Source organism: Candidatus Poribacteria bacterium, from assembly GCA_028820845.1.
GTDB lineage: Bacteria > Poribacteria > WGA-4E > WGA-4E > WGA-3G > WGA-3G.
Genome location: JAPPII010000124.1, coordinates 57,672 through 115,342, shown reverse-complemented (window position 1 = coordinate 115,342; position 57,671 = coordinate 57,672). Strand labels below are relative to the sequence as shown.

49 protein-coding genes, 1 tRNA gene and 1 pseudogene (2 of these 51 cut by a window edge) are annotated in these 57,671 nt (G+C 48.3%); 29 read left to right on the top strand and 22 right to left on the bottom strand.

What is annotated here, in order from left to right; translation table 11 throughout:
* From lepA to OXN25_24240, 17 genes are all read left to right on the top strand, one after another.
* A protein-coding gene (gene lepA / locus OXN25_24320; GenBank protein ID MDE0427994.1) for a translation elongation factor 4 crosses the window boundary here: on the top strand, positions 1-1,213 show its 3' portion. Its footprint begins 593 nt before the window's first position; 1,213 of the gene's 1,806 nt are visible here — the last part of the coding sequence; its start codon lies beyond the left edge, outside the window; the stop codon is at positions 1,211-1,213.
* Between the two features lie 7 nt (positions 1,214-1,220).
* Complete coding sequence (lepB, locus tag OXN25_24315; GenBank protein ID MDE0427993.1) at positions 1,221-2,027, top strand: signal peptidase I; 807 nt, start codon at positions 1,221-1,223, stop codon at positions 2,025-2,027.
* 49 nt (positions 2,028-2,076) lie between these two features.
* A complete protein-coding gene (gene lepB, locus OXN25_24310) occupies positions 2,077-2,847 on the top strand; it encodes a signal peptidase I (GenBank protein MDE0427992.1) in 771 nt (256 codons plus the stop codon).
* A gap of 89 nt (positions 2,848-2,936) precedes the next feature.
* Positions 2,937-4,877 (top strand): selenocysteine-specific translation elongation factor, encoded by a 1,941-nt coding sequence (selB, locus tag OXN25_24305; protein ID MDE0427991.1) that lies wholly within the window; start codon positions 2,937-2,939, stop codon positions 4,875-4,877.
* A 19-nt stretch (positions 4,878-4,896) separates the two neighbouring features.
* Positions 4,897-4,990, top strand: a tRNA-Sec gene (locus OXN25_24300).
* Positions 4,991-5,022: 32 nt separating this feature from the next.
* Complete coding sequence (lipA, locus tag OXN25_24295) at positions 5,023-5,919, top strand: lipoyl synthase (GenBank protein ID MDE0427990.1); 897 nt, start codon at positions 5,023-5,025, stop codon at positions 5,917-5,919.
* 565 nt (positions 5,920-6,484) lie between these two features.
* A complete protein-coding gene (locus OXN25_24290; GenBank protein MDE0427989.1) occupies positions 6,485-8,215 on the top strand; it encodes a PQQ-dependent dehydrogenase, methanol/ethanol family in 1,731 nt (576 codons plus the stop codon).
* 197 nt (positions 8,216-8,412) lie between these two features.
* Positions 8,413-9,285 carry a transporter substrate-binding domain-containing protein gene (locus OXN25_24285; protein MDE0427988.1) on the top strand — a complete coding sequence of 291 codons (873 nt, stop codon included), beginning with the start codon at positions 8,413-8,415 and terminating at the stop codon, positions 9,283-9,285.
* Positions 9,285-10,253, top strand: coding sequence for a c-type cytochrome (locus OXN25_24280; GenBank protein ID MDE0427987.1), 969 nt, complete (start codon positions 9,285-9,287; stop codon positions 10,251-10,253). The genes OXN25_24285 and OXN25_24280 overlap by 1 nt, the downstream gene beginning before the upstream one ends.
* A 91-nt stretch (positions 10,254-10,344) precedes the next feature.
* A complete protein-coding gene (gene dapB, locus OXN25_24275) occupies positions 10,345-11,142 on the top strand; it encodes a 4-hydroxy-tetrahydrodipicolinate reductase (protein ID MDE0427986.1) in 798 nt (265 codons plus the stop codon).
* Between the two features lie 231 nt (positions 11,143-11,373).
* Complete coding sequence (gene dapB / locus OXN25_24270; GenBank protein MDE0427985.1) at positions 11,374-12,171, top strand: 4-hydroxy-tetrahydrodipicolinate reductase; 798 nt, start codon at positions 11,374-11,376, stop codon at positions 12,169-12,171.
* Positions 12,149-14,296 carry a YCF48-related protein gene (locus OXN25_24265; protein ID MDE0427984.1) on the top strand — a complete coding sequence of 716 codons (2,148 nt, stop codon included), beginning with the start codon at positions 12,149-12,151 and terminating at the stop codon, positions 14,294-14,296. Before dapB (OXN25_24270) ends, OXN25_24265 begins: the two co-directional genes overlap by 23 nt.
* A gap of 30 nt (positions 14,297-14,326) precedes the next feature.
* Entirely contained in the window at positions 14,327-15,070 is a 744-nt protein-coding gene (locus tag OXN25_24260; GenBank protein MDE0427983.1) for a phytanoyl-CoA dioxygenase family protein, read from the top strand.
* 111 nt (positions 15,071-15,181) lie between these two features.
* Complete coding sequence (locus OXN25_24255; protein ID MDE0427982.1) at positions 15,182-15,352, top strand: hypothetical protein; 171 nt, start codon at positions 15,182-15,184, stop codon at positions 15,350-15,352.
* On the top strand, positions 15,340-15,687 hold the full coding sequence (locus OXN25_24250) for a hypothetical protein (protein ID MDE0427981.1): 348 nt from the start codon (positions 15,340-15,342) through the stop codon (positions 15,685-15,687). Before OXN25_24255 ends, OXN25_24250 begins: the two co-directional genes overlap by 13 nt.
* 113 nt (positions 15,688-15,800) lie before the next feature.
* Positions 15,801-16,976, top strand: coding sequence for an aminotransferase class I/II-fold pyridoxal phosphate-dependent enzyme (locus OXN25_24245; protein MDE0427980.1), 1,176 nt, complete (start codon positions 15,801-15,803; stop codon positions 16,974-16,976).
* 48 nt (positions 16,977-17,024) lie between these two features.
* Entirely contained in the window at positions 17,025-20,909 is a 3,885-nt protein-coding gene (locus OXN25_24240; protein MDE0427979.1) for a SpoIIE family protein phosphatase, read from the top strand.
* 121 nt (positions 20,910-21,030) lie between these two features.
* Here the strand turns inward: OXN25_24240 and OXN25_24235 are convergent, their stop codons facing one another.
* From OXN25_24235 to OXN25_24225, 3 genes and pseudogenes are all read right to left on the bottom strand, one after another.
* Positions 21,031-21,921: a UTP--glucose-1-phosphate uridylyltransferase gene (locus OXN25_24235; GenBank protein ID MDE0427978.1), complete on the bottom strand. Its 891-nt coding sequence runs from the start codon at positions 21,919-21,921 to the stop codon at positions 21,031-21,033.
* Positions 21,922-22,443: 522 nt separating this feature from the next.
* A pseudogene (locus OXN25_24230) lies at positions 22,444-22,734 on the bottom strand (GHMP kinase).
* 334 nt (positions 22,735-23,068) lie between these two features.
* Positions 23,069-25,465, bottom strand: coding sequence for a hypothetical protein (locus tag OXN25_24225; GenBank protein MDE0427977.1), 2,397 nt, complete (start codon positions 25,463-25,465; stop codon positions 23,069-23,071).
* 258 nt (positions 25,466-25,723) lie between these two features.
* Between OXN25_24225 and OXN25_24220 the strand changes: the two genes are divergently transcribed.
* The 3 genes from OXN25_24220 to OXN25_24210 all read left to right on the top strand — a co-directional run bounded on the left by OXN25_24220 (position 25,724) and on the right by OXN25_24210 (position 28,901).
* Positions 25,724-26,560: a hypothetical protein gene (locus OXN25_24220; protein MDE0427976.1), complete on the top strand. Its 837-nt coding sequence runs from the start codon at positions 25,724-25,726 to the stop codon at positions 26,558-26,560.
* A gap of 92 nt (positions 26,561-26,652) precedes the next feature.
* The gene (locus OXN25_24215) at positions 26,653-28,476 is read left to right on the top strand and encodes an ATP-binding protein (protein MDE0427975.1); all 1,824 of its coding nucleotides are present in this window, start codon (positions 26,653-26,655) and stop codon (positions 28,474-28,476) included.
* Between the two features lie 65 nt (positions 28,477-28,541).
* On the top strand, positions 28,542-28,901 hold the full coding sequence (locus OXN25_24210; protein MDE0427974.1) for a clan AA aspartic protease: 360 nt from the start codon (positions 28,542-28,544) through the stop codon (positions 28,899-28,901).
* An 83-nt stretch (positions 28,902-28,984) separates the two neighbouring features.
* On the opposite strand, the gene OXN25_24205 is transcribed toward OXN25_24210, so the two are convergent.
* Positions 28,985-30,133, bottom strand: a complete 1,149-nt coding sequence (locus OXN25_24205; GenBank protein ID MDE0427973.1) for a Gfo/Idh/MocA family oxidoreductase — start codon at positions 30,131-30,133, stop codon at positions 28,985-28,987.
* A 1-nt stretch (position 30,134) separates the two neighbouring features.
* On the bottom strand, positions 30,135-30,578 hold the full coding sequence (locus OXN25_24200) for a hypothetical protein (GenBank protein ID MDE0427972.1): 444 nt from the start codon (positions 30,576-30,578) through the stop codon (positions 30,135-30,137).
* 215 nt (positions 30,579-30,793) lie between these two features.
* Here OXN25_24200 and OXN25_24195 point away from each other — a divergent pair, with 215 nt between their 5' ends.
* From OXN25_24195 to OXN25_24175, 5 genes are all read left to right on the top strand, one after another.
* Positions 30,794-31,159, top strand: a complete 366-nt coding sequence (locus OXN25_24195) for a rhodanese-like domain-containing protein (protein MDE0427971.1) — start codon at positions 30,794-30,796, stop codon at positions 31,157-31,159.
* 59 nt (positions 31,160-31,218) lie between these two features.
* On the top strand, positions 31,219-32,247 hold the full coding sequence (locus OXN25_24190; protein ID MDE0427970.1) for a spermidine/putrescine ABC transporter substrate-binding protein: 1,029 nt from the start codon (positions 31,219-31,221) through the stop codon (positions 32,245-32,247).
* 38 nt (positions 32,248-32,285) lie between these two features.
* Entirely contained in the window at positions 32,286-33,683 is a 1,398-nt protein-coding gene (locus tag OXN25_24185; protein MDE0427969.1) for a sulfatase, read from the top strand.
* Positions 33,684-33,833: 150 nt separating this feature from the next.
* Positions 33,834-34,853, top strand: coding sequence for a mannonate dehydratase (locus tag OXN25_24180; GenBank protein ID MDE0427968.1), 1,020 nt, complete (start codon positions 33,834-33,836; stop codon positions 34,851-34,853).
* The gene (locus tag OXN25_24175) at positions 34,850-36,184 is read left to right on the top strand and encodes a PQQ-like beta-propeller repeat protein (GenBank protein MDE0427967.1); all 1,335 of its coding nucleotides are present in this window, start codon (positions 34,850-34,852) and stop codon (positions 36,182-36,184) included. The genes OXN25_24180 and OXN25_24175 overlap by 4 nt, the downstream gene beginning before the upstream one ends.
* Positions 36,185-36,200: 16 nt before the next feature.
* Here OXN25_24175 and OXN25_24170 read toward each other — a convergent pair whose 3' ends face one another.
* From OXN25_24170 to OXN25_24150, 5 genes are all read right to left on the bottom strand, one after another.
* Positions 36,201-37,289 carry a sialidase family protein gene (locus OXN25_24170; protein MDE0427966.1) on the bottom strand — a complete coding sequence of 363 codons (1,089 nt, stop codon included), beginning with the start codon at positions 37,287-37,289 and terminating at the stop codon, positions 36,201-36,203.
* A gap of 172 nt (positions 37,290-37,461) precedes the next feature.
* On the bottom strand, positions 37,462-38,655 hold the full coding sequence (locus OXN25_24165) for an acetate/propionate family kinase (GenBank protein ID MDE0427965.1): 1,194 nt from the start codon (positions 38,653-38,655) through the stop codon (positions 37,462-37,464).
* A 102-nt stretch (positions 38,656-38,757) separates the two neighbouring features.
* A complete protein-coding gene (locus OXN25_24160; protein MDE0427964.1) occupies positions 38,758-39,651 on the bottom strand; it encodes an amidohydrolase family protein in 894 nt (297 codons plus the stop codon).
* Between the two features lie 18 nt (positions 39,652-39,669).
* Complete coding sequence (locus OXN25_24155) at positions 39,670-40,386, bottom strand: phytanoyl-CoA dioxygenase family protein (GenBank protein MDE0427963.1); 717 nt, start codon at positions 40,384-40,386, stop codon at positions 39,670-39,672.
* 36 nt (positions 40,387-40,422) lie between these two features.
* Positions 40,423-41,466, bottom strand: coding sequence for an alanine racemase (locus OXN25_24150; GenBank protein MDE0427962.1), 1,044 nt, complete (start codon positions 41,464-41,466; stop codon positions 40,423-40,425).
* Positions 41,467-41,687: 221 nt separating this feature from the next.
* On the opposite strand from OXN25_24150, the gene OXN25_24145 reads away from it, so the two are divergent.
* A complete protein-coding gene (locus OXN25_24145; protein ID MDE0427961.1) occupies positions 41,688-42,278 on the top strand; it encodes a UbiX family flavin prenyltransferase in 591 nt (196 codons plus the stop codon).
* Positions 42,279-42,301: 23 nt separating this feature from the next.
* Here the strand turns inward: OXN25_24145 and OXN25_24140 are convergent, their stop codons facing one another.
* From OXN25_24140 to infA, 8 genes are all read right to left on the bottom strand, one after another.
* Positions 42,302-43,591, bottom strand: coding sequence for an MFS transporter (locus OXN25_24140; protein ID MDE0427960.1), 1,290 nt, complete (start codon positions 43,589-43,591; stop codon positions 42,302-42,304).
* On the bottom strand, positions 43,592-43,735 hold the full coding sequence (locus OXN25_24135; protein ID MDE0427959.1) for a hypothetical protein: 144 nt from the start codon (positions 43,733-43,735) through the stop codon (positions 43,592-43,594). It abuts the gene before it with no gap.
* A 114-nt stretch (positions 43,736-43,849) separates the two neighbouring features.
* Complete coding sequence (locus OXN25_24130; protein MDE0427958.1) at positions 43,850-44,740, bottom strand: hypothetical protein; 891 nt, start codon at positions 44,738-44,740, stop codon at positions 43,850-43,852.
* A gap of 169 nt (positions 44,741-44,909) precedes the next feature.
* Positions 44,910-45,650, bottom strand: coding sequence for a hypothetical protein (locus tag OXN25_24125; GenBank protein ID MDE0427957.1), 741 nt, complete (start codon positions 45,648-45,650; stop codon positions 44,910-44,912).
* 233 nt (positions 45,651-45,883) lie between these two features.
* Positions 45,884-46,258 (bottom strand): hypothetical protein, encoded by a 375-nt coding sequence (locus OXN25_24120; GenBank protein MDE0427956.1) that lies wholly within the window; start codon positions 46,256-46,258, stop codon positions 45,884-45,886.
* A 678-nt stretch (positions 46,259-46,936) separates the two neighbouring features.
* Positions 46,937-47,767, bottom strand: a complete 831-nt coding sequence (locus OXN25_24115) for a GNAT family N-acetyltransferase (GenBank protein MDE0427955.1) — start codon at positions 47,765-47,767, stop codon at positions 46,937-46,939.
* Complete coding sequence (rsgA, locus tag OXN25_24110) at positions 47,709-48,698, bottom strand: ribosome small subunit-dependent GTPase A (protein ID MDE0427954.1); 990 nt, start codon at positions 48,696-48,698, stop codon at positions 47,709-47,711. The genes OXN25_24115 and rsgA overlap by 59 nt, the downstream gene beginning before the upstream one ends.
* 139 nt (positions 48,699-48,837) lie before the next feature.
* Positions 48,838-49,065 carry a translation initiation factor IF-1 gene (infA, locus tag OXN25_24105; protein ID MDE0427953.1) on the bottom strand — a complete coding sequence of 76 codons (228 nt, stop codon included), beginning with the start codon at positions 49,063-49,065 and terminating at the stop codon, positions 48,838-48,840.
* 210 nt (positions 49,066-49,275) lie between these two features.
* Between infA and OXN25_24100 the strand changes: the two genes are divergently transcribed.
* Positions 49,276-50,079, top strand: a complete 804-nt coding sequence (locus OXN25_24100; protein MDE0427952.1) for a phytanoyl-CoA dioxygenase family protein — start codon at positions 49,276-49,278, stop codon at positions 50,077-50,079.
* 69 nt (positions 50,080-50,148) lie between these two features.
* Positions 50,149-51,069, top strand: coding sequence for a DMT family transporter (locus OXN25_24095; protein MDE0427951.1), 921 nt, complete (start codon positions 50,149-50,151; stop codon positions 51,067-51,069).
* A 292-nt stretch (positions 51,070-51,361) separates the two neighbouring features.
* On the opposite strand, the gene OXN25_24090 is transcribed toward OXN25_24095, so the two are convergent.
* The 4 genes from OXN25_24090 to OXN25_24075 all read right to left on the bottom strand — a co-directional run bounded on the left by OXN25_24090 (position 51,362) and on the right by OXN25_24075 (position 57,328).
* On the bottom strand, positions 51,362-51,982 hold the full coding sequence (locus tag OXN25_24090; protein MDE0427950.1) for a hypothetical protein: 621 nt from the start codon (positions 51,980-51,982) through the stop codon (positions 51,362-51,364).
* 109 nt (positions 51,983-52,091) lie between these two features.
* Entirely contained in the window at positions 52,092-55,361 is a 3,270-nt protein-coding gene (locus OXN25_24085; GenBank protein ID MDE0427949.1) for a PDZ domain-containing protein, read from the bottom strand.
* A 310-nt stretch (positions 55,362-55,671) separates the two neighbouring features.
* Positions 55,672-56,478 carry an ABC transporter permease gene (locus tag OXN25_24080; protein ID MDE0427948.1) on the bottom strand — a complete coding sequence of 269 codons (807 nt, stop codon included), beginning with the start codon at positions 56,476-56,478 and terminating at the stop codon, positions 55,672-55,674.
* Positions 56,479-56,482: 4 nt separating this feature from the next.
* The gene (locus OXN25_24075; protein ID MDE0427947.1) at positions 56,483-57,328 is read right to left on the bottom strand and encodes an ABC transporter ATP-binding protein; all 846 of its coding nucleotides are present in this window, start codon (positions 57,326-57,328) and stop codon (positions 56,483-56,485) included.
* Between the two features lie 211 nt (positions 57,329-57,539).
* Between OXN25_24075 and OXN25_24070 the strand changes: the two genes are divergently transcribed.
* Positions 57,540-57,671: the 5' end (the start) of a sugar phosphate isomerase/epimerase gene (locus OXN25_24070; protein ID MDE0427946.1), read on the top strand. Its footprint extends 918 nt past the window's final position; only the first 132 of its 1,050 coding nucleotides appear in the window; the start codon lies at positions 57,540-57,542; its stop codon lies beyond the right edge, outside the window.

Here is a 57,671-nt window from a genome sequence, read left to right as displayed (position 1 = left end):
CGTCCTCGATTCTATCTACAACAACTATCGCGGTGTCATCATGTATACGCGAATATTTGAGGGCAGTATCAAACAAGGCGAGAAGATTCAGCTCATGGAGACCAGACGCTCCTACGAGGTTGAGGAGGTAGGCATTTTTACACCGGAGATGGAACCGACTGCCGAACTCGACACTGGAGCCGTTGGATATCTCATTGCCGGTATTCGAGAAATTGACAAGGCAAAAATCGGGGATACCATCACACACCACACGAAACCGACAGCAGAACCGCTACCAGGCTACCGCGAGATGAAACCGCTCGTATTTAGCGGGCTGTATCCGGCAGATACCAATCAATTCCATGCGTTGCGTGAGGCACTCGATAAATTACGTCTCAACGACTCCTCTTTCAATTTTGAACCCGAAACCTCTGTTGCCCTCGGCTTTGGGTTCCGGTGCGGTTTTCTGGGGTTGCTACACATGGAGATCATCCATGAACGTCTTGAACGGGAATTCGGTCTCGCGCTTGTTCGGACTGCACCGAGTGTTATGTACCGAGTCCTCCTGAAAACCGGTGAGTACATCCCGGTCGACAACCCAGCGCATCTCCCGGAACCCAACGATATTGATCGGATTGAAGAACCTTATGTGAACATTGATCTCATTGTGCCGCGCGAGTACATTGGAAATGCAATGGAACTTTGTCAGAAGCGACGGGGTATATACAAGCGAATGAACCAATTGGACGCAAAACGTGTCCAATTACTTTATGAACTCCCACTCAGTGAAATGCTGATGGATTTCTATCCGAAACTTAAATCGCTGACCCGTGGATATGGGTCGTTAGAATACGATATTGGCGAATACAAAACCGAAAAACTCGTGAAACTGGATATCCTACTCAACGGTAAACCGGTAGACGCACTCTCTACTATCTTACCACGAGACACCGCAGAGGCGCGGGGGAAAGTATTAGTCAGCAAACTCAAGGAATTAATTCCGAGACAGATGTTTGAAGTCCCGGTTCAAGCGGCGATTGGGAACAAGATTGTCGCTCGTGAGACAGTGCGCGCACTCCGCAAAAACGTCACAGCGAAATGCTACGGTGGGGATGTGACACGAAAACGGAAATTGCTGGAAAGACAAAAAGAAGGTAAAAAACGGCTAAAACAAATTGGCAACGTTGATGTCCCCCAAGAAGCATTCACTGCCATGCTCGCAACTGAGGAATGATATAGAAATGTATAAGAATACACAGAAACATATTCAAAGGTTTGAACCAAAATTAGTCAAACAGAAAAAAAATCACAAATCCGAGATTCATGGGGTTATAAAGCAAATTATCGTTTCACTCATTTTTGTTTTCGGCTTCGTAAATCCGTTTATTGTTCAGGCGTATAGAATTCCCTCTGGTTCAATGGAGGATACACTTCTCGTTGGCGATCAGATTCTGGTTTGCAAGTTTATCTACGGCGTTAAAATCCCTGGCACGGATATTAAGGTTTTTGACTTTCATAAACCCGCACGCGGAGATGTCTTCGTTTTTATTCCAGCACACGACGAGCGACATTTTATTAAGCGCATTGTAGCCGTTGAAGGGGATACCGTTGAAACCCGTGGGGATACGCTTTACGTGAACGGCGAAACCGTTGACGATAGCAGTTATGCGAAATACTTACCATTTGACCACTTTAGAAGGGATTTTCCACCATTTCGGCAACCTGAATATCTCCCCGATGGCGAAAATTATGACAATTATGCCTTGACAGAAAGCCAGTTTAGTCGTAAATTCCCAGAAGGCAAACCGTTCACTGTCCCGAAAGGCATGGTCTTCGCAATGGGCGACAATCGCGACCAGAGCAGTGATAGCCGCACATGGGGACCTGTCTCAGTAGATGATATTAAGGGACAGGCTTTTATGGTGATGTTTTCGGTCAACAATCGCCCTGTAAAACCGTGGGAAGTCTGGAAGATGATAGGCAATATTCGGTTCAACCGAATCGGCAAACTTATCCCATCGTACGCGGATTCGTTCAAGGTGAACTAAACCGAGCAAAGGAGAACGCTTTTCTATTCATAGCGACTTTACACATATTATGAATAACAACGACACCCAGCTATCTAAATGGCAGAAATTTCGGCAGACCGTCGTATGGGAATACACGCAAGTTATCGTCGTCGCGCTGATTCTTGTTTTTGGATTCATACGTCCTTTTGTTGTCGAAGCCTTCAAGATCCCTTCAGGTTCGATGGAAGATACACTCCTGATCGGAGATCGAATTCTGGTTTGCAAGTTCATTTATGGGGTTAAAATTCCTGGCACGAGTATCAAGGTCTTTGATTTCCATAAGCCCGCGCGCGGTGACGTTTTCGTTTTCATCCCGCCTCACGACCGAGAACGCAATTTCATTAAACGCATCGTAGCCGTTGAAGGCGATACCGTTGAAACCCGCAGTAATACACTTTATGTAAACGGCAAAGCAGTTGATGACAGTCACTATACGAAATACATGTCCTTCAGCCACTTTAGAAAAGGTAATTTCCCGCCGTTTCGGCAACCGGAATATCTGCCTGATAACGAAGCATTTTCGGATTACACTTTAACAGCAAGCCAATTTAGTCGTAAATTCCCAGAAGGGAAACCGTTTACTATTCCGAAAGGCACAGTCTTCGCAATGGGTGATAACAGAGACCAGAGCAGCGACAGCCGCTCTTGGGGACCAGTAGATATAAACGACATCAAAGGGCAAGCGTTTATGGTGTATTGGTCATTTGATGCACGACCGGCGAAACTCTGGCAAGTGTGGAAACTGGTAGGGAATGTCAGGTTCAACCGAATCGGTAAAATCATTCATGGACATCCTTAAAGAGTTGTCAATAGTATCTAAGTAATTGTAAATTCTACGAGAAAAAACCGATAATCAATAACCAACAACTGACAACGATAAAAAAACTGATGCATCAAGACAGACGACATCTCATCATCGGAACAGCCGGACACGTGGACCACGGGAAAACTGCCCTAATTGGCACACTTACCGGCATGGAGACAGACCGACTCAAGGAGGAACGCGAACGCGGGCTGTCCATCGAATTAGGTTTCGCTTACTTCGATTTGCCCGATAACTCACGGGCTGGGATCGTCGATGTCCCCGGACACGAGAAATTTATCCGAAGTATGCTCTCCGGTGCTTACGGTATGGATATCGTCCTCTTTGTGGTAGACGCGAAGGAAGGGGTCCAAGAACAAACACTTGAACACTTAGCAATCCTGGATCTGTTAGGCATTTCAAACGGCATTCTCGTCATGACGAAATCGGATTTGGCAACGGCAGACGAATTGGCGGAAGCCACAGAAATGACACAGGAAATGCTTGTCGGAACAAGCCTCGAAGGGATTCCCACCGTTAGCGTCTCCTCAATAACCGGTGCGGGTATTGATACCCTAAAGCAGACGATTGTTGAACAAGTAACACTCGCAACAAAAGTTGAGGAAAGTGATGGAATCCCACGACTCTATGTTGACCGGGTTTTTACGGTTCAAGGATTTGGCATCGTTGTCACCGGGACGCTTATTGGAGGTTCCATCAACCGCGACCAGCGAATGGTAATTCTACCGCAAGGAGATCCAGTCCGGGTGCGGGGTATACAGGTGCATAACGAACCAGCATCCGTTGCCCAAGCAGGTCAAAGAACAGCACTCAACCTGTCAGGCACCTCTGTTCAAAATATTCAACGCGGCGATGTTCTCTGCCCAACCGAGTTTTCTCAGGTAACTAACAACATCGACGTGTCATTGCGAGTGCTGTCCTCCTTTCCAAGAATATTGGAACATTGGAGCCGTCTCCGTGCGTATATCGGGACCCGTGAGATATTCTGCCGATTGATCCTATTGGTTGACGAGGCAATTCTACCGGGAGATACCGTGCAAGCGCAACTCCGTTTAGAACAACCGATTCTAACGTTTAGGGGAGATCGGATTATCTTGAGAGACTTCTCAGCGCAATATACCGTCGGCGGGGGCGAGGTTATCAACCCCTTCGCGCCTAAGCACAAACGGTTTACACCGGAAACCATAACCACTTTAGCACAATGGGAAGAGGCTGATAATGCCCAAGTAGTTAACACCGTTCTGGAAAATAGCAAGACGTTTTGCGTCCCGGAGTCCTTCCTCCACTACTATCTTCCACATTCACAGCAGCATGTGAAAGCCATTTTAGGCAGCTTAGAAGCCGATAGGAAAATTGTGCGTTGGGACAAATCTGGCAGGAACCCTTTAGTCTCCGATGCCCCACGCACTGCAAAAACGAAAGAAAAATTATTAAACGCATTAGCAGATTTCCATGAAGCACAACCTCTTCTCCCCGGACAAAACGCCACACAGCTTCGTAGTGAGGTTGGATTGGACGAAACTGGCTTTGAGAAATTGGAGAATCAACTCACTGCGGAGCGTCAACTCGTTAAAGATGGTAATCTCTTACGTCTTGCCTCCCATGAAATTCAGTTCTCCCAAGAGGAAGAGACCGCCAAGGAGACGTTAGAGAAATTATTCTTAGAAGCAGGTATCCATACACCCACACTCAAGGAACTTAGCACGCGATTGCCCGAATATACACCGAAAGTCCTTGAATCAACCTTTTACGCGCTTCTTCGCTTGGGGCGATTCGTTAGGATAGCCGATGATCTTTTCATTCATAGTGTCGCTCTCAAAGCGGTGCAGGAATTATTAATTACGTATCTCCGCGAAAATGATATAATAACTGTTGCGGAATTCCGCGAAATCGCAGAAACATCTCGAAAATATGCGGTGCCGTTTTTAGAGTACTGCGATAGTCAAAACCTCACAATCCGAGACGGGAACGTCCGAAGATTGCACCCACGGCACTCACAGGCATAGTTGTGAAGCACTTGAAGATGGGGGAGGATAGGGTCCGGTGGCCCTACCGGTCTTCAAAACCGGCTTGTCCATGCAAGTGGATAGGTGGGTTCGACTCCCACCCTCTCCCGCCATCTTGACAGCAAAGTAGTATTGTCCGGACCAAATGATGTTAAAAACCCTCCCTATCGTCAACGTGAATAGACAGCAAAGCCGCCATCCATCATGGATTAAGGCGAGGATCCCAGGTGGCGGCAACTACGCGGAACTCAAAAAATTGATGCGCGACTTGGAACTTCACACTGTTTGTGAAGAAGCGCGATGTCCGAACATCGGCGAATGCTGGAACAGTCGGACTGCAACCTTCATGATATTAGGTGATGTCTGCACGAGGCGTTGTATGTTCTGTGCTGTCAAGAAAGGCGCGCCCGGTGGCATTGTTGATACCGATGAACCGAGACGCATCGGTGAGGCTGTTGCACACTTAAAACTCAAACACGTCGTGATTACCTCTGTTAACCGTGACGACCTACCCGACGGCGGCGCGAGTGTTTTCGCAGAATGCATCACCGAAGCCCGGAAAAATCAACCCGGATGTACAGTCGAAGTTCTCATTCCTGATCTCGAAGGAAATTGGGAAGCACTTCATGTTATTGTACGCGCCCGTCCTGAAGTTCTGAATCACAACACCGAAACCGTGCCGCGCCTCTACCGCAGGGTCCGCCCGTACGCCAACTACCAACAGACCCTAACACTCCTCGAAATAGTCAAGCAGCTCGACGCCCAAATGCTCACCAAATCGGGACTCATGGTAGGCTTAGGCGAGACAATCACAGAACTCTTAGAGACAATGCAGGACATCCGTAATACCGGCTGCGATATTATTACCATCGGGCAATATCTTTCACCCTCCACACGTCACCTACCGATACAACGTTATTATACCCCCGAAGAATTTGACGAACTCAAAGAAGTCGGGATAGAGATGGGCTTTCGGCACGTGGAATCTGGCCCCCTTGTGCGGAGTTCCTACCACGCTGGAGAACAAGCACAATTAGGGTAACTGGACATGTCAATCGTAAATCAAGCGAGGCGATCTCGTCTGTCTTGTAACTCCAAAATCCTGATTCAGGAAATCCTTGCATAACTCTTAATCATAACGTTAAATAAAGTATAACAAAGAGACACACAACTTTCATAGTAACCACCCCAAAAGTACACAACTCGGAATCCCCTATAAACCTACACCACCATTGACTTTTCACGCCTAATTCTCAGAACCCCAAAATTCGGATTCATAGTAACACCAAAAAAGTGCCTGCTTCACAAACAACCTATAAACCCATGCCACACCTCACTTTATGAAGGTTCTAAAGACGCAATGTTCAGAACGTTACTATGAATACTATGAATACTATGAATCCCTATGAAATTCCGTAGATATGAAGGCAAATCTGCATTAGACGAGATTTTTCCGGTTTACATAAAATCTAATTTTTGATAAATTAAAACCTGAGGTATCTACACCTGAAACAGCGAGAGAGAGGCCTCGCGCCTCCTTATGTGATATAGCATTTAAAAGGATAGGAAATTGGGATTGTATTATTGATAGAACAAGGAGAGGAAATATGAGCGTGCAGACTTTTTTCAAAGCAGCAAGCGATTGTCTACACACAAAACGCGTAAGCCTCGTCATCTTTGTGGTAGCCCTATCACTTGTTGCGACACCGGGGATTGTTACAGCGGGTACCGATGTCAATAATATCCGACCCGTTACCAATGAGATGTTATTGTCCTCACAAGGCGATCAGGAAAGCTGGCTGATGTATGGACGCGACTATAGAAGTTGGAGATATAGCGAACTCACACAGGTTAACACCGAAAACGTCAAAAAACTCGTCCCGAAATGGGCGTTTCAAATTGGAACAAGGTTCGATAAGTTTGAATGCACTCCGCTTGTTATAGACGGGGTAATGATTATCACAACCCCCTATAGCAGTATTTACGCCGTGGATGCCAGAACGGGCAAGGAAATATGGCGATATAATTATCCGCTCCAAGATGGTCTGGCTATCTGCTGCGGTATGGTCAATCGCGGTGCTGCCATTCTTGGAGACAAAGTCTTTTGGACAACCCTCGATGCCCATCTCCTTGCGCTTGACGTGAAAACTGGAACGGTACTGTGGGATAGAGTCGTTGGAGATTCAACCAACGCTGAATCTTTGACCGTTGCCCCGTTAGTTGTCAAAGACAAAGTGATTGTCGGGATATCTGGTGCGGAATACGGCATTCGCGGCTACATTGACGCGTATTACGCTGAAACGGGTGAACAAGCGTGGCGGTTTTACACTGTTCCTTCAAAAGATGAACCCGGCGGCGACACATGGGCAGGCGATTCATGGATGACAGGCGGCGGCTCTGCTTGGGTCACCGGCTCATACGATCCAGAATTGAATCTTGTCTACTGGGGAACGGGCAATCCTGCACCCGACTGGAACGGGGCTGTTCGCAGGGGTGACAATCTTTATACCGACTGCATTGTCGCACTTGATGCCGATACCGGTAAACTCCAATGGCACTTCCAAGCCACACCCCACGATGTTTGGGACTGGGATGGCGTGAGTGAACCGGTTCTCATTGACATGGACATTGATGGGAAGCCGACTAAGGCACTGATGCAGGCAAACCGTAACGGCTATTTCTACGTGCTTGATAGAACCAACGGGAAGTTCTTATATGCAAGTCCGTATTGCGAAATGAATTGGTCTGCGGGACTCGACGAAAACGGGCGTCCGACTGTCAAACCGGGCGTGTTTACCACGGAAGAAGGGACGATTCGCGTATGTCCTGGTGTTGAAGGTGGGAAAAATTGGCCTCCTTCAGCCTATAACCCTCTCACAAACCATCTCTATGTCCCGTCTTTAGAACTTTGTGGTTCCTACCATCAAGGTCGCGTTTTCTATGTGAAAGGTTTACCCTATCTTGGAAGCGGTATGACGGCAGAAAGAGATGCCGCTGGCGACATGGAGATGTGGGGGCACATTAGCGCGATTGACGTTTCTACAGGTGAAATTAAATGGCGGCACAAAACGAACTTCCCACAATGGGGTGGATGCCTCACAACAGCGGGCGGTCTCGTTTTTGCAGGGGACTTAGAGGGAAGATTCATGGCATTATCGGCAGAAACCGGCGAAGTGCTTTGGGACTTCCAAACTGGATCCGGGGTGCTCGCGCCACCGATTACCTATCAACTTGATGGTGTTCAATATGTTGTCATAGCATCGGGTGCGGTGAAATATGCCGAAGTTAACGCCCGCCAAGGCGGCACCCTCTATGTGTTCGCGCTCTTTGATGAATAGCAGTCAGGTCGCTACGCTTTCAGTGGTCAGGTCGCTACGCTTATAGCGATTAGCATGTAGCGTATAAGTCGCTGCACTTATAGCAAAGAAAAGAGGCGTTACGGAACGCTTGCGTCTTTGCTAATTGTTATTCGCTAATTACTATATGCTATACGCTATCTGCTAACTGCTAATAACCAATAAAGGAGGTTTGCCCTGTGAAATATCACATACTTTTATGGGTATTGCTTTTCACGCTGTCCGGTTCGATATTGCACAATGCGGATGCTGACGATGCCTTGGAAGAGATTAGAGAAAAAGGAGTGTTGACAGTCTGCATGGACGTTCGGAATCTGCCCTATTCTAATGCCGATCCAGAACTCCCAGGAGTAGATGTTGAGATAGCACATCTACTGGCAGAAGAATTAGGGGTTAAACTGGAACTCCATTGGCTCGATTCGCTCCGGGATAGCTTGCTCGCTGATATGTTACGCGGGCATTGCGACTGCGTTATCGGAATCCCTATTGAAGAGCGCGCGATGAGTGAAAACGTCCAGTTGGGTCAGAATGTTGACTTCTCTAAACCGTATTACGGCACCGGTTATGTGTTGATAAAGCGGAAAGATTTGCAACAGTCCCCCAAAACACTGGAAGACATCAAACTGGAAACGATTGGTACAGAGGCTGGATCGATCGCGAGTGACGTGCTTCGACAGATGGGATACAACCGCCGGGTTTATCGTTCACAAATCGCTGTTCTGGATGCGCTACAGAAAGGTGAAATCGCTTACGGATGTATGTGGGCAAACTCGGGTTGGTTGATTGAAAAAGGATCCCGTCTTCAGCGGGCAGCACAAACAGAAACAGCTTATCCTGAATTAGAAGTTGTTGCTGGATACATGCCGCCATCTCGTCTCCGTTGGAATGTCTCTATCGCTTTCAGTAAAAACACGGCAGAGCGAGATACACAAGCACTTCAAAACGCTGTTAACACAATTATCGAACAGAAATGGAGTGGGGAAAAACTTAAAGGGATTGTTCAGAAGTACCATTTACCCTACTACGCTCCGTTTCAGGAGGAGGAAAAGTAATGATACACTCTACTTGTAGCTTCATAGGCGCGCTTCGCAAGCGCGCTGGCAAAATGTCTGAGCGTACAACTTCTGCCATATACACAGCGTGTAGTATTCTCCTTCTGTTTTTTTTAGGTGTGAGTCTGTTTTCGCTATCACTTGTAGATGCCCAAGAGATGGAAGTGGATATCGCACCGGCAGCACCGCCGGAACACAGTTATGATGAAGATGTCATAGACGGTGCGTTTTATTTTCGCTTAATGTGTTGGAACTGCCACGCCGGACGCACTCGTGGCGGACAAGCACCCGATCTCTTCAAAGCCGAGTGGCTCTATGGATGGACCGATAGTGGTATCTTCCAAACCGTATTCAACGGATTACCGGGAACTGAAATGCAAAAATTCGGCGGCAAACTCTCCGATGAAGCAATCAACATGATTGTCGGCTATCTCCGCACGGAGCAGGCAAAGGCGGCGGGGGTCTCCTTGGAAGAGATAAAACAGAGCGAAGAATGGACACCGTACATGGAGGGTGATGTCAAAGCCGGAGAGGCTATCTTCTACTCTGACGGATACGCTTGCGGTAAATGCCATGCAGTTCATGGCAGAGGTGCTACCGGGACTGGTCATGAGATAGGCCCCGATTTGACTTATATTGCTCGCACCCGCGCCCCACACTTCATTGTGGAGTCTATCCTCAATCCACGCGCTTATATAGCCCCTGAATACGAAATGCTCACGATCCTCACCATAGACGGAGAGGAAATCACTGGCAAGAAACGGTACCTCTACGATCACAGAGATAGAGAAAACCCCGATGTCGTGCAAATACTTGACGAATCAGGGAAGTTGTGGACAACTTACTACAAAAAGGATATAAGGGCTACCAGTGTGCCACAAGCGGGTGTTATGCCCGAAAACTTCGCAGATATTCTTTCAGTAAAGCAGATGGAAGACCTCATGGCATATTTGCTGACATTGAAGTAAAAAAATAGGGGTTAGTTGTAAGTCGTTAGTTATAAGTTAAGAGGCTTCTGGGAATCATCTTAACTTATAACTTATAACCAGAGGAAAATAAATGGTTCGTGTAATTATTAATGGAGCATGCGGTCGCATGGGTCGGCTCATTATCCAAAGTGTTGCCCAACAAGAGGATATGAAACTTGTTGGCGCAATCGAATATCCTGAACACCCACAAATCGGGAGTGATGCTGGCGTTGTTGCAGGCATGAGTGAAACTGGCATCGCTATTACAAGTGAGCTTGACGATGTAATTGAAAGTGCGGATGTCGTTATCGAGTTCTCAAGTCCAGGAGCGACTGTGCAACACCTCCGGCAAGTCGTCGCTGCTGATAAAGCGATGGTCATTGCAACAACCGGTTACACGCCCGATGAACTCGCAACTATCAACGCGCTTGCGTCCCAGATTCGCTGCGTCATGGCTCCGAACATGAGCCTTGGTGTTAATGTGATGATCCAAGCATTGGAATTAATTGCGAAAGCCCTCGGAGACGATTACAATATTGAGGTGATAGAAGCACATCACAATCACAAAGCAGATGCCCCGAGCGGCACAGCCCTCCGTTTAGCGGAAACCGTTGCTACAGCGTTAGGACGTGATTTAACGGAAGTAGGGGTCTACGGTCGCCACGGCATCGTCGGTGCGCGGACACAACAAGAGATTGGTATCCACGCCGTCCGTGGTGGTGACATTGCCGGGGATCACACTGTCCTGTTCGCAACCGAGGGTGAACAATTAAGTGTTGTCCACCGTGCACACAGTCCAGAGGCATTTGCCAAAGGTGCGATTCGCGCCGCCAGATGGATCGTCAATGCTCCCAAAGGATTGCACGACATCAGTGAAGTCCTTTTTTAGTGCCTATCAGTTTTAAATACTTAAACTTCATTTATGGTAAACCTTAGAATTAATTAGACATTCAGGACCGGTGCGGTTAGAAACCGCACCTACCAGGCCGGGGTAAAATGTTCATTTATTTTTCTGGTTTACCATAGTTTGCGTGCACACTTTACACAAACTCTCACTGCGAGGCAAGTTTGTGCTATAAGTATCCACATATTTTTCGGCTTTACTATAAAAGGTAAAAACATGATCCGTGTCGTTATCACCGGTGTCTGCGGTCGCATGGGTCGGTGTATTACACAAGGCATTGCCGAACAGGTTGATATGGAACTTGTTGGGGCGATTCAATATTCTGGACACCCACAAATCGGAAGTGATGTTGGCGTTGTCGCAGGCATCGGCGAGATTGGGGTACCTGTCACAGGTAAGCTTGAGGATGTCCTTGACAGCGCGGATGTTATCATCGAATTCTCGAAGCCAGAAGCAACTGTACAGTATCTCCAACAGGCTGTTGACGCTGATAAAGCGGTGGTTATTGGAACAACAGGTTTCAGCACCAATGAATTGACTATCGTTAAAACGCTTGCCTCACAGACGCGCTGCGTCATGGCACCCAATATGAGCCTCGGTGTCAATGTAATGATCCAAGCATCGGAATTAATTGCGAAAGCCCTCGGAGATGATTACAATATTGAGACGATCGAGACACATCATAATCGCAAAACAGATGCACCCAGCGGCACTGCCCTCCGTTTAGCAGAGACCGTCGCTGTAGCATTAGGGCGTGATTTAGCAGAGATTGGGGTCTACGGTCGCCACGGTATCGTCGGCGCGCGGACCCAACAGGAAATTGGTACTCACGCTGTCCGTGGTGGTGATATTGCCGGAGATCATACTGTCCTGTTCGCAACCGAGGGTGAACAATTAAACATCATTCATCGTTCCCACAATCGGGAAGCATTCGCCAAAGGTGCGATTCGCGCAGCGAGATGGGTCGTCAACGCTCCCAAAGGATTGCACGATGTTAGCGAAGTCCTTTTTTAGTGGTTTTCAGTTATCAGTTATCAGTTGTCAGTTAAAGAGATGTTTGGGGTATGCAAACAATAGGCAACTGCCAGAGAAATTAGCTGACTACCCGCTACTGATAACTAAGAATTATCTTCTCGTGCTGTTCATCGGTATTCTATCTATAGTCGGTTGTGAAAACAGTGCGTCCAAACGACAAATCCAGTACGAGTGGAAAACCGTTATGGAAGGTGATTGGAGCTCACACCTATATGACGTTCACTTCATCTCTGAAACACAAGGATGGGCAGTCGGCAATGCAGTAGATATTATTCCGGGGCAAGACTTTACGGAAGAGGCTGAAAGCCTCATCATCCACACAAACAATGGTGGACAAACATGGCATAGGCAGAGCAGTAGCGTTTTCGATAAACCGCTGCGCAAAGTTTATTTTCGCTCTGCATTAGAGGGATGGTGCACTGGAGAAAGCGGAACAGTCATCCATACGACCAATGGCGGGAAGACGTGGTCCCATATCAAAACAGGTACGGAAAATAACCTGCACGACATCTTTATAGGTGAAACTACAGGTTGGATCGTCGGGGATTGGGGGACATTGCTCAAAACAACCGACGGCGGAAAGACGTTTACGCAGGCTGACGCAGGCATATTTGGTAGAAAGTCCTTGAAAGGAGTTCACTTCGTGAACGCACATCTGGGATGGGTTATCACCTACAATACGCCAACATCAGGAACAAGTATTGGAGATTCACGAACCTCGAACAACGTAAACCCAGGCTATATTTACCGAACAACAGATGGTGGGCAGTCATGGGAAGAGCAGTTTACGACAGCGCAGGCTCTCTTCAACCTCCACTTTATTGACGAACAAACTGGCTGGATTGTCGGTGATCGGCGGAGCGTCTTTGTAACAACTAACAGCGGACAGACATGGGAATTCATCACTGACGGGAGCAACCAACGGCATAAAAGCAGTTATGGGCAGCCGGAGTATCTCGGCAATGAGCCGCTCCACACCTTTACGCTCTACGACATCGACTTTACGGACTCCCAAAACGGCTGGATTGTCGGTGACTTAGGTGTTATTCTCCACACGGCATCTGGCGGGAAAGGCAAATGGAAACACCAGCGTGGCGGCCCGCGTTTCCACAACAGTGCCGATGCTGTCCTTTTAGGCGTTGACTTTGTCTCTAAACGACTCGGTTGGGCTGTCGGCGAAAACGGCACGATTCTACACACCCGGAACGGCGGTATAACTTGGGAATCGCAATCAAGTCCGAGCCATCTCCTTGTCGATGTTTGCGCCGTCTCTTCAAAAGAAGGGTACGTTGTAGGCGATCGCGGCGCGATCCTACGCACTGAAGATGGCGGGGCTGTATGGGATGCACAAGATAGCCGAACCACTGAATGTTTCGGTGCAACGCATTTTGTGTCTCCAGAAAAAGGGTGGGCGGTTGCGGAAGCCGGTGTGGTCTTGCACACCACAAACGGTGGAAGCCTCTGGCAACGCCAAGAGAGCCAAACGACGCAAGAATTACTCGCCGTCTTCTTTGTGGACGAAGAAACAGGATGGTGTGTTGGGAGTGCCGGCGAAATTATTCATACAGACGACGGTGGACAGACCTGGCAACGCCAAGAGAGTGGAACGACCTGGAATCTTTTTGACATTCATTTTACCTCAAAACAACGCGGCTGGGCAGTTGGGATGAGCGGCACGATTCTTTCTACGCTCGACGGTGGTGACCATTGGCATCCCGCCGCTATTAGCAGAAACCACTCATTCTTTTTGTTAGATGCCGTTACCTTCATCACAGCAGACAAGGGGTGGGTCGTCGGATTGGATCTTCGCAGTTTGGGTATGGATGGATTGATCCTTCATACGGATAATGGCGGAAAAACGTGGCAACGTCAAGAGAGTCATACTGCGAATTTCCTTGACGACGTATTTTTTATCTCTGAAACAAAAGGCTGGATTGTCGGAAAAGAGGGACTCGTCCTACACACAAAGGACGGTGGACAGAATTGGAGACCCCAACGTACGGATACACGCACAGATTTGAAGGCTATTTACGTCAGTAATTCAAATAGCGGATGGGTCGTTGGGCAGAACGGGACAATCCTTAGATATGAAGCCGTTCCGTAAGCGTTAAAAACACCTTAAAGGAAAAATACTATGACAGACGAACAAAAATATCTATTCGACTTGCAGGGTTTCATTGTGCTAAAGGGTGTTGTTCCACAGACAATCATTGATGCCTGCAACGAGGTTTTAGACCAATACGAAAATATGCCGCCCGAGGCGTATCCGCCGCCGCTGTGTCTGGGGACGCAGCGCACGGAGCAGGAGCTCTATATCTCCAATATTTTGGAAGCCGACAGCACCTTCAACAGGCTCATTGACATCCCAGAGGTTCTTGATGTTGTCCAAGGCGTAACAGGCGGTCCCTATCGACTCAATCACACCTACACGATCTACCGATGGGGAGGCGGCTATACTGGGCTGCACATGCACGGTACACCCATTATTCCAAAATGCCAGTACCACTGCCGAAACGGGGAGATGGTGTCTACGCTAACAAAGGCAGTCTTTCCGATGCTGGATTGTGATGTGGAGGACGGATGCTTTGCTGTTATACCCGGCGCACATAAGAGCAATTTCCGTAAGCCTTGGGGAAGTCATCCAGATGAAAATCCTGTCTTGACCCCGATTCCCGCAAAGGCAGGCGATGCTATTATTTTCACGGAGGCGTTAACCCACGGGTCTGTTATCAACGTTTCTGGTAAACCGAGGCGGACGCTTTACTATTGTTACAGCATCGGTTATATGCCAGACTGGGGGGGTCAAGGCTTGCACTTTAGTCCAAACGTTATGGAAAGCCTCAGCGAAACCCAACAGGCAATCCTTCAACTTAAATAACAGAAGTGAGGAACTATGTTTAATTTTGGTAACCGCGCCGTAGAAAAAATTGCTAGAGTAGGAAGCCTATCCCTGGTGTTGATTGTAGCAATGGGGAGGATAGAGCCCTTTTTGAGATCCAGATTAGCGAATAGGTTTGTGGGGCGTGTTGGACCTTGGGGACCATTCGCTGGACTCGTCCTATCGGCAATCCATAGACTTGGATCTGAGGCACTCTTCAATAGAGTGCTTGAGGAACTAAAAAACAAGGCAAGACCGAAGAGCATATCTTGGCGGAAATAGATAGTTATCCAATTCCGGGATGGCTAAAGTTGAAAGTTAGGAGTTATACAGAAAATGTGGACTTTGAAACAATAGATTCTGATGATCTATCTAATCAGGATCAAGAGATTTTTAGTATAATACAGCAGTCCATTGGGGAGGATTTTGAACAACTTGAATCAAACATCAACGAGAAAATTGGCAATATCGAGAGACAGCTCAAGCAGCTTGAATCACGCCTTAATAATAGGATAGATAGGTCAGAAGCCGAGTTAAAGCGGTTTATAGGTATAGTTGTAGCTGCTGGGACTGTTTGCACAACTGGTATTGTCACCGTGTTAGTACTGATTTTTTAACAATCCTCACTGCTCCTACAGCTCTTGATACCGCAACGGTACTATTAAAATGATCTGCACACGCGATTCCAAATCGCGTGTGTTTACGAAAATATGGAATTAGGAGAACAATTTTGATTACAATCGCAGAAAGGTTACAGAAACTTCCACCCTATCTCTTCGTGGATATACGTCAAAAAATGCAGGCGGCACAGGCACGAGGTGTTGATGTCATTAGCCTCGGCATCGGTGATCCGGATATCCCGACTCCCGATCCAGTCGTCGAAAGTCTCGTCCATACAATCCAAAACCCAAAAGACCCCGACCGCCACCGTTATGGATGCGACAATCCTGTCGACGATTTTCCGCAGGCGGTTTGCGATTTTTATCAACACCGCTACGGTGTCCCGCTATCCGATGATCAGGTTGCGATAACGCTCGGAAGTAAAGATGCTATTGTTAAACTGGCATTAGGCATACTGAATCCGGGTGATATTGGCATCGCCGCAAGTCCTGGCTATCCCACCTATAACATCGGACACGTCTTCGCAAGTGCGACGACTTACTATGCGCCACTGCTGCGAGAAAACGATTTCTATGTCGACTTTGACGCTATTCCTGATGAAATAAAACGCCTCGCCAAAGTCCTTTGGATTAATTATCCAAATAACCCAACGACAGCAACTGCCGATCTCGATTTTTTCGAGCGTGCTGTGGAATTCGGGCGGCAAAATAACATTCTCATCGCACACGACAACGCCTATAGCGAAAACACCTACGACGGTTACCGGTCACCAAGTATCTTGCAGGTAGAGGGTGCCGCTGAAGTAGCCGTTGAATTCTTCTCATTGAGCAAAGCATTTAATATGACCGGATGGCGATTGGGATTTGTTGTCGGTAATCCAACTGCTGTCAGTGCCGTTAAAACCGTTAAAGATAACATAGATAACGGTTCACTCCGCGCCCTTCAATTTGCCGGTGCGAAGGCACTCTCAATAGCGGATGAAGTTACACCTACGATTAACGCTGTTTACCAAAGGCGACGCGACATGGTAGTGGACGCCCTGACAGATAGTGGATGGGATATCGAAAAACCGAAGGCGACGATATATATTTGGGCACCCGTTCCACCGCGTTTCAACGGTTCAAGCCGTGCCTTCGCGACAGCACTCCTTGAAGAAGTCGGGGTTGTGGTAACACCCGGCCTTGGATATGGTCAGTGGAGCGAAGGCTATTGCCGACTCTCTCTTACGTATCCAGATTCGGTTATCAAAGAAGCAATTTCCCGGATTCGCGATTTCGCGCACTAATCATTAGACACAGCCTTTGAATTAATGCTTCTGGTTCACAACAGACTCATGATATATGCTCACCCGCATTCAGCAAAAAATGCCATCCTCATCTTTAGCACAGTCCTTGTTGCTGTTTTTACCTGTGCAGATACACAGGCTGAGCAGATGCAAACCTATACCGTTGCCGATGGATTGGTGGGTCCTGTCGTCCCTGTTATTTTTCAAGACAGTCGTGGTATTCTCTGGTTCGGTTCTGACCAAAATGGCGTAAGCCAATTTGATGGCAACACTTTTGAATCCTATGCAGGCTCCCTGAACGCTCTGGATGAAGCACCTTCCGCTAAAGTGAAATTGGGTGCGTTGCTTGGAAGGACGCGACAAATCGCTGAAGACAAGTGGGGACATATCTGGTTCCTCACGCGGATGTCGTCAGAAAGAGAAGGACGCGTAAGTCGATTTGACGGCACCGCAATCAGTCTGATTGGCAATGGGAACTCATTGATTGTCGATCAACTCGGTGACGTGTGGGTTGGTGAAAATCAGCGATTGACAAAATACGTCACAGATGCCGAACGTCCACCACAAGCACAGCCAAACGAAATCGTAGGCGAAGATTTGCTGCGTTCAACGGATCTGACAATCAACGTGATCTTTGAAAGTAAAGATGGGACGCTCTGGTTGGGTGGGAGTGAAGGTGAAAAAGAACAAACCGGTGTGATTCTGAGTTTTCGAGAGGGTCCCTTGACACGTGAACTCCTAACGGATGACGCAAGTGGTAAAACAGATGCTGAAACACCGCGTATGTCAGTGAGTTCCGGGTTCGTACGTTACGATACGTCAAATCTTCGCGCTGTGGGGGCAATTGAGGCAATAGCCGAAGATAAAGATGGAAATCTTTGGTTCGGGGGCTACAACCTTCTCCTACGGTTTGACGGAAAAGACTTTGAGCAGATTCTCCCACTACCTTGGGCGTACAGAGGCTCCAATATAACCACCTCTTTAGAAACAACAGCGACCAGAAGATTTACAAAAATCCGAAGTGATAAAAAAGGACGAATTTGGTTCAGCGACGAATATACCACAAGATGGTGGGATGGGGCCCGGTTGCATACGCGCGCAAACCTATCCGGGTTTCTTGAAGTCGAAGATGCTACAGGGCACTTATGGTTCGCCAATGAATATGGACCACAGAGATATGACCAAGACCTTCAACCAATTTCCTATACCACCAGTAGCAGTCTGGAAAACGATAACGTTCACACAATTTTTGAAGCCATGGACGGTAAGTTGTGGTTTGGACACGATAACGGTGTGACAGCGTTCGATCCGAGACCCGTCATTAGTACACACGCTGGTATCGGCACCAACCGAGTCCGGATGATATATGAAGATAGCCGTGGCTACCTCTGGTTCAGTATTCCCGGAGGCGTTGCGCGCTACAACCCCACTGCGGACACGGAAGACATCACCATCAATTCATTGCGATTAGGTTTGACACAAGACACGTCGTCTTCCACCCAAACCAACCCTACAAATAGACGGCAAGCTGGATCGGGTTCTCGCACTGAAATCATAAAAATGTTTGAAGTGAACGGACACATCTGGTTCGTCAACTTCGTAGATCCGAGGTCGCGTGGAAGATCAAGACGATATACGTTTTTTCGGTACGCCAATGGAAAATTTGACCAAGTTTCTATATCCATTCAGACCAGAATCGGCCCTGGTGGCGAAGGCGCGACCAGTGATCCTGAAGTTCTTGTTAGTGAAGGCGAACACCGATGGATAGCCTTCGGTGGAAACCTTTTTAAAGCGGATACGTCTGGTTTATTACGAATCACAAACAGTGGTTTTCAGAGAATTATGTTCGGCACGACTTCGGAGATAGATCACGGTGAAGCCGCTATTACCGCCCTCTATAGAGATTCAAATAAGAGGCTATGGGTGCATTTTGAGAATGGAAGGGTTTTACGCTATCCGAAAAATATTGACCGCCTAACGTCCACAACCGGCGGTATCAAGCCAGAAATTCTGCCACTTAAAGCGACAACCCTGTTAAAATCTGCGCTCGGTGGTAAATGGTTCTTCAATGCTGTAACAGGAAAATTGGTACTCTGGAGTGAGACTGAACTCGGTGCTCCGCTTTTTCTTGACGGAGCGTCCAGCTCAGCACCACTCGCGGTTTGGAAGGATCCGACGCAACAAAACAACGAAATAACTTTTCTCTTTTCAGACGCCCTCAGGACGTATTTAGGCACGCAGTTAATTACAACTAAGAACATTGAACTCGCGCCAGTAAATGCCTCACTGATTTCCAAGGACCAAACCCTCTGGTTAGCAACATCTCGTGGGGCGGTTCGCTACGATGGAAACATACTGACAACGTACACAACAAAAGATGGATTTCTTGTGGACAATGTGCGGGATGTGATGGAGGACAGCAGCGGTAATATCTGGTTTGCCACAAGGGGTGGCGGCACTGTTCGATATGATGGCGAAACCTTTTATACACTCACGACAAAAGACGGTCTGGCACATAATAACATCTGGGAACTTTATGAGTTCAAGGATCAAGAGATCTGGTTTGCAACCGAAGGGGGTGCTACACAATATACACCTACCCGCGGTGGAATCCCTTTCTGTCGGTTAACCGCTTTAGCGGCTGACAAAACCTACACGCAACTTTCATCTAACCTCTCGCTACCCGCCCGTGGCACCAGAAATGTTATCTTTGATGTGCAGGGCATTAGTCCACTCCGAGAAGGCCTGTCATATCAATTCAGATTACTCGGATTAGATAATCCGAAGTGGACCAACGTTTCAGCAGAGATGTTTTCTCTTTTAACAACGAATCCAAGCGTTTCATCTGAGGAGTGGATTAACCTCGCCACATCCGAGTCAACAGACACACAACTCATGAACAGTAGCGGCGTTAAAGTGGCACTTCAAAACCGGAACGGTATTCTGCGCATTCGCTACACCGGTTTGAAAGCAGGAAACTACAGTTTCCTTGTTAAGGCTTTCCGCGAAAACTGGGACTACACGCATCGACCCGCAGTTGTGGATTTTAATATCCAACCGCCGCTTTGGACGCGATGGCGTACCTACTTACCAACGCTCATTTTCTTGACCGTCGTTTTCTCCTTATTAGGTCGCTTAATTGTCAATCGACGGCACACAGCGCAGCTCCGCAATGAAGTGCGTCAACGCGAAGAAGCGGAAATGCGTCGCATCCGCGCTGAATTGAGTGAAGCACAAAATATCCAAATGGGACTTCTGCCCACAGAAGCACCTGACACGAAAGGGTTTGATGTCGCGGGGATGTCGGTACCTGCGACGCAGGTCGGCGGAGACTTCTACGACTATCTCACTGTAGCAAACGGTCAGACAGCAATAGCAGTGGCGGATGCTGCGGGGAAAGGATTACGAGGCGCGATGAACGCAGTACTGACGAATGGGATGTTATACGAAGTCTCACGTTTCAAATCCGAGGCGGATGTCATTCTCAGCGACCTTAATTCAGGATTAGCCCCACGCATGTACGGTCCAAGTTTCATCGCACTCAACCTCGCGATTCTTGATGAAAATACAAGACAAATCGACTATGCTAACGGAGGACAACCCTATCCTGTTCTTAAGCGCGGGAACGACATAATTGAGATTGAAAACAGCGACCTTCCACTGGGTAGTATGAGAACGGTGGAATATGAATCGGCGACCTTCGATTTAAGCGAGGGCGATATTCTTATCTTTCATACCGATGGTCTGATTGAAGCACTCAACCAAGCGGAAGAGATGTATGGAACTGATCGTTTAAAGGAATCAGTGGCACGCATTCCTGGGGGTTGTAGTGCGGCAGAAGTCGTTGAGCACCTTGTCGTTGATGTCCGCAATTTTGTGGGTGAGGCGGAGCAGTATGATGACATGACAATCGTCGTCATCAGAATCCCATAAAGCTGTAAAGTTCAAAGTGTATCTAAAGTCCGTAAAGTTGCAAGAGACTTCTGATGAAAAAGAACGACTCTTCACAACTTTGAACTTGCAAACTTTCTTGTGCTGACCGCTGACCGCTAATCTACGCATCCCTGAACTCAATAACTGTCTGCCGATATTCCTCAGGAAGCCCGATGTCGAATCGGCGGCCTTTAACAACATATCCTGAAAATCCGTCTGCTTTCCGCAATTCGTCCAAACAGGAAGTGAGTTGGAATTCCCCGCGCTCGCGGAGATTATGGGTGATGTTGCGTTCAAGAAATTCAAAAATCTGGGGCTGAATTACATAGATACCAAACACCGTCAAGAACTGGTCTATATCCATTCCATCTACGTGCAAATGTTCCATCGCATACTCAGCATCCGGTTTTTCGTAAAACTCCGTTACCGAAAGTAGCGAGTTTTCTTCTTCCCAAACCCCACTGACACATCCAAAATTCGACAAGTGTTCAATCGGCGTAACTTTGAGTCCAACGACGCTCTGCCCCACGCGCTCATAAGCCTCGACCACCTGTCGAGCGCAGCACCTTTCCTCATCTGAACCGTAGAGATGGTCCCCGAGCATGAGCAGAAACGGTTCGTTGCCAACCCATTCCCGTGCACAGTAGACAGCATGTCCAAAACCCTCCTGAACGTCTTGCGTAACGAACGTCACTCGACTCCCTAATTCCAATAAATAGTTACAATACGTTTGATTCTCTTTGCTGAGTTTATTAAAGTGTTCAATCGGGGGTGGCGTTTTGAAAAACGACTCAAAGAGTTCAGTATCACCTGGCTGAACGATAAGGCAAACTTCCTCAACGCCTGCCTTCACTGCCTCCTCAACGATCGCCATGATCGCTGGTTTTGCTTGCCCGGCACTGTCAATCACTGGAAACAACTCTTTCTTCATCGCCTTTGAAGCAGGGAACAACCGAGTTCCAAATCCTGCAGCAGGGATGACGGCTTTTCGGACATGTCTACCCGCCTCAATAACGAGCTCCAAACAAGACAGATCCAAATCCCGCTCAATAATCTCAATAACCTTCTGTTGGCTCTCTTTGTCTTTTGCAATAAATTGTGCGGATCCGTCACCTTGCGAACCGACCCCTTTGCCGCCCCAGATATACGGTTGAATCGGTTCATAGTTGAGGACCTTGTGAAGGACGGGTGCCGTCAATTGCGATGGACATGCTGGGATGAGGTGTTTGTCAAACTCCATCTGGGCACGTGTCATGAGCTTCCCAACTGCTTCGGCATCTCCATCGCGGAGTGTCTGATATGCCTCTTGTGTAATCTGCGCGCTTAATGGACCGAGGTAGTGTTGAACATTTCTATCTAACTCGCTTTCCGCAAATGGATAACAGTGATTTAATTGGTTTAATATGAGGCGTGTATCTTTACCAGCACCGAGATCAACAATCACGAGGTACATGTTCTGCGATACATTGAACTCTCGGACATCAATATGGTCCCCGTCAAAGGTCATGAGGATAGGCTGCTGGTATGCACACCCCTGGTCCATCCGTCCACAGCGTGAAGGTGTTGTTGTCTCGCCTCGATAGGCATATTCCATCTCACCGCGCGTCGTCATCTTGAGATCATACGTACGATTAAAGGCACGTGCCACCAAAACACTGATAGCTGCACTTGAAGACAACCCTTTTTTGACGGGCAAATCGGTGAGATAATTATCGATTTCCAACCCTTGGACCCGGTAGTTGGTTAAAATTTGATATGCGACCCCGGCGGCATAACTAAAAAATCCGCCTTTTTCAGCTTCGGCGAGAAGCACGTTACCGTCCATGGGCAGGCTATAGGGACCATGACGGGTGCCATCACTGAGTGTTGTCCTCAAAATTAGACAGGTTGGATGCGGTTTAACCTCGGCATACACACCTTGGTTTGTGCTGGTTATTAACGTATAGCCCTTTTCGAGCGCTGCGTTATTTCGCCGGTGCCCGCCTGCCCAATCACTGTGTTCCCCGAACAGGCAAATTCTTCCCGGCACAAAAAGTTTCATAGCAGCTCCTTAATAAAAATAGTAAAATTTGTTCTTAGATCAACCTCAATTAGACGAAGACCTCGCAATTTTAGTTGAAGTGAAAATTCGTTCAAATGCCTCAGTTGCGGGTTCGCGCTTATGGACTTATGGCATCTTCCCAATTTAATCGCGCCCAGTGACACCTTTGTTGCCACCTACCTGCTTTTAGTGTGGTTCCAAGGGGCAATGCTTCGTTCTTTGCAATTGCAGAAAACTCTTCTATTGCAGTGTCATAATCTTTCTGGTGGTAGGCATTGATACCTATTGTCCTCTGGACTTCTAACGCGAGACTCTGATACTGTTGGGATGTCAACTGGAAGCGTGCTGGTGTTTCTGGCGAATTCTCCTCTTCTAATAGTGCCGCTGCGCGTTGGAAATATCGGTTGCTGCTCTGCCACGCTTCTTCTCTATGCAATAATTCGCCAGCTAAGAGATATGCTAACCACATATCTGGTGCCGTTTGTATACACCTCGACAGGTATACCATCTTTTCCGCCCCATCTTTGGATTCTATTAATGCAGCACGCAATAACTCTGGTAAGGACGAATTTTCTTCCGGCTTCCCAGTTAATTGGGAATCCCAATCCGTTGGCATTGTATCAGAATGAGAGAGTGCTACAATTCGCTTGATACGCCTCAACTCAACCGTTTGGTGTTCTGTTTCAAGCGAGGCATAAGTCTCTAATGCCTTCTCGTGATCATCCTTGAGCCAGTAGATGTCTCCGATTAAGAGCACTGCTTCTGGACTCAATCGTGTGTCCTCCGCAGCTACGACGCGAGTTGCTAACGACAGCGCCTTATCATAATCTTGTATCCGATAAGCACTGTACATTAAGCCGTATAGCGTGCTTAAGTTGTTAGGTTCAGCAGCCAACATCGTTTCAAAGGTTTGGACAGCAGTGACAAAATCTTTTTGGTAGTATGCCTGCCACGCCGTATCTCGCCAAGCAGCCATTTCATGGGCACAGACGCGCTCAAAAACACTCCGCTGCTGTAAACGGTACGTTGTATAGGCTATGTCATTATCCGTCAAAGGGACATTGTCCAAAAATTCGATCCACTCTATTTCCAGTGAATACAAGTCTTTCCCGTAATGCTTCACAAAATTACCGGTTGGAAAAACACTCTTAAATTTTTCTATGCCGTAGGTATCAACAAGAAACCGAACGAAGGAACCAGCCAATAGATAACTTCTCGAACCGGCATGTCCCCAAAATCCGAATCCCATGATGCCTGAAAGGGGTGGTGCGATCTCCATCTGTCGCATCGCTTTTGCCCACTGATGTCCAGTAAGTCTACCTTCCTCCCAATCCGCAGCGACTGCGATTCCTTCATGGAGCCCTATCTTCAGACTCACTTTCAGAGGGGACCAAGGCACAGTAAAGACATGCGCCAATTCATGTTTCAGTACTGGATGCGGAAAACCTTGGGCATGGATGTGAAATCCATAACCGAACGGGTCCTCAACAGATGTATGACGGGCACCAATCAACCGTTTCTTCTGTTCTGGAGAAGCATAAATGTATGCGCGAACCTTTTGAGAAAGCACTTCACCTTCAGGCATGAGATACGCAGAGAGCTGGGCGTACTGAAATTCACAATCCTCAGCCATGCGTTCAATCTCAGTCTCAAGTTCACGTGCATAGAAGATTTCAAAATGCGTTGTTTCTCGGAAGCCGCCGAGTTTTTGAGCGACATCTTCCCGGGTGGGACGAATACCGAGCGCGCCTGCATAAAATTGAAAACCTAATAAGCCAACGATCAATAAATATAGCGGTACGCGTTGTGTAATCGGTCCAACAAGTTTACGCCACCTAAGCTTCGGCATCAATCCTGTTCCCCGGCTCACCTCACAAGTGCTGACGGTAAGTCCCAAAAATAGAAGGCCCCAGAGCAGCGCCTCCGTACGGGCAATCAGGAGGGTGCCAGTTATCCGAATAACGAAATCGTAAATTGGTCCCGGAAAATATCCGAAAGTCGAGTGATACGCGAATACGGGTGGATGAAATATTAGATTGATAACCACTGGGACACAAGAAAGTAGGAGATAACCCAGATACGCTAAATATGCCGCCCACCGTTTTTGAATCCAGAAGCCAAAAAACACACCCACCGCAGTCGCATACAGACAACTGATTAGAGGTAAAATAGCGAAAAACAGAAATCCTTCACCAAAATCGCAATTTTTGACCCGAAAAGCGTTCAGCAAAATTATGGTAAGGGGGAACACGAGCAAACTCGTGTTAAATAGCAGCACATGCCAGAAACACCGGAAGACAATTTGTCGGGGTGGACCGGTAAGTGCCTGCGGACTCCGCTTCATTTGTTGCAGCACTGTTAGTGCTATATGCGCGCCAGCGAAAGAAATACTGAGTGCCATCACGGCGCAAAATTCAAAGGCGAGGATATTAAACAGGGGCACGTTGGCAAGTAGGAATGCCAACATACCGAACACAATGAACCAGAACCAATATGAAAATGACCTATGTACCATAGGTGTCACGTACATCTTTTAAAGATTGTAAAGTAGTGTTTACTGTTTATCTTACTTGGATACCTGCTTCGTGTCAAGCAGAATTTCAACAGGACTTACGTGAAATTTTCTTGCGGTTTTAGATAAAATATGTTAAAATTACGATATTATGGGTGTCTATAGCGCGGTGCAGAGCCGTGCGAAGTGGCACTGGCATAACTCGGAAATCAACATAGGAAGGCTGCGTTTCAAACCCGCACCCTTACAGGAGAAACAACAATGGCAAATGGATTCACAAGATTTTTCAAGGCTATCTGGTACACATTAACGGGCCGCGCACATGAATCTGCGGATAGAATGATGGAAAACCCCGAAGCCGTCAGAGGTGCTTACGAAGATATTATCAAGGACAAAAAGGGGAATATCCAACGCTATAAGGCGGCGATCGGACAACTTATCGCGCTGGTTGAACAGAAGAAGTCCACAGTCCAGAGTTTGACTGATGAAGTTGATCGGTTGGAAGAACTAAAGTCAGGTGCGATCGCCAAGGCACAGCAGACGGCTGCGGCGTTGCAAGGTGAAGGGCTCGCACAGGAAGAAATCAAGCAGCACGCTGAATACACGCGATGTGTTACCGCTTATCAAGACTTCAATTCCAATCTGATGGAAAAAACTGGGCGCATCACGGAACTGGAAAACGAGATTGAAGGTGCACAAGCAGATATTGAATCCCACAAACTGCAGATTACCAGTCTCCATCGTGATTTAGATAAAATCAAGTCCGAACAATCCGAGGCAGTTGCGGATCTGATTACGGCACGGGAACAAGAAGAAATCGCCGATATGCTCTCGGGTATCAGTATGGATGGCACTTCTGCCGAATTGACGCGCATGCGTGAAATACGTGAGAAAGCGAAAGCCCGCTCAACAGTCGCACAGGAGTTGGCTGGCACCGATTCAAAAAGCGAAGAGGAAGAATTCCTCACTGCAGCACGTTCCTCTGCTACCAATGATGAATTTGATGCCTTAATTTTCGGCGCACAGCAAACGGACACACAGACAAAGGCTGAACCCGATAAGGCAAAATCAGACTCGGACTCCGAACTACCGATATAACGCGGCTCTTTTTCGTGCGTTGCAGAAATAGAAGGGGGCGGTAATTCATAGCCGTTAAAAGCCCAACCTACACATTCCGCACAGAAGCCGGAATGCTCATCAATTCAGGAACGTCACGGAGTCTCGTTCTATCTGGAAATATCCACGACCTCTTCTTCATACGCCAGGAAGAGGATACGGATTATATTCCACTTGTCCCCTTTTTAACGCGCAGCTGGGACATCCCTGGGTTCATCCTGATCGTTTACGAACTCAACGGTCCTATACGGTTTGCCCAGGATGCTGATCGGGAAAAAGTTAAGCAGGCATTCAATGTGTGGCGAGGGACAACCGAGCCGGAGTTTGATCCAAATGCGAGCACAAGCAAGCGACGTTCCATTGGATTGTTAGACGCCGCTGCCGAACCTGCTGATGTCCCTTTTACACAGTATATGAACGATGCAATCGGGAGCCCGACGTTAGCACTCGAACTCTTACGTCAGTTTTGTCTGCTCTCCCGAAGCACGAACGCGCAAGGCGAAAAACTACTATCAGAGAAACTGATAATTTTCATTGAAGCGGCAGATATGCTGCTCCCAGAAGGTGAAATTCGGAGTCTATCCCTTCAAGATAGACACCGGATTAGTATCGTTCAGGATTGGATTTCAGACTCCAATTTCATGAATGATAACGACACTGTCATCTTCATCACAGAATCAGCGAGCCTTGTGAATTCTCGGATTATCAGGCTGCCGCAGGTGGTCACCGTTGAGATCCCATCACCAGGGATGCCGGAACGCCAGCACTTCATTTCATGGCTCAACAATACACCGAAATTGGTGGAAAAGCCATTAAACCTCTGGGGCACCCAAACCCAACTTGCGATGCTTACGGCGGGTTTATCGATACAGGCATTGCGTCAACTTCTCCTCTCTGCTCGCTACTCTGGCGACAAATTGCAACCGGAAGATGTGATTAATAAAGTGTCCGAATTTATCCAAGGACAGTTAGGCGAAGATGTTGTAGAGTTTAAGAAACCTGCACATAGTCTAAAAGACATCGTTGGTAACCAGAAACTTGTAGATTTTCTGAAGACCCAATTAATTCCGCGTATCACTTCAACGGGTCCTGATGCAATCGCTGGCATGAGCGTTTGTGGTCCCATCGGCAGCGGAAAAACCTTTATTTTTGAGGGACTCGCCGGTGAACTCGATATTCCGGTGCTGGTCCTCAAGAACATTCGGAGTATGTGGTTCGGACAGACGGATGTTATCTTTGAGCGACTCAGGCGACTGTTGATGGCACTTGTGAAGGTGCTTATTTTCGTTGATGAAGCGGATACACAATTCGGGGATGTCGGGCGGGATGCACACAGCACGGAACGGCGGTTGACAGGCAAGATACAAGCGATGATGTCGGATCCGCAACTCCGTGGCAATATCACGTGGCTCTTGATGACGGCGCGTATCTATAACCTCTCACCCGACCTACGGCGAGAAGGTAGGGTTGGAGATATGGTCGTTCCTGTGCTTGACCCGAGTGGCGAAGACCGAGAGGCTTTCCTTCGCTGGACGCTTGCTAAAGTCATTGGGGATCCGATTTCTGAAGAAGCCGTTGAACAACTCCTGAAATTGACAGCGGACTACTCTGCCGCAAGTTTCGCATCGCTACGTTCCGACTTAGAAGCCGCCAGCCTCTACAAGGGTCGTTTGTCAACGACATCAGACGAAACAAGCGAACTGACGCTCGATGAGATCATCGCTGTCGTCGAAGACCGGATTCTCCCCGACATTGGTCCCATTCGACGTTATCAAACCCTACAAGCTCTTGTCAATTGCACCCGAAAATCCTTACTCCCCGGAGACTACTCCCCTGAGATTCGAGAATCTTGGGTGAAACAGATCGCGAGACTCGAGACCATAGGCGTTACCGGATAGGAAGAAAATGCTGCATTCGCACGCGACACAATTTTGTGTTATAATGCTAATGTGTAACGAACACAGTGTGGTGTTTTATAACAGGGAAAATTAGAGACGAACGCGTAGCCATCATTGAAGTGGAAGTGATCGGCTTAAATCAACGCGCGAAAATTGAGGCAACTCTTGATACCCGATTTACGGGCTATCTGACACTACCAGAGTTTTTAATTCACTACTTAAGGCTACCACAGATTGGTACTCGGCACACAATTATTGCTCACGGAGGGGCAGTACTTCTCGACCTATATCTTGCCAAAGTGATCTGGAACGGTAAAGAACGCGATATAGAAGTTCTGCAAACAGACAAGCAACCGTTGGTTGGTATGTCACTGCTTCGCGGAAGTCGTGTAACACTGGATGTAGTAACACAAATGGTGATGTAACGATTGCCCCTTTGTCGTAGAAAAATCACCCAACCAACAGTCCCAAGTTACATGAGGTAATTAATCCGCTGTGAGTTCCGGCATCAATTGAGAATGATAACCTCCCCAGTCGCTGCGGAACGATACCCAGCACAGATGATCTCCACAGAATGCGATGCAAATTCTGCGTTCATCTCACTTTCGACATCCTTTTCAATACAATCCAGAAATGCGCCGAATTCGCGTTGTCCATCGTCCCCACTGCCCACATCTATCCACTGCTGTTTAGGCTGCATCCCAATCCCAGCCTGTGTGCTACTCCACATCCCCATCGGATCAAGTGGATGAGGCTCTGGTGGTTCAAACGCCGGTTCAGCAGCGAAGACCTCTAAACGATTCGCTGATGCATCAAATGTCAAAGAGCCTTCAGTGCCGATGAGATGGACTTTCCGAACGCCGCCTTGGGCGTGGCTCTGCCAACCGTAGCGTCCACCAACAATCGTTGCGGTGATCCCGTCCTCTAAGGTTAAGACCAAAGCACCGAAATCCTCAAGTCCGCAGTTGCGATGCTCCTGAAAGAAGTAGTTCGCCGTTCCACCGAAGACCCGCTGCACCCGTTTTTGCGTTAACCAATTCACCATAGACACAGCGTAGACACCGACATCAAACATCTCAGGTTTGGCTTCAACGAAACTGTAGCGTTCGAGAGTCGGTTTTTGGACCCGTTTCTCGCCAACCGGCGCGGTGCCGGGATGTCCCTTGGAGAACAGAACATCGCAATGAATTGCCTGAAGCTGCCCGATACTTCCAGATGTCAATGCCTGCTGAACGGTACGCGCCCAGGTACTATAAATGTTGCTAAACATTTGAGATTTTACACCGTTTTTCTCAACAGCAGTAACAATCTTATCAGCATCTTCCGCGTTGAGTGCCATCGGTTTGTCAAGATAGACATGTTTTCCTGCTTCGGCACATTTTGCCCCGATGCGCCCACGGCGTTCTACATCTGTACAGAGACTGACAATATGTACATCCTCACGTGCCAACGCCTCATCAAGGTCGGCGATGAAAGGTAGATTTAATTCCGCTGCGAGGGAACGCGCTAACGTAATTCGCTCTGGTGGTCCGTCCAATTCATCCGCAAAGGCGACCAACTGACAACGTTCATCTTGTGCGAAATTCGAGGCGTAATTTTCTTGATGCGTGCGATGTCCACCGAGTAAAAGCACACCGTATTTTCCATTCTGCTGCATGTTAACCCTCCAAGGTTATGGGTTGACCGCTTTCAAGCGATTGCGCGATAACCGCTGTTAGTTCACCTGAGCCGTCCAATTCTGGTGGAATGGCGTTCGAGTAATGTCTGCCTATCGGTGTCTCGTGGTAAATGACTCCTTTATTACCAACTAACATAAGGTCAATTGCCGTTTGCACATCAACGCGATTGACGCTTAGCAGTGCCATCTGTCCGCCGACATAGTGAATCATTATGGTAACCTGCGTTGCCTCTGCGTCCCCTTGGGCATAGACGTGCGTCGGCTGTGAGGGTATCCATTCATTTGCGAGCGTAGCAATCTCTGTTCCCGGTGACAGCAAATTCTCACCTTCATTAGCGACATGAAGGACACACCGTAAGAACACTGGACTCCCAATCCGATCTTTCTCAAGTACGGATTGTACAGATTTTTTAAGCAATTCCATTTTTTCTCCTCTCCATATAAGAGCAATCTCCTGTTCATGACACCTCGATCCACAAGATGTGCCAAAAAATGTTGACGCATCCACCACATTATGCTATATTTTGCAGAAACTCACTTTGGCTTAGACTTTTGAATATGGGCTTGCAAGCTGCGCCCTAAAATGCCAAAATTCTCTTAAATTCAATCAGCAGTTTTTAACACTTTTGGAGGAAAACGATGCCATTAAAAACCCTTGAAGAACTTCTTGCAGAAGCGAAGGCAAACGTTGGACACATCTCCACGGACGAACTCACGGAAGCGGAACAATCCGTTGTTATCATAGATGTGCGTGACGAACCCGACTACGATGAAGAACACTTACCGAATGCGGTTTCACTCCCACGCGGATACATTGAACTTGACATTGACGAGGTTGTGCCGGATGCTGACACACATATCGTCACGTACTGCGGCGGCGGTACACGTGCGACTCTTTCTGCCCAGACGCTAAAAAATATGGGATATGAAAATGTTTCAGTCCTAACCGGCGGCTTTCGCGGTTGGAAAGCCGAAGGGTTACCAACTGAGGCATCCGAAGAATAAGTGTTTTGTGTACGTAGATTAGCACAGATAACAGACCTTGTCAACATTACGGAGAAAACATGCACAACAAATATATCATTTTAGCATTGATACTCCTCACGCTTTTCATCGGCGATAGCGATGGGCAAAAGAAACAACTCAATGTCTTTACGTGGGCAGGTTACGTCAGCGATGATATCCGTGAAGGATTTGAGAAGGAATACGGGGTGAGTGTCCTTGTTGACACTTATGCCAGCAACGAGGATCTCCTCGCGAAGTTGTTAGCGGGTGCGACAGGTTACGACATTATCATGCCTTCTGACTATATGGTGTCAATTCTAATCAATCAGGACCTGTTATCAGAATTGAATCGCGATAATATCCCGAACTTCCAGAACATCAGTCCCCTATTCCTTGGCAAATACTTTGATGCTGAAAACAAATATTCCGTCCCCTATACATTCGGCACCGCCGGTATTGCCTACGATTCGACAGTCGTTTCACCAGATCCTGACAGTTGGGCAGTGCTTTGGGATCCGAAATATAAGAATCAATTCAGTATGCTCGATGACCAACGTGAGACAATCGGTGCTGCGCTTAAACTGCTCGGATATAGTTTCAACACAACTGATCCAGAGGAAATCAAAGCGGCGAAAGAGAAACTCATTGACCAGAAACCGCTTGTTAAACAGTACAAGAGCGAAGCGGAAGAACTCCTTATCGCGGGGGATGTTGTGATGGCACATTGCTGGAGTGGGGATGCGTTCCGAGCGGTTGAGACCCGCCCGACGATTCGGTACGTCATCCCGAAAGAAGGCTCCAGCCAGTTTATTGATGCGGTCTGTATTCCGAAATCCGCACCGCATAAGGAACTCGCTGAGCAGTTTATCAGCTATCTGCTACGTCCTGAGGTCAACGCTAAGATTACGGCTTTCACGAAATATGGGACCTGCGTGCCTACAGCGAAAGAATATCTACCGGAACATCTGCGGGCGCACAAATTCATCTATCCGCCGAAAGAGATTCTGGAATCTCTTGAGTGGTTGAAAGACCCTGGAGACTTTACGCGACACTATAACCGGGCATGGGAGGAAATTAAGGCAAAATAGTCAGTCCGCATTTATTTGTAAATCTAAAGGAGAAAAAGTTGAGTAGACCTAATATTTTATTCATCATGTCCGACGACCACGCTTCACACGCTATCAGCAGTTATGGGAGTCGGATTAATCAAACACCGAACCTCGATCGTATCGCAGATGACGGTATGATTCTCCAAAACTGTTTTTGTGTAAACTCCATCTGTACGCCGAGTCGTGCAAACATTTTGACAGGGAAACATAGCCACCTCAACGGTGTTAAGACGTTGTCAGACCCACTTGATGGCAGGAAACCTAATGTTGCGAAGATGTTGCGTGCAGATGGTTACCAGACAGCAATGGTAGGCAAATGGCACCTCGGACACGGTGGCAATGCGGATCCAACGGGTTTTGACTACTGGAACGTCTTACCTGGGCAAGGACTCTATCACGATCCGGTGATGCTTACACCTGAAGGAAGAACGACCCACGAAGGCTACGCGACTGACATTATCACCGATTTCTCGTTAGATTGGCTCCAGAACCGGGACAAGGAGCGACCCTTTTTCTTGATGTGCCATCACAAAGCACCGCACCGACCCTGGGATTCGGATGAGAAGCACGCCCACATGTTTGAGGACGAAGACGTTCCGATGCCGGATAACTTCTTCGACGATTACGCGAACCGTTCAAACGCCGCGAAAGAGGCGAAGATGCGTGTCTTCGGACACATGACTGAAAGCGATCTCAAGATTGATACGCTTGGTCCGCCGCCTGACGGATTGTCTGAGAAGGAACTGGCAAACTGGCAATATCAGCGTTATATTAAAGAATATCTCCGGTGCGTTGCCTCGATTGATGATAATGTCGGACGGATGCTTGATTATCTGGACGCTGAAGGCATTGCTGATGACACTATGATCATTTATACCTCCGACCAAGGCTTTTTCTTAGGTGATCACGGTTGGTATGATAAGCGTTTTATGTATGAAGAATCTTTACGGATGCCTTTCCTTGTTCGCTATCCGCGTGAGATTCAAGCCGGTAGTTCGTCAGATGCAATGGCGTTGAACATAGATTTCGCAGAGACTTGGCTCGACTACGCAGGGGTCTCAATCCCAGATGATATGCAAGGCACGAGTTTACGCCCTATCCTTAATGGTGAAACCGCAGACGATTGGCGGACCTCAATGTATTACCGTTACTGGATGCATCTGACACATCACTATGTCCCAGCGCACTACGGGATACGGACGCATCGCTATAAACTCATCTATTACTACGGCGAGGCACTCGGTACAACGGGCTCTATCGATGAACCGAAAGAGCCGGAGTGGGAACTCTTTGATCTGGAGAAGGACCCGAACGAGATGTGTAGCGTCTACGACGATCCGACTTATGCAGATATTGTTACCGAATTGACAGCGGAACTCTATCGCCTCAAAGCAGAGGCAGGGGATGAGGAGTAGTTGTTAGTGGTTGGTTCTTGGTTTTTGGTTAAGAGAACTCTGGTGGTAATCGACACCAGACCGGAATCTTCAGGGACGGTAAAATTGTTACAAAAACCTTTTAACCCACAACTCAAAACTTAAAACCCATAACCTAAAGGAAGGGATAAAATGGCAACTCAGAACCCGTTAAGCAAGATTGCACCCGGTATGAAAGTTACGGCACAGATGTCGCCGGAACCGAGTGAGGCTGATCTGCAGCTTGCTAAGCAGATGGATGTTGAATACGTTGTCCTTTGGACGAACGGCGAAAATGCGAACTACGACTATTTCATGAGCCGTCGTGAGATTTTCGAGAACGCTGGACTCAAAATCTACGGATTCGGCAACAGTGATGTCCACAATCAGGACGGAATCGTGCTTAACCTGGAAAACCGAGATGCGAAGGTTGAACAGTACAAACGCTATATTCGTGATCTCGGTAGAGCCGGGATTCCGTATACGACTTATGCACACATGGGGAACGGCATCTGGAGTACTGAGCGTGAAACCACCCGCGGCGGTGCAAGCGCGCGGGCATTTAACCTTGATGCTGCCGATGTAGGACACTGGGGCGGTAAACACTATGGGATGCCGCTCTCACACGGTCGCGAGTTTAGTGAAGAGGAAATTTGGGATAACTACGCTTATTTCATCAAGCAGGCGGCACCAGTGGCTGAGGAAGCCGGTGTGATGATTGGAATCCACCCTGACGATCCGCCCGCGGTACACCTCGCTGGTATTCCGCGATGTATCTTCAGCAGTTTTGAAGGCTATAAACGCGCGCTGGAAATTGCTGATAGTCCGAATGTCGGTATGTGTTTCTGTGTTGGCTGCTGGTTAGAAGGTGGCGAACTGATGGGCAAAGATGTCATTGAATCGATCCGCTACTTCGGTGAACGGGGCAAAATCTTCAAAGTCCATTTCCGCAATGTAGATCAACCGCTTCCGCATTTCGTCGAAACTTTCGTCGATAACGGCTATCAGGATATGTACGAAGTGGCGAAAGCACTCCGCGAAGTCAACTTCAACGGCGTATTGATTCCAGACCATATTCCACAAATGGGAGGCGACGGTCGCATCGGAACGGCGTATACGATCGCCTATATGAATGCACTCGTGAAGCGGGCGAATGAAGAGGTTGCCGGGTGAGGATATTTGCGCGAATCGCCTTCCTCATATTGAGTTTCCCGTTGATAGTAGCGGCAGATACGGACAGCTTGGACTGGCCAGATTTTCTCGGTCCAGCGCGAAACGGCAAGTCACAAGAGAAGATAGAAATCGCGCCATGGAGAAACACGGGGCCTCCGGTCATCTGGCACAAGAAGGTTGGCACCAGCTACGGGGCACCTACCATCGCAGACGGACGATTATTCATGTTCGCTCGTCATGACGACATGGCGCGCCTCACCTGTATGGAAAGCGACACCGGTACGGAACTTTGGCGATTTGAATACCCCACAGACTACGAAGATATGTACGGATACAACAATGGACCGCGGTCTTGCCCCGTCATTGATGGTGAACGTGTCTATATCTTCGGTGTTCAGGGAAAGTTACACTGTCTGAGCGTTTCAGATGGGACGCTATTATGGAAGGTGGATACGGCGGCGCGTTTCAACGTCGTTCAAAACTTCTTCGGGACGGCTTCAACCCCCATCGTTGAAGGCGATATCCTCATTGCCCAAATTGGGGGTTCTCCACCGGGAACGCCGAAAGACGTTTGGGCATCAAACGGTAAGCCCCCACCAAACGGCACCGGTATCGTCGCATTCAACAAACACACAGGCGAAGTGGTTTATAAAATCACTGACCAATTAGCGAGTTACGCCAGTCCTATCACGGCAACAATTGATGGGCGGCGTTGGGGATTCATGTTCGCCCGCGATGGACTCGTCGGTTTTGAACCGACCACTGGGAAATTCGACTTTTACTATCCATGGCGTTGCGCAAGGATTGAATCCGTTAACGCCTCATCTCCTGTCGTTGCAGATGATCTCGTCTTTATCAGTGAATCTTACGAGGTCGGCAGTTCGGTTCTCCAAGTGTATCCGGGTGGCTATAAAGTTGTTTGGAAAGATTCGCCGCGCCGCGAGAAATCAATGAAACTGCACTGGAACACGGCGATCCACCACGAAGGCTACCTCTACGGTTGTAGCTCCAGACATTCTTCTGGTGGGGAACTTCGGTGTGTAGAGATGAAAACAGGTAAGGTCGTATGGGCACAACGCGTTAACGAACGGGCTTCACTCCTCTGGGTGAACGACTATTTCATCTACCTCGGTGAATACGGAGGGTTGATGCTGCTCAAATGCACACCTGAAAAGATGGAGATCCTCTCTGAAGCAGTGCCAAGAGACGAAAATGGCAGACAATTTATAGAATATCCGGCATGGTCGGCCCCTGCCTTATCAAACGGACTGTTATATGTTCGAGGCAAAAACCGATTAGTCTGTTTCGCACTCACGCCCCAGAAAGACTGAAAACCGCGTCCTCTTGCTACGGCTTCCACAAGGTCGCCTCAATGAACCGTTCACCGTCGGGTTCCTCATCAAAATAGTAAGCGGTTACCACAGTTCCATCGGGACGTTGAATCGTACGTGGATAGCCGACATCGTGGTCGCCGCCGTTATCGCGCAGAACAATCTCTTCACCCCACGTCTCACCATTATCACTGCTCAACTTAGCGCAAATCCGATGCGGTGCATCCCGATAGCCGTAGATAAGGCACAACCTTCCGTCATGAAGAAGAGTGAGGGTTGGCGGGTTCCCACCCCGTCCCGTATCATCTACAGGTTGATTCATGTAGTCCCACGTTTTCCCGTTGTCCTCTGAAGCATAAAGATCAATCCAGTTTCTGCGTTCATGCCAGTCCGGCCGTGTATAACCGCTCGCATCACGACAACGAACCGCCACGAGAATCTTTGAATCGGATAACCTAACACTTGCGGGCATAATGGCGAACCCTTCGGGTTCCGGTCCAATCTGAGATAGCAACGAAAAAGATTCACCACCATCGGTTGACTGTGCGCAGAATATCAAGCCTTCTTCACCGTCCGATTTTGACGCGGTGAGGAATACCAGACATTCGTCTGGACTGGAAACAAGATAATCTGTCCGAGCGGCGACACCGGTATAACCGAACATCGGGAGTCGGTATGGGCCGCTCCAACTTTTGCATCGGTCTGTAGAGGTGTAAAACCACGAGTACGCCCCGGCTCTCAGTCCGGATCTGCTGCACATCATCGCAAAATCTGGGTGTGTAAAATCAACGCGTTGCGGGGTATCGAACGCTGCCTCCGCTTTGAGTCTATGCTGTTCTTCGACGTGTTCATCTGCGGAGAGTGTGCCTCTGGCGGGCAGGCGACAGGGCGTTTCTGAGACGCTCCATGTCTCACCACCATCTAAACTGCGTGCCTGCATCCCGACGAAGGGTTTATCGCGGTCTCGGCGATGGAAACCCCCATCGGATTTGTGATACCCAACCGTGAAACCGACAATGATTTCGTTGTCATAAGCCCATATACCGTAATTCGCTGGCCAACCGGCGTAACGACCCGGTTCGCGATAGAGTGTAACTTGTCGCATAATGATTTTCTCCCTTCTGTTTTTGATAAAAACTTTAAAATTAAAAGTAGGGTTGGGTAACCCAACCCCTACGTTGGTACATCGGATAACACAAACTATGGTGGATTTTAGAATTACTTGGACATTCTGTCTCGGCGAGGTTAGGAAACCTCGCCTACCGCGATTGATAGGGTTAGCTTAGTAAGCGGGCGGTTTCACGCGATACGATGAATTCCTCGTCTGTGGAAACAACCAGAATCTTAGCACGACTATTGTCGGCAGAGAGGTCGGATTCTCCGGTACACTGCTCGTTTTTCACGGGATCTAAGCGAATCCCGCACCATTCTAACCCCTCACAAATCTTCGCACGCGCTATTGGGTCCTTCTCCCCAATCCCCCCCGCAAAAGCGATGACATCGACACCACCGAGTGCGGCGATATACGCGCCGATATACTTTTTCACGCCATAACAGTATGTATCCAATGCAAGGCGCGCCTTATCGTTCCCTGATTCTATTGCCTCCTCCACATCTCGCATATCGCCACTCGTGCCGGAAATGCCCTTCACACCGGAGTCCTCAATCAGTTGACGGCGGATTTCATCGGTAGAGAACCCCTCTTTGTCCATCAGATACAATACAGCAAAGGCATCCAGCTCGCCGCATCGAGTGGATTGAATCATCCCGTATTGCGTTGAGGTCCCCATTGACGTATCAATAGACTTTCCATCCTTGATAGCGCAGAGAGACGAACTGCCTCCGAGGTGGCAGGAGATAATACGGAGTCCGTCTCCCGATTCACGTCTGAGGAGTTGCGGCACGCGTTCGGAGATATATCGATGTGAGGCACCGTGGTAGCCATATCGACGAATGTCGTGTTTTTCCACCCAGAATCGTGGCACACCGAATTCGGCGGCGTAATCTGGAATCGTCTGATGAAACCACGTCTCAAAAACAGCAACGAGCGGGGTTGTGGGGAGGAGTTCTTGAAACGCACGGATAGAGGCGATATAGGCAGGGTTGTGCATCGGTGCGAGTGGCGTTGATGCTTCAAGCGCGGCTATCACATCTTCAGTAATCCTTGCTGAACGCCAGTAACCTTTGGCGAGAATGGTTTTGAACCCGACACCATCGAGCTGCTCCAGATTTGCGAGGCATCCGACTTCGGGGTCGGTGATTAGGCGAATTGCGTGCGCAATTGCGCCGGTATGTGTGGGTGCATCTATCTCGCCTTCAACGGCTGGTTTGCCCGGCACGGCATGCGTAAAGGCTGATGGTGAATTGCCGATTCGTTCCACGCCTCCCTTGACAAGGGAAGCTGTTGTCTCCATATCAATAATTTGGTATTTGAACGAGGTACTTCCTACATTCGCACAGAGTATACGCATTAAATTAATATTTCCTATTGCGGATAACAGTAGATTTTAGGATTGCTGAGACAAGATGAACCGGCGAGGTTAGGAAACCTCGCCTACCATGGGGTAAAGTAATTACAGATCAGGGAAACGTAGGATTCGTTTTGCGTTTCCACCCATAATGTCTGCTAACTCTGACTCGGTTAAACTCGGCATGAGTTTCTCGATAACAGTTGTGAGTTTATCGTAACCCGGATCCTCCAAGATCCATGGAAAATCGGTTGCCCACATCAATCGTTTGGGTCCGAAATCGTTCAGCAAGTTCCGGTGCCAGCCCGCCGAATCTTGATAGGGAAAACCTTCCTTACTGAATGCGTACTGACCAGAGAGATGCACGTTAACATTTTCAAATCGCGCCAAACGATATGTGGTGTGCATAGCGAGGTTGTAACTTGATACTTGGATTTGTGGACGACCGAGTTCATCCCAACTAAATTTACCTTTGCCTGGTGTCATGCCGAGATGATTTAGCACAATCCGCACTTGTGGAAACGCTTGTATTAGATACGGAAGAAGGTGCGCCTCAATCGCCTGTGGATAGAGCCAGAGGACACAATCGTGTTCAGCAGCATATTCCCAGATAGGATAGGTTTCAAATTCGCGGACTTCCATTTTTGCGAAAACATCACGGGGGCCGCCAAATGTCGAGAGCCGAAATCCAATAATGCCGGTGTCATCCGTCAATCGCGCCATGTGTTCGGCAGGATTCGGATGGTCTTGTGGAATAAGCCCAATCCCCAAGAACCGTTTTGGATAATCTTTGAGGCATCGTAAGAGGTAACGGTGCTGCTCCAGACTCGTGCCAGCCATCTGGACAAGAACCGCCTGATCAATCTGGTTTTGCTCCATCTCACCTAATAACTTCTCAACGGGTTCCTCACGCTCCGCCGGCCAGACATCACTTGTTTCACGCGGAAATTCGGGTGAGGCTTTCGCGAATACGTGCAGGTGTGCATCAATCCGTGGCATAGAACAGGTCTCCTTCGTTTAGTCGTCCAAACTAAACAATTTACGACGCTCTGGCGTTTGGCAATAGGATGCGATGGATGCAAACCGGTCGGGTGCGACGCGTTCGGGTGTCCGTTTCTCATAAATCAGTATGATCGATTTCCGAGGGACATCCGAAGCGTTATCCATTGAGACGTGCCAGCCGTACGAGTTGAACATGATTGCGGTTCCTGCTTTACCGGGGAACGTTTTATGTCCGGGCATACTCTCTTGGTGAAGCGGACGCTTATAGGGACCCGCGCCTGGTTTGTGACTACGGGGTACAAAAGCGAATTCACCGCATCCGGGAAGGACATCGTTCACATAGATTTGTACCTTAATGTGAAGCGGATTGCTCTGTGCGACATCTGGGTGCCATCCGGTATAACTCACGGGCCAAGGGGCTACCGTCCGAACCTGCGGCGCCAATATAATCAGATCGTGGTCTGTGAAATCCATCAAGGCACCGTAGTAACTCGGATAATCGACAATATCTATGAAGATTGGGTCCTTGTCAAACGGATTTGGGATGTCGTAAAAGGTTGCTGCGGCTTCGCCGGCTTCAACCCTATCCAACCATTCCTCTTTGCATACATCTGCCCAATAATCAAAGGCGGTTTGAAGCCTTTTGAGATCTTCCCCTTGAATCGCGTCTTCAAAGACGAGATACCCTTCTTCTTCCCACTGTTCCTGCTGTTCGGGTGTCGGTAGAATCATAATTTCACCTCTACTGTCCGTAAAGAGTGCCGTGGCTTAAGAAACCTTGCCTCTGCCTGCGATCTGCCAAATTGCCTCAATTTTACCGTCTCGGATACCTACAAGTTCATTGTGAAGGTTGCTCGTCATCCCTTGGTGCAGTGGGATAACGGAGAGTTGCTCACCGACCTTAAATCGGTGTGAACATTCACTGACATCCACATGTCCATGCTCAACGGACATACCGTAAATTTTGGCATCTGGATGTTCAATGATATGTCCATAAGGGGTCGGCGGATAACTGGCAAACGTCTTTTGTCCGCCGTCAATAATAATCCGTTCCGGGGTTGGTGTACTGACGACGGTCACAATAACGCGAAGGACACACCGCTCCGGCGACAGCATGCCTGATCTCCCGACGCGAGTCATGCCTTCGTAGACATAAGAGCCGCTACGGGTCTCGGTACAACTGAGTTCTTTCGATGCTGCTTCAGAACCTGTACCGCCGCCACTGATAATGTTCACAGGGATTCCGTCATGAGCGAGGAGATCAAGCGTCTCTGCAATAAACGGTTTTGCCCGGAGGTTGCTTGGATACGTCATCACGCCTTGGAAATCAATGCCGCCCATTTTCATAATCTTCCGCGCGAGATGTTGTGCTGCCTGCGGTGACTGCACGCCACAGCGACCACTTCCCGTATCCAACTCCACAATAACAGGCACAACGCAGCCATCAGCAGTTGCTTGCTGAGAGATACCGTTTGCGGTCTCTTCTGAATCAAGCGCGACAGTAACTTGTGCGCGTTTCACGAGTGCGGTTAAACGTCTGAGTTTGGGTTTGCCGACGATGTTATAGGGGATAAGGATGTTGTCAAGTCCGGCATCCACCATAACCTCTGCCTCGCCTAATTTCTGACAGGTAATCCCTTGGGAACCGGCAGCGACTTGTAATTTAGCAATCTCTGGCACTTTGTGCGTTTTGGTGTGAACGCGGAGTGGAATGCCGAGTTGACGGCAATGTGCTGCCATACCTTGGATATTTCGTTCAAGCACATCCAGGTCTGCAGCGAGTGTCGGTGTATCTAAATCAGCGATGTTCATCGTTTTCCTCAGTGAACTGGTTTCTGCGTTTAATTTACCCCTTATGAAGTTTTCTGTCAAGTTGGATTAATTGAAATTATTGGAGAATTGAATGCCTCTGGTGGCTCGCCTACAGACGGTTTACCTTTGATTTTTTAGAAAAAAACAGTTACAATAGTTACATCTGGTACATACAGAGATTGCTTAACACTGTGTGATTTTCGCTGAGGAGTGAATTAAAATTGAGACGATTGATTGTTGGGATAACAGGGGCAAGCGCGGGTATCTATGGTGTCCGATTGCTCGAAGTACTGACGCAGCATGAGGATATAGAGGTACATCTGACGATTTCTGCGTCGGGTGTGCGCGCTTTGTGGGAAGAACTCCAAATTAAGATAGACCCTGATAATTTCGAGTTGGAATCGCTTATCGGCGTATCCTCGCCGAGCGTTATCTACCATCACGAATCGGATATTGGTGCGTCAATCGCGAGTGGTTCTTTTCGTACGGAAGGGATGATCGTGGTGCCGTGTAGTATGGGGAGCATCGCCTCTATTGCAACAGGTATATCAAGGAATCTGATTCAGCGCGCTGCGGATGTGTGCATCAAGGAAAATCGCAAACTTGTACTCGTGCCACGCGAGACTCCTTTGAGTTCTATTCACCTCGAAAACATGCTGAAGTTATCTCGGATGGGGGTATGTATCTTACCGGCGATGCCGGGATTATATCACTTCCCGAAAACCGTGGATGATATGTTTAATTTTGTTGTGACAAAGATTTTAGATCAGTTTGCGATAGACACGCAACTCATCCAACGATGGAAAGAATAAGTGATCCCCACGACTACACATATCTATCCCGATTTGATTCGATTGTAACGAACCTGCCACAATAACCAGAATACCGTTGGAATAAGGGGGAGTACTACCATTCCCCCGAGAATGATACGAACGTGAAACTGATCTAACAAGGCACCGACGACCGCCGTGGCGACACTTCCCATGAGTGTAAAAAGCGCAAATTCCGTGCCGAAGATGCGTCCCCGGATCTCATTCGGCGCATTCTGGAGGAGGAGCTGCGTTGAAAAGACCCATATAATCCCACCGCCAATGCTCCGGACGAACCCACCGATGAGTACAATTGTGAGATTATAAAGAGGGGCAGTAATAAGAACCCCAACTGCGCTAATCAGGTAGCCGATGCTAATGCTTATCCGAAGGAGCCTATCTTGATCACCGATCCAATGTCGTGCAAGAATAGGTCCAAGACCGCTACCGACTCCGTTTACACCATATATGAGACCTAAGCTGATTGCGCCACCAACGCCGATGACAAAGTAACTGTTGGCGATTTCTATTTGTACAATCTGAAATCCTGAAGAGAGGAGGAGGGCTATGGCTGCTTTATGCATCGCGATAAAAAGAATATCGGGATGCTGGAACATGTAGCGTAAGGCACTTAACTTTGCCCGGGTCGGGGTCCCTGGCACGGCAGACGGGGGACCGGGTAGTCTAATTGGAAGTAGAAAAGCGGCCGAAACGAAAAAGGTTAATCCATCAAGAATAAAAGCCGTCTGGCTGCCAAAGAGTCCGGTTGTTAAACCGCCAATCATTGCACCAACAGCAAGCATGACTGACCAAGTGGCAGCACCGAGGGCATTGGCAGTGCCGAGTTCTTGTGGAGAAGTGATGTCCGGTAGGATCGCGCTCCGGGCAGGACTGAAGAAGCCGCTGACTGCAAACAGAAGTGCCGTGAGGGCATAGAGCAGCCAGACGTGGCTTTCGTCTTGAACAAAAAGGAATCCGAAAACAATGATGGCACGGGCAACGTCAGTAATGATTAAGAGGTGTTTCCGGTTGTATCGGTCTGCACAGATCCCGGCAATCGGGGCAATGACAAAGGGTGCGATCATCCGAATTGTGAACAAGAATCCCAGAGCGAGTCCTGACCCCGTTAAGTCAGCGATTAATATTGCAGAGGCGATTAAGTTAAACCAATCACCGAGTAGGCTAACGACCTGCCCTGCCCAGAGGCAGCGGAAGTTGCGGTTGCGGCGGATGAGTTCAAAATATCCGACTGGTTTCTCAATCTCCGGCTGGCGTTCCTCTGCAGGCTTTGTTGGAGAGCGTTCCTGTTTAGACAATTAGAGATTCCACCGTTCGTTGATCGGTTTCTGGTAGACTTCCATATTCCCTGCCACGACCTCTTCATAGTCAACAATTGCAATTTGAACCGCCATAATGTTCCCCTTTTCGGCAGAAATACCAAGTACGATATAGGTTAGCATATCACAGATGCTTTTCTTTCGCAAGGTGTGTTTGGGTGTTTTGGTGTTAGGGACAAAGGAACACTCGAAGAGGATACCACCATAAAATCAGAATTCAGTCCGATGGGTTGTATGTTACCGGATTGTGTATGTTACCGGGTCGTCTCCGCATTCCGCTTCTGTAATTGTTAACTCTTCAGCATCTGTATAAAATATCATTTGAATTCCGTCATCATCGCCGCGATGACCATGGAGCAGTGAAACCCTATCCTTCTCGTAAGTGTTTCCGTTCTCGTCTGTGATAGTAATAGATTCACAATAAGCTTCAAGATCAAGGGTATTCGTTCCAGGCTCCCCTAAGGTGAAACCCTGTATTTCAATTATCCATCTATTCTTGCCGTCGTTGTTATTTGTAGTGACGGGATCAGTGACGGGATCAGGGACGGGATCAGGGACGGGATCAGTGATGGGAGTAGTGATGGGAGTAGTGACGGGATCAGTGACGGGAGCCGGGTCTGGTGAATTCACAACAACTGCGGGATTGACGATAGGCGGTGGTGTGCTATCAACGACGGGTTCCAATTGTCCTGTACCTGTGGTATCGAATACAGGCGCGGTGTTATCAATCACAGGCTCCGGTTCTTCAGTTGCAGCAGCGAACACAGAACTAGTAGGGGCTTGTAGACCTACCGGTGTTTCACCTGATACAGTCGAGCTGCGAATGGCACGGACGACGGGAACGCCATCGCGATAAAAGACGTAGACCGTCCTCCCCGTGTAGAGATGGATATGCGGACGCGGGTTCAGAGGGTCTTGTGGACCTTGCGGGATAAGTTTGACACAAGAAGAACCAACGCCATTTTCAAAGCACAGGTCTCCGTCTCCGGTAACCGTGAGATAATCGTCCATCGTTGGGGTGACAATGGAACCTGTCCATGGAGTGTCGGCACAACTCATAAAGGTGAGTGTTATGCTGAAGACACCTGCGGCATATATGAAAAATATGAACGGATTGTAGCGTTTCATAAGGACTCCTTATAACGAATGGTAAAAATAAGAGCACACTTCCATCCCCCTGGTAGGCGAGGTTTTGCGGTGTCCTCGCTTAATTAAATGCAACGTGCATTCCTAACCTCGCTTATATTTCGAGTTTGCACGTTTGTGCATATTTGGGGTGAACGACTGGATATCGCTCTCAATTTCTGAAAGGTTTCAGATTAAAAGAGACGGCTTCCGGATCGGTTGGGACGTGTACTGCGTTTATATAGAAAGTCGCAGTGTTATCTGGAATCAACAACTCAATGACTATCGTCAATTCCAAGGCATCTGTTTCAAGTGTGAAGTCGATATCAGGAAAGTTCTCCGTTTCCGCATCGGCGGTATCGTGGCGTGTCCATGTTGCGATTTTTACGTCGTCTGCGGTATCCTCAGGCACTTCTATACCTTCAACGGCTCTGACCTTGTTTTTCCGGAGTCTATAGTTTGTTCCAGCGCGTGTGTCCGGGTAGTAGACGTGGAAACGCCAGTATTTAATGGCAATGTCTATGTCTGTATTAATGACTTCTTCAGTTTGAAGCAAGTTTTTGAGAGTTTCCGTGGTATCCAGCACTGCTTCAGCCAATAGTATCGGTTTTTCTTCATAAAAGAAGACATAGGTGAGATTTTCAGCATGGATATGCAGAACCGGGGATGGTGCTTCAGGTTCAGGATCAGTAGGTGGTGGCACCACTGTGAGGCAGGTTGAATCGGTAGTATCTTCAAGGCAGACGGTATCTGCTCCCGTAGATTTAACGATCTGTTCTATCTGTTGAACGGTGAGGATTTCACCTGTTGGTACGGGTTCCCCACATCCGAGAAACATGAGGATTATAGCGAGTGGAACTCTCGTAAGGCTTGGAATGACACGGGTATGACATCTATGTGCGAACCTGTTCAAGTTTATCTCCTTAATATTTGATTTTTTTAAACAACAAAGCGTCCTTAAGGAAACGCAGAATGTTCGTCCAAGTTTCAATATTTTTCATTTACAGCGGCAGCACCGCTGACCAGCGAGGGTGTTTGCTGAGTCGCAGGGGTCGAAGTGCAATTCAATGCAAGAGGTTCTCCTAGAAGGTTTCTCTTGCATTGAATTGCACTTGTAGTGTTGATAGATAAATTGGTTCTTTAGTACTAAGGAAATTCTATTCCTTGTTTTCGGCACATCTTGCGGATCTTGTTAATCGCGCCGCCTATCTGCTTCCCGTTTCGTGTGATACCAAAGAGGTGTTGACTGACGACACGCCGGGAGATGCCGAGGATAGAACCAATCTCTTCTTGGGTTTTGCCCTGGTAGAAGTAGAGTTGGACGCACTCGGCTTGGCGGTGCGTTAGATCGTTTACAATAATTTGATGGATCTGTTCTAAGACCGCTTGACGTTTGAGACGACGGGCTATTATATATCCGTTATCAGGTGCTTGATACCAAAGACAATCTTCTGTCGTAAACTCATCGAAATATTCCGGTGGGACCGGAATTTCCCAAAATTCAGGATTAAATTTGGGCATAGATAGAGCGACTCCTCACGTATGAGGCGACTGCGCCTATGCCATTTCAATCAAAGCGTCGATAATGGGCAGAGGCACCATCGCCCTGGACTGCATGTTTTTAGACGAAGGGTAGCGTGGTTCAAACGTAGCATAATGGTTACCTCCTCCTTTTTGTCTCTCTTTGTAGTTTAGCACGATTGAAAAAATTAACAACATATTGGCAAAGATTACGCTTTGCTAATTGTACGGGATAGTATACCAAAAGATAGAAAAATATGCCATGAAAATTTAGTTCAGTGTGATCTCATTCTATTCTAAAAGCAACGCATAAGAAAAATAAGGGACAGAGGGGTTTCAGCCCCCCGTCCCTTTCCAAAGCGTGCGACACTCGGTGTCACACCACAAGGGTGTAACACTAAGTGTCACACCTCCTCTGGTTTGCTAACATAATAAATTCCTCCTTTTTTTCGCTTGCCACAATACAGCGGCAATAGGATACCATCGCCATTCAAAAAATGACAACGATTCGTTTATACACATTTTCGGATGCACTTTTGGGTATTTTTTTGAAAAAAAATAGGGCTATTTATTCAGGAGAATCGGCGCGGTTAAGAAACCGCGCCTACCAGAGTAAGATAGCGGAAGAACTAAGTTAAGAAGACGAGGTTGATAAACCTCGCCAGCGGTATAGACAATTCAATTTTCCTCATCAAAAAACGCACCAAGCGGGGCACTGAGTCGTGGGGAGGCAGATACCTCGTCTATCGGCGTGTCGCCTTCCCATTCGCTCCGTTCAATGCCCATGGTGTAGGTCTGTCCTGCAGTATCTGTGTAACCGAGGTAGCGGAACCCTGCATTTTCAAAACATACCAGTGCGGGTCCGTTGTCAACGGATACTTGTAGCGTGATGTGTTCAGCTCCGAGTTGCTCAAAAGCGTAGTGAGCGGCTTCAACGAGTGTATCTGTGCCATATCCCCGGGCACGATAATCGGGTCGAATGACGACGAATTTGATGGTAACGGTATCTTCATCGTGCTGGAGAAGGATAAATCCGATGAGAAGTCGGGTCGTACGGAGTTCAATAGCGAAGGCACGTGTCTGTTCTTGTGCCATCCAACGATGCCAATCCTCAAGAAAGGTTTCAAACGATACTGGCGTTGTGTAAAGGTATTTTCTGATGGTCGGTCGGCTGATCCACGCCCAAATTTGGCGAAGCTCATTCTCCGTGGTGTGCCGAAAGTGGATGCCCCCACTATGAAGACGTTCGAGTTGGTACAACTCGTTGCGCAATCCTTCGAGCTGTGCTGAGTGCATACCGACTTGGGCACCCGCAGCACGAACTTTCTGCTGCTTCGGACGATCTACGAATTGTGCCTGTTTCACTCGGTTTTCAAAGTACCCAAGTTTCTGTTCGCTTCTCTCAATAATACGCATCAGGTTTTGAATTGCGTTCGCCCATTTCTGAGGATCAGCGTCTACGTCGTCGTGTCTTTCGATCGGTTCGTTTCTTATCTGAGTTTCGTTCATATCTCCCTTCCTTAAATCCGGAGATCCGGAGATAGCTTTCATATCGGAGCGGGTTGATGTCCCCAGTTTCGACTGCCCGCTTAACGGCGCAAGCCGGTTCGTGTTGGTGTGTACACGCGGCAAACTTGCACTCCGGTATATAAGTCCGCATCTCTGGGAAATGGATATCAAGCCCCTGTTCGTCATCAATTTCAAGCAAACCGAGGGTTCGGATGCCCGGTGTATCGGCGACGAAGCCCCCGAATTCGAGCGGTAAGAGTACGACTTCAGTTGTGGTATGTCGTCCTTTGTGTATGCGGTCATCGACCTCGCCCGTTCGGAGTTGTAGCCCGGGCTGCAATGCATTGAGCAACGAAGATTTTCCAACACCTGATGAACCTACAATCGCTGAAATGCTATTTTGCATCACTTCGCGCAATTTGTCAATGCCTATACCGGTCACAGTACTTGTATAAACCACTTTATAGCCTAATTCTTCATATAAATTGAGTTCGCGCTGTACATTCTCGAATTTCGCTAAGTCGATTTTGTTAATACAGATGACGGGTTCAACATCAGATGCCTCTGCGGTAACGAGGAATCTATCAAGCATGCGAAGTTTGAGGGTAGGATGGCGTGCGGCGAAGATGATGAGTAACATATCGAGGTTGGCGACGATGATTTGCCGCCAACCGTCCATCCGGGTGCGTCCGAACTGCGTGTCGCGTGGAAGACCTTCCTCGATATATCCGCTCTCTTGTGTAGACGCTGTTGCCGAGATACGGACCCGATCACCGACAGCGACTAAATCGACATAGGGCATCTCTTTTGTCTCATCAAGTCTCCGTTTTTCATCCTCAATGAGTTGGTGGCGCAAGACACAGGTATAGCATTGATTGCCGACCTGCACCTCGTATTCGCCACCGCGCGCTTTGATTACAATGCCTTCCATAATTAGGTTTGCCTGTCGGAGACGCGTTGCTTATGTGCGCATTAAGAAAAAACAGGCTGTTACTCCTTTTTATACTTGCACGGACGTGATCGCATGAAACGCAGCGTTCTCCAGGAAAGGGTGTGCGTAGCGGAAGATCCTAAGCACCCGGATCCCGCCAAACGATGCGTCCACGCGTGAGATCATACGGAGAAAGCTCAACGGTAACCTGGTCGCCGGGGAGGACCCAGATTTTGTGCTGCATCAGTTTACCGGCAAGGTAGGCGACCACCTTGTAATCGTTATCCTCTAACTTCACGTGAAAGAGATTGCCGGGTAAAGATTCCAACACTGTTCCAAGCACCCGGATAGCTGTATCTTTAGTCATAGTTTCAGAAGTTTCGGGCGTTACGTGTTCATTTTTCATTTTTCTTTCTCCTTTTTTGATAATACTTTAGTTACTCTTAACATTAATTTGGATGTACTTTGTTAACGAATTGTTCGGAAAAAAGTTGACATAGACATCTGAAAGTTGTAAAATACAGAAGTGAAAGATTGAACTTTCCAAGTTTCGCTATAGAAAAAGGAGAAACAGACAATGAGCGAATCCTTACCTCTTGTAGCCTATCCCGACCTCGAGAGCCAAGTCACAGCAATGGAGGAAGACGGATATGCCTATCTACCGACGGTTATCGAAGGGGCACAACTGGCGGAACTTCGCGCCGCGATGGACAGGTTAACGGCTATTCCTGAGAGTTTTGATAGGCACGGTACACCAGAAAATGGGAACGGTTTCCTCAACAAACATATTAATAATGCCTTCAATCGCGATCCGGTCTTCCTACAATATCTCGACATGTCTCCCGTCATTGAGTTAGCAGAGGCAGTGCACGGCGAAGACTGCCATGTCATCGGTATGACAGCATGGGTAACAGGTCCGGGGCGTCCTGATCAAGGTTTACACACAGATTGGTTGCCGATTCCACTGCCAGCGGATATTTTAGAGGACCCTCGCGTCAAGGTCCCGATTTTCATCACAACTGCACACTACTATCTGGACGATCTCTACGAAGACCTCGGTCCAACAAAGTTCGTGCCGGGTAGCCACCTTTCTGGACGGCGACCGGATGGCGAAACGGAATGGAAAGGGAATCAAGAGAAAAGCATTCTCTGTAATGGTGGTGATGTCGTGCTTTTCCGAAGTGAGGTTTGGCACCGAGGGACAGCGAATCGGAGCGATCAGACTCGGTATCTCCTACAGGTGCATTACGCGAATCGGATGATAACCCAGAAATTCCCGCCCTACCTGAATCGGTTTCAGTTCAACGACAATACTTTGGAACTGGCAACGGAACGTCAACAACGCTTAATGGGGAATCACCGTCCGGGTGCTTACGATTAATGAAATCGGGGTTGCAAACCCCTCCTACTGTAAAAGAACGGGAACCTCTACTGAGGATATCAGCTTCCTTTGAATAAAAAAGAGACTATCGGGACATCGCCAAGACCAGCAGTGATTAGTGAGGAGCCGCGGGGGAAGATTATCGCCCTCGCTTTGCTCCTCGCATTTCTTTGGGGTGGGAATTCGCCATCAATCAAAGTCGGGCTGCAAGACTTCCCACCCATGGCACTGGCGTTTTTCCGTTTTGTGATTGGACTGGTTATTATTGGAGGGTGGTCACTCTTCAGACGTGTCTCGCTTGGTTTACGTCGCGGTGAACTGCCGCGACTGATCCTACTCACGACCATTTTCATACTTCAAATTATCACATTGAACATAGGAACGCTCTTCACGACAGCATCGCGCTCAACCATCTTCATCAACGTCTACCCCTTTTTTACAGCAATATTTGCGCATCTCTGGATTCCGACGGAACGCCTTTCGATTCCAAAGACCTTGGGGATTATCGTTGCCTTCAGTGGTGTTTTTGTAACAGTCGCCCCGCACCTCGGTGATGGTGAAACGAGTATTCTCGGCGATATCCTTGTACTCATCAGTGGGTGCTTCTTGGGGCTCCGCGTTGTCGTGACAAAACTCCTCGTCCAATCGATTCATCCGTACCGACTTCTCGTGTGGTATTTAAGTTTGAGTCTTCCGTGTTATGGTGTAATCAGTTTCTTATTTGAACGCGGTGAACCGATGCAGCTCACACTTTCAAGTGCCGCTGCGCTCCTGTATCAAGGGGGTGTTATCGCGGGTTTCTGTTTTTTGGCGTGGACATCTATACTTGAGCGATATAGTGCGAGTAAACTGGTTGTGCTGTTCTTTGCAACGCCTTTGTCGGGAGTGCTGTTTAGCTACTTGTTTTTAGGGGATGAACTGACGATTAGTTTGCTGGGGGGTGCTGTGCTGGTGGCGGCTGGGATTTATTTGGTGAATATGCGGCAGTGATAAAGTCTTAAGGCGACTCATGCTATAGATATGCTGCTCCGCTGGAGCAAAGAGAGGGTTTGGAACGGTGAGACGACGAGGTTAGGAAACCTCGCCTACCTATTCTAACGGAGAGTGGTGGAGAAGAGATAAGCATCTATAGATATGAAATACGGGCAATGAATTGCCCTACTACAAACCGGAATACTTGCCAGAAGATGTAGTAAAAGGCGAGGTTAGGAAACCTCGCCAGCGGCGGCACGATCGATTGTGGAAGGAGAACTGGCGCGGTTGGGAATGCCCGTCGCATGAATCAACGGTATTCATGCCTTAGGGCATGAACCGGGGTCGAGTACGCCGCAAAACCGCGCCTACCAATTAGGAAATCCGGCTCAGCATGCCGCTCATACTTGGTGTGCTGTCCTTTGACTTCTATCCATCTTTTGTAACCACGTATGCGGATTTTCGATGCGGACTCGGAGTTGTCTTCTGTTCGTGCTGCCACGCATTTTTTTTCTTGAATCTGCCGAATCCCTTTAAGGGCTGTGTGCCTATCAAGTTTATCAAGCCATTTATGGCGTTCAGCAGTATAATCAGTGGTACCAGGTCTGCGTATTCTGATAAAGCGCGCCATTCCGACGGGGCCCATCTGGTCCGAAATAGCTTTAATCCCCAACTCGTAAAAATCCATGTCGGACATTTGATTGAGGTTTCTATGAAGTCCAAGCGGTTGTGTTCTATAAGCCTTATAGAGCTCCTCCTGAATCTTTTCCATCTCAGAATGGGAAAGCGTTTGTACGTTCATTTTCATGTCGTTCTTGCGCGGTTTACAGATTCCGAGAAACCGTGTTGTTCCATCAAGTCCGAATTGCTCTATAAGTATCCCAATCCCGAGTTTATAAATTTTAGAATCGGACATCTCTAATACATTCATTTCGACTTACCTCCCAATTGCCTGCATAAACGCGTTTTCCAATCACGTAAGGGAAGTGGATTAGTGTTTGGAAAACGCACCTACAGAAAATTGCCATTCATACATCTTATCACGCTTTCGGCAGCGTTGGCAATGTTAAACGGGGCCGGTCGCCGAAATCTGGGACTTCGGGTGGGTTCTCTTCCATCTGTCGGAGGAGTTCCTCTATTGCCCTATCGAGCTGTGGATCGGCTTCGGTGGTGTAGTCCTGTGGACGATAGTCTACCTCGATATCGGGGTCGGTGCCGTAGTTCTCAACGCTCCAACCGACATCAACGAACCAGAACGAATACTCGGGTTGCGTTGTTCCGCCTCTATCCACAAACATCTGATGCGGCGAGATACCGATAACGCCACCCCACGTTCGTTTTCCGATCAGCAGTCCTAACTCCATGAGCTTGAAACAGTGTGAGAAGATGTCGCCGTCAGAGCCTGCGTTTTCGTTGGTGACGGCTACCATCGGACCGAGGACTGACGCATCTGGATAGGGGTGCGGTGCTCCCCAACGCGGAATGTCATATCCAATCCGTCGACGGGATAACTTCTCTAACAGGAGCTGCGAAACATGCCCTCCGCCATTATAACGCACATCAACAAGTAAGCCGGGATAACTCACTTCGGCGAGATAGCCGCGGTGAAATTCCGCATACCCGCGTCGCGACATGTCGGGAATATGGACATATCCGACTTTGCCGTCCGTTTTTTCGTGGACGTACTGCCGATTCCGGGAGACCCACTCGCGATACCGTAACTCCCTTTCGCTCCGTAGGACTTTGAGCGTGACAGACCGTTTTTCGCTGTCTTCTGCGTTTTGGAAGGTGGCTTGTACCTCCTGGTTTGCAAGGTTCACAAGGAGTTCACCGGGTGAGACGGTTTCACTGACGCTTTGTCCACCGATAGCAAGCAGGATATCCCCTTTGCCGACGTTAATCCCCGGGGCATTCAGTGCTGAATCTTTTGCTGCCTCCCATGCATCGCCTTGCGGAATGTGCGTAATCCGGTATCCGCCGTTCTCAGCATCATAAACGAAGTCAGCACCGAGAAATCCTTGTGCGTAATTCGGTGAACTGCGATAATCGCCGCCAAATTCATAGGCGTGTGAGGTGCCGAGTTCACCCTGCATCTCCCACATAAGGTCAGAAAATTCGCCGCGCGTGGCAATCCGGTCAAGTAGCGGGAGGTAGCGTTGATAGACCTGTTCCCAATCCACGCCTGACATATCCTCCGTCCAGAAGTAATCCCGTTGAAGCCGCCACGCCTCTCGATACATCTGATGCCACTCGGCTGTGGGGACGACGGAGGCTTTGATACGGTTGAGATCAATCCATCCGTTCTGGCGACTCGGACTGCCTCTACTCCCAGATTTCGAGTCGCCTTCTGCTTTCTTGCCAGCTTTGATAACACGCAATCGACTCCCACTGGAATACACAAGTGTTTTTCCGTCGCGCGAGATTTGGAAATCGTCAATACCCGAAACGAGTGTCTCCTTTTTCTGCTCCTTGAAATCGTAGGCGTGGAGTGTACCTCTTGCCCTATTGTCGCCATCATCAAAAGGACCCGACACCTCTCGTGAAGGATAGGACGTAAAAACCGCTTTGCCCTCAATACCAGCAATCTGTCCATAATGCCCTCTCGGATAGGGAAAGGCGACGACGCGTTGCGAAATTCCGTCCAGATCTATGGTGATGGGTTTACTCTCTTTCTCAGACTTTTCATCCTTCTCGTCGGATGTTTCACCTTGCTCTTTTTCGTTATCCTTGTTCTTATCTTCCTTCTCCTCTTCAAGCGGACGCGGTTCCGGCACAAACGGGTTGCCTAAAGTTTTCTGTAAGGTTATCAGCATGGGGCGCATCGCTGAAGGAAAACCGAGATCAAAATGGAGCGCATCGTAGACTGGATTGAATTCGCGATAAGAGAGGAAATAGAGGTACTTTCCATCGGGATCCCATGCGGGTGAGAAATCGCTGAATTCGGGTTGGGTAACAAGCCACGTCTCACCTGTTTCGATTTTGCAGAGTTTGATGGATCGCGTGGTTTCTGTCGATGGAAAACTATAGGCGCACCATTCGCCATCAGGGGACCACACTGCGCCTTGGATGTTCTGATAGTGACTTTTATCAAGCACCCGCATCTCCTGCGTTTCGAGATCAATGTGCAGCAGCTCAAAACGGTTGTTGATTAGCAGCAAACAGTCGTTTTTGTCGTCTTTCGTTTGCGGAGAAACTTCAAGAGAACGGACATGTCCGAAGTCAAGTGCGTCAAGTCGAACCACCTCTGCGCTGCCATCGCGAGTATGGATTTCAAGTGCTTCTTCTCCACCAACATCGGAGAGAGTAACGAGACGTTTTCCGTCGTTGAGCCACTTTGTAAAGCGGTAACGTGCGCCACGCCGCTCGCCGTGCTGGAGAGCTGCGCCTTCCCAATTCGCCATTGTGAAAGGTTTGCCTCGGACTGTCAAAGCCAATGCGTGCCCGTCTGGGATGAGTGCGTACTCTCGCAAGTATCTTGATGCACTAACGAACTTTCGTTGTCTCTGAATGCGAGGGCTGCGGAAGTCCACATCAACACGAGTATCAGTGTTGTTTTCGATGTTATAAACAAACAGGTCTGCACCGGCATGGTAGACGATGTGAGTTCCATCCGTTTGCGCTGAACGGGCGTAGTAGGTATCCTGATGCGTGTGGCGCTGAACGTCCTCGCCGTTTGGGAGGCAGGAATAGATATTCCCAACGCCTTCGTGGTCAGAGATAAAATAGAGACGCTCGCCAATCCACATAGGTGTCGTGAAATTGCTGTCAACAGGTGAAAGCGGTTGGAACTGTCCATCCCCTTCAATATCCACCCAGAGTTGTCCGGCTGTGCCGCCTCTATAACGTTTCCAGCGTGCGGGTTCCCGTGTCAATCGACCGATGATCACACCGCCTGCATCGCCGAAGTCAATGTGATTGGCGGGACCATAAGAGAGACGTTGCGGTTCACCGCCTTCTGGTGAAATCTTCCATATCCACGGATCGAACGCCAAACCGGCACCGCTCGCATAGAGGATATGTTTGCCTTGGGGATCCCAGTTGACGATGGCGGCGTTGCTACCTTGATAGGTGAGCCGCTTCGCTTCGCCACCGAGGGCTGGCATCACATAGACCTCTGAGGGGCCTTCTTCACGTCCCGAAAAAGCGAGCAGTTCGCCATCTGGTGATAAGCATGGAGAACTCGCCGCACCGAGATTCGAGGTAAGACGGCGGGCAACACCGCCGTTGATTGAAACTGTCCATAAATCATCTTCACATACAAAAACAATGGTATCTTGACAAATTGTTGGAAATCTGTAATATCCTGACATTAACTCCTCCGTGTTAATAGTTATCAGTTAACAGTTATAGTGGAACCCATAATTAACTTTACAGTGGCGAGGTTGGAATGCACATCGCATTTGAGCGAGTACGCTGCAAAACCTCGCCAGCGGGGCGTGGGTTTTCGCTTATAGTGTAAACTTATTTTTAGAATCTACTATAAAAGGGACTGGGTGGCTTCAAATTGGGACTCTAAGGACGCAAACTAACAGTTTGCGCTACAAAATCTTACAGATAACACTTATAGCAGGATTCAAGGTTGCTCTGAACCGAGTTAAGCATAGGGTGGGTATTAGGCATCTACCCACTTCTTTTAAGCCTACCGACGCGTTTGGCATACTTTTCACCGAGATGGAAGATCCAAAATCCGAACGGAATAAGCAGCACGCCAATGACGAACAACAATAATAAATTGCCCACCTGGCTCTCAACCGATGCATTATCAAGGATCGCCGCACGAATTGATCTGAGTGTATAAGTAGCAGGCGATATTTTGGAAATCGGTTGCAGCCATTCTGGTAACACCTCAATTTCATAGTAGATACCGGAGACTAAGAGCAATAAAGATTGGATAATGCCGGTTGCAGCTTGCCCTTTTTCTGGTGAAAGTAAAGGGAAAATTGCTGCCATCAGACCGATACCGATGAAAGAGAGACTGGAGATGAGGACAGTCAGAGCCATCGTCAACCAATTCGCGTTTCCCAAGTTGATATGTTCACCAAAAAAGAATGGCATTATCGCCAGCACTAAACCTGTCCGCAGTAATCCGTATATAATTGCAAAGAGACAGGAACCGACTAAGTGTGTGATGCGGTAAATCGGTGCCATAAAGGTATACTCGATCGTGCCTTCCCAGCGTTCCCACGTAATTGCGTCGCTTACCTCACGCATCATAACAGAGAGAAATCCCCAGATTAATGCGCCGATGACGAGATAAAGTACATCCTCACTGCTGCCGCGTCCTACCATAATCAAGCCAATTGTTAGGGCGTTAACGATAGAGTAACTGAAAAAGAGGATTTCCCAACTGAGATAGCGTTTTACAAGATTAAAGTTGCGTTCAATGAAGGCGTAAGAGACAACAGTCTCCCGGATGAGATTAAGCACGGTTTTAGTCTTCCTCTTCAATCGCTTTGCCGGTTAGGGCAATAAAGACATCTTCCAATGTTGCGGGGGCGCCGTTCTGCGAGGGTGCGTTAGCGATGAGTTCCGCAACGGTACCCTCTGCGATAAACTTTCCCTTGTCAATAATTGCGATCTTGTCACACAACCTCTCAGCCTCTGCCATATCATGTGTTGTTAGTACGATGACGGCATTCCGTTCTTGACGGATCTCCTCAATAAAGGCTTGGACATCGCGCTTGGATTTGGGATCAAGCCCAGTCGTGGGTTCATCGAGCAGGAGGAGCATGGGAGTCGTGAGTAGGGCACGGGCAATAGCGACTTTCTGTTGCATGCCGCGCGATAGGTGCTCCATTTCCTCGTTCATCCGATTCGCGTCGAAACCGAGTCTTTCCAAAATCTGCTTTGCCTTTCGCTCGGCTTCGGGCGCAGGAATACCGTAGAGACGGGCGGCGTAAATGAGGTTTTCTGCTGAAGAGAGACGTTTGAAGAAGGAGGCTTCAACGGAGACACGGTTCATGACTTGTCTCACTTTCAGGCTATCCGTTACAACGTCATCTCCAAAGACGTGAATACTCCCAGCATCGGGAATAAGGAGCGTTGAAATGAGACGAATTAAGGTCGATTTCCCAGAGCCGTTTGCCCCAAGAATCCCATAGATCTCTCCGATGTTCACCTCCAAGGAGATGTCGTCAACTGCACGGACAATCTCTTTCTCTGGCTTGAATATCTGGCGAATCTTCTGATGAAAATGTATTTTATTTTTCGTCCGCTTGTTCCGGTGAAAATGTTTTGTCACCGCGCGAACAGCTAATCCGTAGATAGGTTGTTCCACACCTTTTCCTTTCACTTAACTGAACAGTTTCCAAAATCCTTGACATTTCGTATTGGCTTTTATATATTATTATACCCAAAGTCGGCGAAGATTTGGTAATTTATTTTTCACCAATTTGAATTGGTTATCAGTTGTCAGTTATCGGTTTTCAGTAGGAGGTCGCTCCTACTGGACGAAAAAGACTTGAACAGAAAAATGGCAAGGAGGAATAATGCCGAAAATCAAAGGTCCAGCTATTTTTCTCGCGCAATTCATGCGGGATGAAGCACCATACAATACATTGGAAAATATTGGGAGATGGGTGGCGAGTTTAGGATACAAGGGTGTTCAACTTCCCAATTGG

Coding starts and splice junctions, on each gene's coding strand:
- OXN25_24280 (MDE0427987.1), top strand. CDS start 9,285: ATGATACACTCTACTTGTAGCTTCATAGGCGCGCTTCGCAAGCGCGCT.
- lepB (MDE0427993.1), top strand. CDS start 1,221: ATGTATAAGAATACACAGAAACATATTCAAAGGTTTGAACCAAAATTA.
- OXN25_24150 (MDE0427962.1), bottom strand. CDS start 41,466: ATGAACATCGCTGATTTAGATACACCGACACTCGCTGCAGACCTGGAT.
- OXN25_24220 (MDE0427976.1), top strand. CDS start 25,724: ATGGCAAATGGATTCACAAGATTTTTCAAGGCTATCTGGTACACATTA.
- OXN25_24180 (MDE0427968.1), top strand. CDS start 33,834: ATGGCAACTCAGAACCCGTTAAGCAAGATTGCACCCGGTATGAAAGTT.
- lepB (MDE0427992.1), top strand. CDS start 2,077: ATGAATAACAACGACACCCAGCTATCTAAATGGCAGAAATTTCGGCAG.
- rsgA (MDE0427954.1), bottom strand. CDS start 48,698: ATGGAAGGCATTGTAATCAAAGCGCGCGGTGGCGAATACGAGGTGCAG.
- OXN25_24240 (MDE0427979.1), top strand. CDS start 17,025: ATGATATATGCTCACCCGCATTCAGCAAAAAATGCCATCCTCATCTTT.
- OXN25_24160 (MDE0427964.1), bottom strand. CDS start 39,651: ATGCCACGGATTGATGCACACCTGCACGTATTCGCGAAAGCCTCACCC.
- OXN25_24205 (MDE0427973.1), bottom strand. CDS start 30,133: ATGCAGCAGAATGGAAAATACGGTGTGCTTTTACTCGGTGGACATCGC.
- lipA (MDE0427990.1), top strand. CDS start 5,023: ATGATGTTAAAAACCCTCCCTATCGTCAACGTGAATAGACAGCAAAGC.
- OXN25_24265 (MDE0427984.1), top strand. CDS start 12,149: ATGTTAGCGAAGTCCTTTTTTAGTGGTTTTCAGTTATCAGTTATCAGT.
- infA (MDE0427953.1), bottom strand. CDS start 49,065: ATGACTAAAGATACAGCTATCCGGGTGCTTGGAACAGTGTTGGAATCT.
- OXN25_24260 (MDE0427983.1), top strand. CDS start 14,327: ATGACAGACGAACAAAAATATCTATTCGACTTGCAGGGTTTCATTGTG.
- dapB (MDE0427986.1), top strand. CDS start 10,345: ATGGTTCGTGTAATTATTAATGGAGCATGCGGTCGCATGGGTCGGCTC.
- OXN25_24215 (MDE0427975.1), top strand. CDS start 26,653: ATGCTCATCAATTCAGGAACGTCACGGAGTCTCGTTCTATCTGGAAAT.
- OXN25_24120 (MDE0427956.1), bottom strand. CDS start 46,258: ATGCCCAAATTTAATCCTGAATTTTGGGAAATTCCGGTCCCACCGGAA.
- dapB (MDE0427985.1), top strand. CDS start 11,374: ATGATCCGTGTCGTTATCACCGGTGTCTGCGGTCGCATGGGTCGGTGT.
- OXN25_24135 (MDE0427959.1), bottom strand. CDS start 43,735: ATGCTAACCTATATCGTACTTGGTATTTCTGCCGAAAAGGGGAACATT.
- OXN25_24165 (MDE0427965.1), bottom strand. CDS start 38,655: ATGCGTATACTCTGTGCGAATGTAGGAAGTACCTCGTTCAAATACCAA.
- selB (MDE0427991.1), top strand. CDS start 2,937: ATGCATCAAGACAGACGACATCTCATCATCGGAACAGCCGGACACGTG.
- OXN25_24100 (MDE0427952.1), top strand. CDS start 49,276: ATGAGCGAATCCTTACCTCTTGTAGCCTATCCCGACCTCGAGAGCCAA.
- OXN25_24130 (MDE0427958.1), bottom strand. CDS start 44,740: ATGAAACGCTACAATCCGTTCATATTTTTCATATATGCCGCAGGTGTC.
- OXN25_24200 (MDE0427972.1), bottom strand. CDS start 30,578: ATGGAATTGCTTAAAAAATCTGTACAATCCGTACTTGAGAAAGATCGG.
- OXN25_24290 (MDE0427989.1), top strand. CDS start 6,485: ATGAGCGTGCAGACTTTTTTCAAAGCAGCAAGCGATTGTCTACACACA.
- OXN25_24190 (MDE0427970.1), top strand. CDS start 31,219: ATGCACAACAAATATATCATTTTAGCATTGATACTCCTCACGCTTTTC.
- OXN25_24090 (MDE0427950.1), bottom strand. CDS start 51,982: ATGAATGTATTAGAGATGTCCGATTCTAAAATTTATAAACTCGGGATT.
- OXN25_24085 (MDE0427949.1), bottom strand. CDS start 55,361: ATGTCAGGATATTACAGATTTCCAACAATTTGTCAAGATACCATTGTT.
- OXN25_24115 (MDE0427955.1), bottom strand. CDS start 47,767: ATGAACGAAACTCAGATAAGAAACGAACCGATCGAAAGACACGACGAC.
- OXN25_24225 (MDE0427977.1), bottom strand. CDS start 25,465: ATGGTACATAGGTCATTTTCATATTGGTTCTGGTTCATTGTGTTCGGT.
- OXN25_24195 (MDE0427971.1), top strand. CDS start 30,794: ATGCCATTAAAAACCCTTGAAGAACTTCTTGCAGAAGCGAAGGCAAAC.
- OXN25_24170 (MDE0427966.1), bottom strand. CDS start 37,289: ATGCGACAAGTTACACTCTATCGCGAACCGGGTCGTTACGCCGGTTGG.
- OXN25_24155 (MDE0427963.1), bottom strand. CDS start 40,386: ATGATTCTACCGACACCCGAACAGCAGGAACAGTGGGAAGAAGAAGGG.